The 56,359-nt window shown below is 65.9% G+C and carries 53 protein-coding genes and 1 pseudogene (2 of these 54 only partly in view); 11 read left to right on the top strand and 43 right to left on the bottom strand.

The window, feature by feature from the left end:
• The 8 genes from BM252_RS30310 to BM252_RS19315 form a co-directional block, all read right to left on the bottom strand.
• Positions 1–354, bottom strand: partial view of a hypothetical protein gene (locus tag BM252_RS30310; protein WP_139236619.1) — the 5' portion only. It extends 150 nt beyond the left edge of the window; only the first 354 of its 504 coding nucleotides appear in the window; it begins with the start codon at positions 352–354; its stop codon lies beyond the left edge, outside the window.
• A 60-nt stretch (positions 355–414) separates the two neighbouring features.
• Positions 415–807, bottom strand: a complete 393-nt coding sequence (locus BM252_RS19345; RefSeq protein ID WP_093389310.1) for a P-loop nucleotide/nucleoside kinase family protein — start codon at positions 805–807, stop codon at positions 415–417.
• Complete coding sequence (locus BM252_RS19340) at positions 785–1,138, bottom strand: carboxymuconolactone decarboxylase family protein (protein WP_093389309.1); 354 nt, start codon at positions 1,136–1,138, stop codon at positions 785–787. The genes BM252_RS19345 and BM252_RS19340 overlap by 23 nt, the downstream gene beginning before the upstream one ends.
• 97 nt (positions 1,139–1,235) lie before the next feature.
• Entirely contained in the window at positions 1,236–1,763 is a 528-nt protein-coding gene (locus BM252_RS19335; protein ID WP_093389308.1) for an RNA polymerase sigma factor, read from the bottom strand.
• 11 nt (positions 1,764–1,774) lie between these two features.
• The gene (locus BM252_RS19330) at positions 1,775–1,984 is read right to left on the bottom strand and encodes a YgaP-like transmembrane domain (RefSeq protein WP_093389307.1); all 210 of its coding nucleotides are present in this window, start codon (positions 1,982–1,984) and stop codon (positions 1,775–1,777) included.
• Between the two features lie 254 nt (positions 1,985–2,238).
• Complete coding sequence (locus BM252_RS19325; RefSeq protein ID WP_093389306.1) at positions 2,239–2,448, bottom strand: SlyX family protein; 210 nt, start codon at positions 2,446–2,448, stop codon at positions 2,239–2,241.
• 50 nt (positions 2,449–2,498) lie between these two features.
• Positions 2,499–4,559: a UvrD-helicase domain-containing protein gene (locus BM252_RS19320; protein ID WP_093389305.1), complete on the bottom strand. Its 2,061-nt coding sequence runs from the start codon at positions 4,557–4,559 to the stop codon at positions 2,499–2,501.
• A gap of 179 nt (positions 4,560–4,738) precedes the next feature.
• A complete protein-coding gene (locus tag BM252_RS19315) occupies positions 4,739–5,755 on the bottom strand; it encodes a zinc-binding alcohol dehydrogenase family protein (RefSeq protein ID WP_093389304.1) in 1,017 nt (338 codons plus the stop codon).
• Between the two features lie 110 nt (positions 5,756–5,865).
• Between BM252_RS19315 and BM252_RS19310 the strand changes: the two genes are divergently transcribed.
• Both BM252_RS19310 and BM252_RS19305 read left to right on the top strand, forming a co-directional pair.
• Positions 5,866–6,771 (top strand): LysR family transcriptional regulator, encoded by a 906-nt coding sequence (locus tag BM252_RS19310; RefSeq protein WP_093389303.1) that lies wholly within the window; start codon positions 5,866–5,868, stop codon positions 6,769–6,771.
• 85 nt (positions 6,772–6,856) lie between these two features.
• A complete protein-coding gene (locus BM252_RS19305; protein WP_093389302.1) occupies positions 6,857–7,339 on the top strand; it encodes an AtaL-like protein in 483 nt (160 codons plus the stop codon).
• A 22-nt stretch (positions 7,340–7,361) separates the two neighbouring features.
• Here BM252_RS19305 and BM252_RS19300 read toward each other — a convergent pair whose 3' ends face one another.
• Entirely contained in the window at positions 7,362–8,486 is a 1,125-nt protein-coding gene (locus tag BM252_RS19300; protein ID WP_245774340.1) for an HD-GYP domain-containing protein, read from the bottom strand.
• A gap of 136 nt (positions 8,487–8,622) precedes the next feature.
• Positions 8,623–10,071 carry a dihydrolipoyl dehydrogenase gene (locus BM252_RS19295; protein WP_093389301.1) on the bottom strand — a complete coding sequence of 483 codons (1,449 nt, stop codon included), beginning with the start codon at positions 10,069–10,071 and terminating at the stop codon, positions 8,623–8,625.
• Between the two features lie 171 nt (positions 10,072–10,242).
• Between BM252_RS19295 and BM252_RS19290 the strand changes: the two genes are divergently transcribed.
• A complete protein-coding gene (locus BM252_RS19290; protein WP_093389300.1) occupies positions 10,243–11,142 on the top strand; it encodes an ArgP/LysG family DNA-binding transcriptional regulator in 900 nt (299 codons plus the stop codon).
• A gap of 22 nt (positions 11,143–11,164) precedes the next feature.
• On the opposite strand, the gene BM252_RS19285 is transcribed toward BM252_RS19290, so the two are convergent.
• The 3 genes from BM252_RS19285 to hemE all read right to left on the bottom strand — a co-directional run bounded on the left by BM252_RS19285 (position 11,165) and on the right by hemE (position 15,085).
• Positions 11,165–13,198 (bottom strand): primosomal protein N', encoded by a 2,034-nt coding sequence (locus BM252_RS19285; protein ID WP_093389299.1) that lies wholly within the window; start codon positions 13,196–13,198, stop codon positions 11,165–11,167.
• A gap of 185 nt (positions 13,199–13,383) precedes the next feature.
• Positions 13,384–13,575, bottom strand: coding sequence for a hypothetical protein (locus BM252_RS30305; RefSeq protein ID WP_139236617.1), 192 nt, complete (start codon positions 13,573–13,575; stop codon positions 13,384–13,386).
• A 427-nt stretch (positions 13,576–14,002) separates the two neighbouring features.
• A complete protein-coding gene (gene hemE / locus BM252_RS19280; RefSeq protein ID WP_093389298.1) occupies positions 14,003–15,085 on the bottom strand; it encodes a uroporphyrinogen decarboxylase in 1,083 nt (360 codons plus the stop codon).
• A gap of 171 nt (positions 15,086–15,256) precedes the next feature.
• On the opposite strand from hemE, the gene BM252_RS19275 reads away from it, so the two are divergent.
• From BM252_RS19275 to BM252_RS19250, 6 genes are all read left to right on the top strand, one after another.
• On the top strand, positions 15,257–17,266 hold the full coding sequence (locus BM252_RS19275) for a dipeptidyl-peptidase 5 (RefSeq protein WP_093389297.1): 2,010 nt from the start codon (positions 15,257–15,259) through the stop codon (positions 17,264–17,266).
• 13 nt (positions 17,267–17,279) lie between these two features.
• A complete protein-coding gene (locus BM252_RS19270; RefSeq protein ID WP_093389296.1) occupies positions 17,280–21,443 on the top strand; it encodes a DEAD/DEAH box helicase in 4,164 nt (1,387 codons plus the stop codon).
• A gap of 98 nt (positions 21,444–21,541) precedes the next feature.
• The gene (locus BM252_RS19265; protein ID WP_093389295.1) at positions 21,542–22,027 is read left to right on the top strand and encodes a hypothetical protein; all 486 of its coding nucleotides are present in this window, start codon (positions 21,542–21,544) and stop codon (positions 22,025–22,027) included.
• A gap of 125 nt (positions 22,028–22,152) precedes the next feature.
• The gene (locus BM252_RS19260; RefSeq protein WP_093389294.1) at positions 22,153–24,147 is read left to right on the top strand and encodes a DUF885 domain-containing protein; all 1,995 of its coding nucleotides are present in this window, start codon (positions 22,153–22,155) and stop codon (positions 24,145–24,147) included.
• A 164-nt stretch (positions 24,148–24,311) separates the two neighbouring features.
• Positions 24,312–24,683: a hypothetical protein gene (locus BM252_RS19255; protein WP_093389293.1), complete on the top strand. Its 372-nt coding sequence runs from the start codon at positions 24,312–24,314 to the stop codon at positions 24,681–24,683.
• Positions 24,684–24,716: 33 nt separating this feature from the next.
• Positions 24,717–25,280 carry a CsgG/HfaB family protein gene (locus BM252_RS19250; protein WP_245774339.1) on the top strand — a complete coding sequence of 188 codons (564 nt, stop codon included), beginning with the start codon at positions 24,717–24,719 and terminating at the stop codon, positions 25,278–25,280.
• Positions 25,281–25,343: 63 nt separating this feature from the next.
• Here the strand turns inward: BM252_RS19250 and tatC are convergent, their stop codons facing one another.
• The 27 genes and pseudogenes from tatC to BM252_RS19115 all read right to left on the bottom strand — a co-directional run bounded on the left by tatC (position 25,344) and on the right by BM252_RS19115 (position 50,735).
• The gene (tatC, locus tag BM252_RS19245; RefSeq protein ID WP_093389292.1) at positions 25,344–26,099 is read right to left on the bottom strand and encodes a twin-arginine translocase subunit TatC; all 756 of its coding nucleotides are present in this window, start codon (positions 26,097–26,099) and stop codon (positions 25,344–25,346) included.
• Positions 26,096–26,590: a Sec-independent protein translocase protein TatB gene (gene tatB, locus BM252_RS19240; protein WP_093389291.1), complete on the bottom strand. Its 495-nt coding sequence runs from the start codon at positions 26,588–26,590 to the stop codon at positions 26,096–26,098. The genes tatC and tatB overlap by 4 nt, the downstream gene beginning before the upstream one ends.
• A 43-nt stretch (positions 26,591–26,633) precedes the next feature.
• The gene (tatA, locus tag BM252_RS19235) at positions 26,634–26,867 is read right to left on the bottom strand and encodes a Sec-independent protein translocase subunit TatA (protein WP_093389323.1); all 234 of its coding nucleotides are present in this window, start codon (positions 26,865–26,867) and stop codon (positions 26,634–26,636) included.
• A gap of 188 nt (positions 26,868–27,055) precedes the next feature.
• On the bottom strand, positions 27,056–27,427 hold the full coding sequence (locus BM252_RS19230) for a histidine triad nucleotide-binding protein (RefSeq protein ID WP_093389290.1): 372 nt from the start codon (positions 27,425–27,427) through the stop codon (positions 27,056–27,058).
• A gap of 10 nt (positions 27,428–27,437) precedes the next feature.
• A complete protein-coding gene (locus tag BM252_RS19225) occupies positions 27,438–27,812 on the bottom strand; it encodes a phosphoribosyl-ATP diphosphatase (protein ID WP_093389289.1) in 375 nt (124 codons plus the stop codon).
• A complete protein-coding gene (hisI, locus tag BM252_RS19220; protein ID WP_093389288.1) occupies positions 27,809–28,261 on the bottom strand; it encodes a phosphoribosyl-AMP cyclohydrolase in 453 nt (150 codons plus the stop codon). The genes BM252_RS19225 and hisI overlap by 4 nt, the downstream gene beginning before the upstream one ends.
• A 23-nt stretch (positions 28,262–28,284) precedes the next feature.
• On the bottom strand, positions 28,285–29,046 hold the full coding sequence (hisF, locus tag BM252_RS19215) for an imidazole glycerol phosphate synthase subunit HisF (RefSeq protein ID WP_093389287.1): 762 nt from the start codon (positions 29,044–29,046) through the stop codon (positions 28,285–28,287).
• A 125-nt stretch (positions 29,047–29,171) separates the two neighbouring features.
• Complete coding sequence (gene hisA, locus BM252_RS19210; protein ID WP_093389286.1) at positions 29,172–29,960, bottom strand: 1-(5-phosphoribosyl)-5-[(5-phosphoribosylamino)methylideneamino]imidazole-4-carboxamide isomerase; 789 nt, start codon at positions 29,958–29,960, stop codon at positions 29,172–29,174.
• A gap of 74 nt (positions 29,961–30,034) precedes the next feature.
• The gene (hisH, locus tag BM252_RS19205; RefSeq protein ID WP_093389285.1) at positions 30,035–30,673 is read right to left on the bottom strand and encodes an imidazole glycerol phosphate synthase subunit HisH; all 639 of its coding nucleotides are present in this window, start codon (positions 30,671–30,673) and stop codon (positions 30,035–30,037) included.
• Between the two features lie 54 nt (positions 30,674–30,727).
• Positions 30,728–31,318 (bottom strand): imidazoleglycerol-phosphate dehydratase HisB, encoded by a 591-nt coding sequence (hisB, locus tag BM252_RS19200; protein WP_093389284.1) that lies wholly within the window; start codon positions 31,316–31,318, stop codon positions 30,728–30,730.
• 20 nt (positions 31,319–31,338) lie between these two features.
• On the bottom strand, positions 31,339–32,433 hold the full coding sequence (gene hisC / locus BM252_RS19195) for a histidinol-phosphate transaminase (RefSeq protein WP_093389283.1): 1,095 nt from the start codon (positions 32,431–32,433) through the stop codon (positions 31,339–31,341).
• Between the two features lie 307 nt (positions 32,434–32,740).
• Positions 32,741–33,550, bottom strand: a pseudogene (locus tag BM252_RS19190) (DNA-methyltransferase); the annotation flags it as partial.
• A gap of 10 nt (positions 33,551–33,560) precedes the next feature.
• Positions 33,561–34,886, bottom strand: coding sequence for a histidinol dehydrogenase (gene hisD / locus BM252_RS19185; protein ID WP_093389282.1), 1,326 nt, complete (start codon positions 34,884–34,886; stop codon positions 33,561–33,563).
• A 43-nt stretch (positions 34,887–34,929) separates the two neighbouring features.
• Complete coding sequence (gene hisG, locus BM252_RS19180) at positions 34,930–35,610, bottom strand: ATP phosphoribosyltransferase (RefSeq protein ID WP_093389281.1); 681 nt, start codon at positions 35,608–35,610, stop codon at positions 34,930–34,932.
• 54 nt (positions 35,611–35,664) lie between these two features.
• Complete coding sequence (murA, locus tag BM252_RS19175) at positions 35,665–36,915, bottom strand: UDP-N-acetylglucosamine 1-carboxyvinyltransferase (protein ID WP_093389280.1); 1,251 nt, start codon at positions 36,913–36,915, stop codon at positions 35,665–35,667.
• 7 nt (positions 36,916–36,922) lie between these two features.
• Positions 36,923–37,159: a BolA family protein gene (locus BM252_RS19170; RefSeq protein WP_093389279.1), complete on the bottom strand. Its 237-nt coding sequence runs from the start codon at positions 37,157–37,159 to the stop codon at positions 36,923–36,925.
• Positions 37,160–37,258: 99 nt separating this feature from the next.
• Positions 37,259–38,026, bottom strand: a complete 768-nt coding sequence (locus BM252_RS19165) for an ABC transporter permease (RefSeq protein ID WP_093389278.1) — start codon at positions 38,024–38,026, stop codon at positions 37,259–37,261.
• Positions 38,023–38,937, bottom strand: a complete 915-nt coding sequence (locus BM252_RS19160; RefSeq protein WP_093389277.1) for an ABC transporter ATP-binding protein — start codon at positions 38,935–38,937, stop codon at positions 38,023–38,025. The genes BM252_RS19165 and BM252_RS19160 overlap by 4 nt, the downstream gene beginning before the upstream one ends.
• A 178-nt stretch (positions 38,938–39,115) precedes the next feature.
• A complete protein-coding gene (locus tag BM252_RS19155; RefSeq protein WP_093389276.1) occupies positions 39,116–39,532 on the bottom strand; it encodes an STAS domain-containing protein in 417 nt (138 codons plus the stop codon).
• A gap of 32 nt (positions 39,533–39,564) precedes the next feature.
• Positions 39,565–40,221, bottom strand: a complete 657-nt coding sequence (locus tag BM252_RS19150) for an MlaC/ttg2D family ABC transporter substrate-binding protein (protein WP_093389275.1) — start codon at positions 40,219–40,221, stop codon at positions 39,565–39,567.
• Positions 40,222–40,252: 31 nt separating this feature from the next.
• Positions 40,253–41,089 carry an MlaA family lipoprotein gene (locus BM252_RS19145; RefSeq protein WP_093389274.1) on the bottom strand — a complete coding sequence of 279 codons (837 nt, stop codon included), beginning with the start codon at positions 41,087–41,089 and terminating at the stop codon, positions 40,253–40,255.
• Positions 41,086–41,556, bottom strand: coding sequence for an outer membrane lipid asymmetry maintenance protein MlaD (mlaD, locus tag BM252_RS19140; protein WP_093389273.1), 471 nt, complete (start codon positions 41,554–41,556; stop codon positions 41,086–41,088). The genes BM252_RS19145 and mlaD overlap by 4 nt, the downstream gene beginning before the upstream one ends.
• A gap of 80 nt (positions 41,557–41,636) precedes the next feature.
• Positions 41,637–42,419, bottom strand: a complete 783-nt coding sequence (gene mlaE, locus BM252_RS19135; RefSeq protein WP_093389272.1) for a lipid asymmetry maintenance ABC transporter permease subunit MlaE — start codon at positions 42,417–42,419, stop codon at positions 41,637–41,639.
• Positions 42,416–43,219 carry an ABC transporter ATP-binding protein gene (locus BM252_RS19130; RefSeq protein WP_093389322.1) on the bottom strand — a complete coding sequence of 268 codons (804 nt, stop codon included), beginning with the start codon at positions 43,217–43,219 and terminating at the stop codon, positions 42,416–42,418. The genes mlaE and BM252_RS19130 overlap by 4 nt, the downstream gene beginning before the upstream one ends.
• Before the next feature lie 248 nt (positions 43,220–43,467).
• Complete coding sequence (locus BM252_RS19125) at positions 43,468–44,931, bottom strand: glutamate synthase subunit beta (protein ID WP_093389271.1); 1,464 nt, start codon at positions 44,929–44,931, stop codon at positions 43,468–43,470.
• Positions 44,932–45,086: 155 nt separating this feature from the next.
• Positions 45,087–49,811: a glutamate synthase-related protein gene (locus BM252_RS19120; RefSeq protein WP_093389270.1), complete on the bottom strand. Its 4,725-nt coding sequence runs from the start codon at positions 49,809–49,811 to the stop codon at positions 45,087–45,089.
• A 222-nt stretch (positions 49,812–50,033) separates the two neighbouring features.
• On the bottom strand, positions 50,034–50,735 hold the full coding sequence (locus BM252_RS19115) for an REP-associated tyrosine transposase (RefSeq protein ID WP_093389269.1): 702 nt from the start codon (positions 50,733–50,735) through the stop codon (positions 50,034–50,036).
• A 275-nt stretch (positions 50,736–51,010) separates the two neighbouring features.
• Here BM252_RS19115 and BM252_RS19110 point away from each other — a divergent pair, with 275 nt between their 5' ends.
• The gene (locus tag BM252_RS19110) at positions 51,011–52,081 is read left to right on the top strand and encodes a type IV toxin-antitoxin system AbiEi family antitoxin (protein ID WP_093389268.1); all 1,071 of its coding nucleotides are present in this window, start codon (positions 51,011–51,013) and stop codon (positions 52,079–52,081) included.
• Between the two features lies 1 nt (position 52,082).
• A complete protein-coding gene (locus BM252_RS19105; protein WP_093389267.1) occupies positions 52,083–53,015 on the top strand; it encodes a hypothetical protein in 933 nt (310 codons plus the stop codon).
• Positions 53,016–53,156: 141 nt separating this feature from the next.
• Here the strand turns inward: BM252_RS19105 and BM252_RS19100 are convergent, their stop codons facing one another.
• The 3 genes from BM252_RS19100 to BM252_RS19090 all read right to left on the bottom strand — a co-directional run.
• Entirely contained in the window at positions 53,157–54,863 is a 1,707-nt protein-coding gene (locus BM252_RS19100) for a methyl-accepting chemotaxis protein (RefSeq protein WP_093389266.1), read from the bottom strand.
• 185 nt (positions 54,864–55,048) lie between these two features.
• Positions 55,049–55,729, bottom strand: coding sequence for a response regulator transcription factor (locus BM252_RS19095; RefSeq protein ID WP_093389265.1), 681 nt, complete (start codon positions 55,727–55,729; stop codon positions 55,049–55,051).
• A 37-nt stretch (positions 55,730–55,766) separates the two neighbouring features.
• Positions 55,767–56,359, bottom strand: the 3' end of a protein-coding gene (locus BM252_RS19090) for a PAS domain-containing sensor histidine kinase (RefSeq protein ID WP_093389264.1). 610 nt of this gene lie beyond the right edge of the window; only the last 593 of its 1,203 coding nucleotides appear in the window; its start codon lies off the right edge, out of view; the stop codon is at positions 55,767–55,769.

The following is a 56,359-nucleotide window of genomic DNA, read 5'->3' as shown; positions in this document are numbered from 1 at the left end:
TTCGCGGCACGCTCCAATTGTGACGATAGCACCGTCGCCGGACGTATCGCACCGGTCATTTCTTGTTGCGCGAAGACTCAGTGGTTGAATTTCCAACCCGGGCAGCGCTGCACGTAAAGCAATCATGCTGGCGGGCAGCGGGTCACGTCCATCAAACGAGATGTAGCGAGGCCCGGACTGCTGGCCTAGCCGGCCGAGCGAGGCGACGACAGCCGCGCTGAGCGCCTGCTCAGCATCGCCCTCCTCTGCTTGAAAAGCGGGTGCCGCCCAATGCATGACGAGCAAGCTGCCACCAACGATGGCGAGCAGCACAATCAACAACTGTACAGTCCTGCGTATGAGAAAGTAGAACATGAATGTCCTCGAAACGATGGCTTGGCCCGTAGCGGTGCCAGCAAACCGGCGCTGCTTTGCCTATGCCCTAACAATAGTGAACCCCTCGTCATCCGATGGTGGCACGAAATGCGCCGTGATCGCGTCGAACTCGGCGTCGCTGGTGCTGAACTGGTGCGCGCTGGCCTCGTTGCGCTGGCGCAGGCGGCGTTTGCATTCCTCGTCGGACACGTCCAGATAATACAGGCGATGCGCGGCGTTGGCGTTGGCGAAGATGGTTTTCATCCACTGCCGGCTGGCGCGCGTGTTGGCGGGAAAATCCAGCACGACGGGGTTGCCGGCGCGCAGCAGATTTTCGATATGCCTACCCATCACTTCACGTAGCCTGCTTGTGCAGCGCACATAATCGGCGAGACTGGCGATCTCGCCGGGGTCGGGAGCTTCGGTCGCATTAACCTTGCATAGCATTTGCATGTGACGCTTCGTCAAACAGCCTTAATGCGAGAAGACCGTGGCCGACGGCCGCGCCAGCACGAAGAGCGGAGGCGATAAAAACCGCTTCGGCGATTTCTTCTCTAGTGGCGCCTGCCCTGGCTGCATTCTTTGTATGCGCATCGATACAGTATGAGCACTGTGTGGTAAGGGCAACCGCAATGGAGATGAGCTCACGGTACTTCTCGGGGATGACTCCATCGTTGCGCTCGGCGGCCGATTTCAAGCCAAGAAACGCTTGCGCTTCTTTCGGTGCAAGTCGAACGAGCTCTTTCGCAAGGGATAAATCTTCGGGGCGCTGATATTCAGACATCACTCCTCCCACCAATGTTGCGTTAAAAGGGTGCCTGCATCGCGTTCGCAAGCACAGCCGCTGCATACAGTCCCGTGGTACTGCGTTTGAACAGTTTTCATGTGGACTTTTCGGGTAGCAAGTATTCCTTGACCATGGCACGCGCGCGATGCAAGCGACTTTTTGTCGCTTCACGGGTAATCTCCAGGCAAGCGGCAATTTCGCTAATGGTCATTTCCTGCAAATCGCGCAGCAGAATGATTTCGCGATGCGTCGGCGACAAGGACTCCAGTGCCCTGACCACATCGATGCGCAGTTCATCTAGCGGCATCCTGCTGAAGTGGGACGAGTCTTCCACTCGCCTGAGATCTTCCACTCCCCGCATAAACATTAGGGCTGGCAACATACATAGGCGCGCGACAATTTTGAACAGCCATCCGCCCAGTGCTGACGCGTTCCGCACAGTGCCTACCCGTCGATACAGAATGATAAGCGCCTCTTGGACAACATCGTCTATAGCGGATGACCGCTGACACTGGTAGAGGGCATAGCGCCGGATATCCGGGCGCAGCTGCACCAGCATGTGCTCCAGCGCCACGGGATCACCCGCTTGGGCTGCCGCAAAAGTGTTCTCTTGGACTCGCATCACATACCCATTCAGTCGTTGTCGATGGGCTTGCGTCCGGCGATGGCGCATGCAGGGCAGTATCGGACTGCTCCGGTGACCATGCCCACAACGCCGACGCCAGCGATGGCTAACCCCAGCGCCGTGGCGTGGAGGGGAACCAGCCCGCACCATATCATCAGGCCACCGCCTATTACTCGGGCAATTCTTTCTTTGCTACCTACATTTTTTCGATTGAGCATAAAGTTTCTCTTTGGGGGTTGAAGAATTGGCTGCCACGAACGGATTATTCCGTGCTGGCAAAGACAAAGAGGCCAAGAATGCTCAAAAGGATTCACGGAATCGAAAATATTTTTCGACTCGTGTGAAGTGTAGCGATTAGTCGAACGGCGACGACCCATGGTCGACGCGATGCTCTGTGGTCAAAATTTTGAATTTGCATCCGATTGAGTACGTTGCGCAAAGGAAGGTTTGCGCAACAAGGTGCACGCTACCCCTAGTAGTGCGGCGGCCGTTCGTGCGCGGCGCCACCGGCGCCACCACTTTGCGACTGGTCGCGCATGTGTTGGGCCAGCGCGGCGCACATCCCCTCCAGCTTGTCGATCTGCTTTTGCTGCTCGTAGACGCGCAGGTTGAGCGCTTCCACCAGGTCCTCCTGGTGCGCCAATTTGATTTCGATATCGATGAAGCGGTCTTCGGTACTCACGTCTTACTCCTGCTTGAAATGGTGTTGCGGATGGGCGGAAAAATCCGCACTTAAGTTTTTGGCGTGGCCAGCAATTCCTTCATGCGCGCCAGCCGCTCCTTCGGCGAGATCACCTCGGACTCCATCGGCGCGGCCGTGCCGACGTCGAGCTCCATCTCCTTGATGAAGCGCGAGGGGTCGCAGTGGACCTGCTCGCCGCCGCGCTTGCGCTTCTTGCACCAGGTGAGGTGCAGGGTGCGCTGGGCCCGCGTGATGCCGACGTACATCAGGCGGCGCTCCTCCTGCACGCGCGCGCCGATGGTCTCGGCCGGCGCGTCCGGGTCGCCCTTGTGCGGCAGGATGCCCTCCTCCACGCCGACCAGGAACACGTGCGGATACTCCAGCCCCTTCGAGGCGTGCAGGGTGGACATGCGCACCGCGTCCGGCTCCTCGTCCTGGCCTTCGAGCATGGACATCAGGGCGACCATCTGGGTCAGTTCGAGCACGTTCTTTTCGTCGCCGTCGCGCTCCTTGCCGCCGCGGCCGCGATCCTTCAGCCAATTGGTGAACTCCAGCACGTTCTGCCATTTGCTCTGCGCGGCGCGCTCGTCGAACATGTCGTACAGATAGGACTCGTAGTTGATCGCCTCGAGCAGGTCGTCGAGCACCTGGGCGGCGTTGTCGCCGCTGCCGCTCGGGCCGGGCCGGCTGGCGCGCGTCTCCAGGTTGTTGATGAAGTTGCAGAACTCGCGCAGCGGCAGCAGTTGCCGGTCGTTCAGCTTGCCTTCGATGCCGCCCTTGAAGACGGCCTCGAACAGCGAGCACTGCCATTGACCGGAGAAGGTGCCCAGCGCCTCCAGCGTCGACTGGCCGACGCCGCGCCGTGGCGTGGTGACGGCGCGGATGAAGGCCGGGTCGTCGTCGGTGTTGGCGAGCAGGCGCAGGTAGCTGATGATGTCCTTGATCTCGGCCTTGTCGAAGAAGCTCTGGCCGCCGGAGATCGAATAGGGGATGCGCTCCTTGCGCAGGCATTGCTCGATGACGCGGGCCTGGTGGTTGCCCCGGTACAAAATGGCGTAGTCGGACCACTTGTTCTTGCGGTCGAAGTGGTCGGCCGAGATCATGATGGCGATCTGTTCGGCCTCCTGGTCGTCGTTGGCCATGCCGAGCACCTTGATCGGCTCGCCCAGGCCGTGCTCGGACCACAGCTTCTTGTCGAACAGCTTGGGGTTGTTGCCGATCACCGCGTTGGCGGCCTGCAAAATGCGCGTGGTCGAGCGGTAGTTCTGCTCCAGCTTGATGACCTGCAGGTCGGGGAAGTCGGTTTGCAGGGTCTTCAGGTTTTCCACCGAGGCGCCGCGCCAGGCGTAGATGGCCTGGTCGTCGTCGCCCACGGCGGTGAACATCGGCTTCTTGCCGACGCCCGTCACCAGCAGCTTGACCAGCTCGTACTGGCAGGTGTTGGTGTCCTGGTACTCGTCCATCAGCAGGTAGCGCAGGCGGCGCTGCCACTTGTCGCGGATCGGCTCGTTGTTGCGGAACAGCTCGACCGGCAGGCGGATCAGGTCGTCGAAGTCGACCGCCTGGTAGGCCGACAAGGTGGCCACGTAGCTGGCGTAGATGCGGGCCGACTGGGCCTCGTCCTCGTCCTTGGCGTTGAACAGGGCGGTGGCGGGCTCGACCAGGCCGTTCTTCCACAGCGAAATGTCGGTCTGGATGCGGCGGATCAGTTGCTTGTCGGTGCTGATGGCCATGTCCTGGATCAGCGAGCCGCAGTCGTCGGCGTCCATGATGGAGAAGCGGTCCTTCAGGCCGACGCCGTTGGCCTCCTGGCGCAGGATCTTCACGCCCAGCGAGTGGAAGGTGGAGACGGTCAGCTGCTTGGCCTGGCGCGGCTGCTTGAGCAGCTTGGCGATGCGCTCCTGCATCTCCAGCGCGGCCTTGTTGGTGAAGGTCAGCGCGGCGATGGTGCGCGGGTCGTAGCCCCGGTCCTCGATCAGGTGGGCGATCTTTTGCGTGATCACCCGCGTCTTGCCCGAGCCGGCGCCGGCCAGCACCAAACAGGGGCCGTCGAGGTACATGACGGCTTCGCTTTGCGGGACGTTGAGACCGAATTGTGGTGCTTTGGACATCGGGGGACGATCTGAGGGGGGAGTAGCCTTGCATTGTAGCAGCAGGGGGCGGCGGCCCGCCCCCGGGTTTACCGCGCTTGAGTGTTACCCCGCAACCCGGACGCCGGGGTCGGACCCCGTACGGGGGTCCGACCCCTTTCAGCCGCATTGCGGGGTGAGGCCGCCCGGCAGCACTCTCCCTAAAAACCGCTCAGCACGATCTTGCCGATGGTGCGGCGCGCCTCCAGCGCCTCGTGGGCGCGGCGCAGGTTGGCGGCGTTGATCTTGCCGAAGTTTTCGCCCAGGGTGGTGCGCAGCTGGCCGCCGTCGACCAGCACGCCGATCTGGTTGAGCAGGTGGTGTTGTTCGATCATGTCCGGCGTGCCGAACATGGAGCGGGTGAACATCATTTCCCAGACGAACTTGACGCTCTTGCCGAACAGTTTCTCCATCGCCAGCGGCGCGGTGTTGCTGACGATGCTGCACACGCTGCCCTGCGGCGCGATCACTTGGGCGATGGCGTCGAAGTGCGGGTCGGTGTCGCTCAGGCACAGCACGTAGTCGACGTTGGCCAGGCCCAGCGCGGCCAGCTGGGCCGGCATGTCGCCGTTGTGGTCGACGATATCGTCGGCGCCCAGCGCGCGGCACCACTGCGCCGACTCGGCGCGCGAGGCGGTGGCGACCACGCGCAGGCCGGCCAGCTGCTTGGCCAGCTGGATGGCGATCGAGCCGACGCCGCCGGCGCCGCCGATGATCAGCAGGCTCTTGCCGGCGTCGGCGCCGTCCCGGCGGATGGCCAGGCGGTCGAACAGGGCCTCCCAGGCGGTGATCGAGGTCAGCGGCAGGGCCGCCGCGTGGGCGAAGTCCAGGCTGGCCGGCTTGCGCCCGGCGATGCGCTCGTCGACCAGGTGGAACTCGCTGTTGGCGCCGGCGCGGGTGATGCTGCCGGCGTAGTAGACGGTGTCGCCGACCTGGAACAGGCTGGCCTCGGGGCCGACCGCGACGACGGTGCCGGCGGCGTCCCAACCGAGCACGCGGGGGGCGGCCTCGTCCGGGCCTGCCGCGCCGCGCACCTTGGTGTCGACCGGGTTGACCGAGATGGCCTCGATCTTGACCAGCAGGTCGCGGCCGAGGGCGAGCGGCTGCGCCAGTTCGACGTCCCGCAGGGACTCGGGGTGGTTGATCGGCAGGTGTTGGGTGAGGGCGATGGCTTTCACGGGGGTTTCCTTGGGAAATTGAACGATGGGGCAGTCTAGCCCCGCCCATTTGATTTGATAATTGGCATAATGCTGAATTGACTCTTCAGCCAAACAAGCGAATCCAGCCCATGTCCCTCGATCTGACCGATGTCGCCCTGTTCGTGCGGGTCTGCGCCACCCGCAACCTGTCGGCCGCCGGGCGCGAGTTCGGCCTGTCGCCGGCCGCCTCCAGCGCCCGCATGGCGCAGCTGGAAAAGCGCCTGGGCGCGCGCCTGCTGCACCGGACCACGCGGCAGATCACGGTGACCCAGGACGGCGACGTTTTCCTCGAGCGCGCGCTGCTGTTGCTGGCGGCGGCCGAACAGGCCGAGGCGGCGGTCGGCCACGGCAGCGTGGCGCCGCAGGGTCTGCTGCGGGTGGCGGCCTCGACCACGTTCGGGCGCGGCTACATCGTGCCCTACGTGGCCGAGTTCCTGCGCGAGTTTCCCGGCGTGCAGCTGGACCTGCGCCTGTCCGACCTGGTGGTCGACCTGGCGGCGCAGGGCATCGACGTGGCCATCCGCATCGGCCCGCTGCGCGATTCCAACCTGGTGGCGCGGGTGTTGGCGCCGAGCCGGCTGGTGATTTGCGCCTCGCCAGACTATTTGGCGGCGCACGGCGTGCCGCAACACCCGGACGAGCTGGCCGAGCACCAATGCCTGGTGCTGGAGGCGATGAACCCCTGGCGCCTGCGCGAACGCGACGGCAGCGAATTGCACGTGCGGGTCGGCGGTCGCTTGCGCAGCGACAACGGCGAGGCGCTGCGCGACGCCGCCGTGGCCGGCCTGGGCATCGGCCTGCTGTCGACCTGGCTGGTGCCGGAGCAGTTGCGTAGCGGCGCGCTGGTGCGCATCCTGGCCGACTATCCGGCGACGGACTCGGTGGTGTCGGCGGTGTATCTGCACCGGCAATATCTGCCGCCGAAGAGCCGCGCCTTCATCGACTTCTTCGCCCAACGCTTCGGCCCGGAGCCGTACTGGGACCGCGATCTGTGATATCGCGCATGCATGGGGCGCGCCGAGTTGCGCTACCATGCGGGAATGGGGCGCGCCTGCGTCCGGCTCACTTGACGGCACTATTATGAAATTTGAACATTTAATCGAAATCAACGATCCACTCAACCCGCTGATCGACTCCCTCAGCCTGGAGCAGCTGTGGCGCGGCCTGGTGCTGCGCGCCGAGTCGCCCAAGCTGTTCGTGCCGCACCTGGACGAATGCGTGATCGAGCAGCGCACCGAGCGCGGCTTCCACCGCCGCCAGCGCTACGGCGAGCTGGTGATCGTCGATCAGGTGGTGCTGGAGCCGATGCGCGAAGTGCGCGTCGAAGTGGCGGAGCAGAAGGACATCAGCGCCTCCAGCCTGCGCATGATTATCGAGGCGCCGCATCCGGACACCCTGTTCGTGCGCTTCAAGTACGACGACGGCCACGACGCCGCCACCGACGCGGCCAACGCCATGTACGACGAGTTCCGCCGCTCGGCCTACCAGGAGTCGGACATCGACACCATCGGCATCCTGCGCGACCTGGCGGCCGAGGGTCGGCTGGACGCGCTGCTCAACTAGGCGGCGCACGCCGTGGCGCATGCTACAGGCTGGCGACGCGGCCCCAGATCTGCTCCATGCGGAACGGTGCGTTGACCTGGGCGGCGCCCAGCACCTCGCGGATGCCGTGCAGCTCGCCCCGGGTGTCGCGGCGCAGGAAGACGTCGAGCGGCGCGCCGCGCGGGCCGACGATGGACTCGACGTGCGGCGTGGTCGGGTTCAAGCCCTTGCGCGAGACCACGCCGATCTCGCCGTTTAGCAGGCGCACATAGGTGCCGATAGGATAAATCCCCAGTTCACGAATTAGCACGGCGGCCAGTTGGCCGTCCAGTGTGCGCCCCGCTTCGAGCAGAATCTCGCGCAGCGCCGTGTTGGGCGGCAGGTTCTTGCGGTAGCCGCGCTCGGCCACGCGGGCGCTGTAGCGGTCGGCGATGGCGATTATTTTGGCGGCCTCGGCCAGGTCGGCGCCGTTACGGCCGGCCGGATAGCCGCCGCCGTCCTCGTTCTCGTGGTGCGACAGCACGCAGTCCAGCCACAGCGGATCGTCGATGCCGGCCTGGCGCAGCAGGTCCACGCCGCGTTGCGGATGGGCCTGCAGCATGGCCTGCTCTGCCACGGTCAACGGGGCGCGGCTGGCGTGCAGGCGTTCGTGCTGCTCCAGCATGCCGACGTTCATGGTCAGCGCCGCCAAGGTCATCGACAACATGGGCGCCGGCGCCATCTTCACGGCGCGCGCCAGCACCTGGGCCAGCACAGCCGTGTCGACGCTGTGGCGCACCGGGTAGGGCATCGCCTGCTGGTTGTGCAGGATGGCGGCCAGGGCGGTATCGGCGCTCAACGCCACGGCTTCGTCCACCAAGCGGGCCACATCCTCCAGCTGGCGGCGCAAGTCGGGCGGCGTCACGCGCAGCGCGATCGCCTTCAGCAACATCTGGAGTTCCAACTGGGCGGCGTTGAGCTTGCGCAGCACCGAATCCGGCCCGCGCGTCTGCGCACCTTGTTCGCTGTCGTCCTCGAAGGAGCCGCGTTCGACCAGCGCCTCGATCTGCGCCGCGCTGGCGATCAAATGTCCCTTGCGTACCAGCAGACCGCCGCTCTCGTTGTACACATTCCAGGGAATCAACATCCCGACCTTCAAATCGGCCGGGCTGACCTTGCGAATTTTCACTTATTGCCTATTTACAATTATTATTGTCGGACGAGAAGCATATCGTGTTCCTGTGACGGACAGGTGATTTCCTTGCGTCCCATAGGCAAAATGCGCACTGCGGACCTTGTATTTCTGCGCGTCGGCCGCCGTCCGCTCAGGTGCCCGGGGTACAGTCCTGGCAGACCTCCTCCGGTTCCTTGCTCAGGTGGTGGGCCAGGTCGCGCAGCGCGGTGCGCACGCCCTCCTCCACCACCGGATGGTAGAAGGGCATGTCCAGCATGGCCGCCACCGTCAGTTTCGCCTGGCAGGCCCAGGCCAGCAGATGGCCCAGGTGCTCGGCGCGCGGGCCGGCCAGCTCGGCGCCGAGGAAACGGCCGCTGCCGAACTCGCCGTAGACGCGCAGCATGCCATGGTTTTGCAGCATCACCCGGCTGCGTCCCTGGTTTTCGAAGGAGACCTGGCCGATGGCGAAGCGGCCGCTGTGCGATACGCACAACTCCTTGTAACTGGCGCCAACGACGGCGATCTGTGGCTCGCTGAACGCGATCGTCAGCGGCGTGCGGCGCAGGCCCGGTTGCGTGCGGGGGAAGCGCGCGGCGTTGTCGCCGGCGATACGGCCCTGGTCGGCCGCCTCCGGCAGCACCGGCCGCTCGTTGTCGGCGTCGCCGGCGATGAAGACGGCGCTGCTGCCGCATTGCATGGTGTGCTTGTCGTACAGGGGGATGCCGTGGCGGTCCAGCGCCAGCTGGGCCGACTCCAGCCCCAGCCCGCCCACGTTCGGGCTGCGGCCGATGGCCGCCAGCACATAGCTGAACCGCTCGGTGCGCAAGTTGCCGGCGGCGTCGCGGCTGGTCAGCGCCACTTGCCCGCCGTCCTTGTCCGCGTCCGCCTCCAGCGCGGCGATCTCGGTCTGGAAGCGGATGTCCAGCTCGTCCGCCAGCGCGCGCGCGGCCACCTCGCGCACCAGCGGGTCGCTCAGTTGCACCACGCTGCCGCCACGGGCGAACAGGGTCACCCGCACGCCCAGGCGGTGCAGCGCCTGGCCCAGCTCCAGGCCGATGACGCCGGTGCCGACCACGGCCACCGAGTCGGGCAGGTCGGTCCAATCGAACACCTGGTCGCTGGTGATCACGCGCGGGCCGGCGCGGCGCCACTCGTCGGGCACGATCGGCGTCGATCCGGTCGCGATCACCACGCTATCGGCCTCGATGATGGTGTGATCGTCCAGTTGCAGGCGGCCCGGGCCGAGAAAGCGGGCGTGGCCGCGCAGCTTGTCCTCGGCGGGGATCTGCTCGATGCCGTCGAGGACGAAGCCGACAAAGCGGTCGCGCTCGCCGCGCACCCGCGCCATCACTTCCTTGCCGGCTATGCGCAAGGGGCCGGGGTGGACGCCGAAGGCCGGCGCCGCGCGCACCGCGTGGGCGGCCTCGGCGGCGGCGATCAGCAGCTTGCTGGGCATGCAGCCGACGCGGGCGCAGGTGGTGCCGTAGGGCCCGCTCTCGATCAGCAGGGCGCGCTTGCCGCCGGCGCGCGCGGCGCGGTAGGCCGACATGCCGGCCGTGCCGGCGCCGATCACTGCCACTTCGGTTCGTTTGGTCTGCATGCGGTCTCCCCCGGCTAGGTGTCGATTCAAGGCGGAGGCTGGTCCAAAATGAACGGCTCCGGTTTGATGTATTTCAAAGGAATACTATACCCGCGTTGCGAATTCCGGTTTTCCTTTGGGAAAAAACCCATTAGTATCACTTATCCTTTTTAATTTTTATAAGTACAGCTTATGGGAAACCTAGACTATCGGGCCTTGGCCGTGCTTGACGCGGTGGCCAGCCATGGCAGCTTCGAGCGGGCCGCCGTGGCCATGGGCATCAGCCAGTCGGCGGTGTCGCAGCGCATCAAGGCGCTGGAGGATGCCAGCGGCCGCCTGCTGATCGTGCGCGGCCAGCCGGCCGTGCCGACCGGCCTGGGCCAGCGCCTGGTCTCGCACCACCGCAACGTCAAGTTGATGGAGGCGGCGCTGGACATCGACCTGGGCAACCGGGTCAGCATGCCGGAAATCTCGCTGGCGGTGGACGCCGCCAGCCTGGCCACCTGGTTCCCGCTGAGCCTGCAACCGCTGCTGTCGCCGCCGCGCTGCCAGCTCGACGTGCGCGTCAGCGAGCAGGCGATGGCCCTGCACCTGGTGCACGAGGGCAGCATCTTCGGCTGCGTGGCCGAGGCGCAGGAGGCGCCGGCCGAGCAGCTCAACGGCCCCGGCGTGACGCCGCTGGGCCTGCTGCGCTATGTCTGCGTGGCCACGCCGGCCTTCGCCGGCCACTGGTTCGGCGACGGCTTCTCGGTCGAGGCGGTGCGGCTGGCGCCGGCCGTGGTGAGCGAGCGCAACCTGATGGCGCGCTTCCTGGCCGACACGGTCGACCTGCAAGGTCCGTATCCCCACCACAACATGCCGCTGTCGGCCGGCTTCAACGAGTGCATCCACGGCAGCCTGGGCTACGGCCTGATGCCGCAACTGCTGGCGGCCAACGCGCTGGCCAACGAGCGCCTGGTCGAGCTGGCGCCGGGGCGCAGCATCGATGTCGCCCTCAACTGGCACGCCTGGAACCTGGACACGCCGTTCACCCGCGCGCTGTCCGAGCAGGTGGTGGCCACCGCCAAGCGCTACCTGCTGCCGCCGGCCTGAGCCGCCGGGACCGCCGGGGCGGTCAAATATCCAGCGGATCGACCTCCAGCGACCACTTGACCCGGCTCTTCATCGCCCGCAGCGTCTCCGTCCACAGCTTCAGGAAGGCCTGCAGCGCCGGCCGCGAGGGCGACTCCACCAACAACTGGGCGCGGTCCACATTGTGCACCCGCGTCATGCTCATCGGAATCGGATCGTTGATCGTGATGCCGGGATGCTCGACGCAATCGCGCGCCATGCTCAAAAACTCGATGGCCGTGGCCAGCTCGGCCGCCTCGGCGCGCAGCAGCGCCTGGAACAGATAGGGCGGCAGGTCGGCCTGCTCGCGCTCCTCCAGCAATGCCGTGGCGAAATGGTCGTAGTCGTGGTTGACCACCGCGCCGTATAGCGGATGCTGGGTGTAGCGGGTCTGGATCAACACCTCGCTGGCGCTGCCGCCCTCGGTCTGGGCGGCGCGGCCGGCGCGGCCGGCCACCTGCATCAGCTGGGCGAACAGGCGCTCGCTGGCGCGGTAGTCCTGCGAGAACAGCGCGGTGTCCGGGTTCATGATGCCGACCAGGGTCAGCTTCTTGAAGTCGTGGCCCTTGGCGACCATCTGCGTGCCGATCAAAATATCCACCTCGCCCCGGTGGACGCTGTCGAAGGCCTCCTGCGCGCTGCCCTTCTTGCGGGTCGAGTCGGCGTCGATGCGCAGGATGCGCGCCTCGGGGAACAGCGCCTGCAGGCCCTCCTCGACGCGCTGGGTGCCGCGTCCCAGCGGTTGCAGGTCGACGTTGCCGCAGGTCGGGCAGTGGCGCGGGATGCGCATCTCCAGGCTGCAATGGTGGCAGCGCAGGCGGTGCTCCGGCTTGTGCAGCACCATGAACGAGGTGCAGCGGGTGCATTCGCTGATCCAGCCGCAGGATTCGCAGCAGATCACCGGCGAATAGCCGCGCCGGTTGAGGAACAGCAGCGACTGCTCGCCGCGTTCGAGGCGCTGGCGCAGCGCCGCCACCAGTTGCGCCGTCAGGCCGTCCTTGGGCTTGTCACGCTCCATGTCGAGCAGCTTAACCTGCGGCAACACGGCATTCTTGACGGCGCGCTCGCGCAGCTCGAGGCGGCGGTAGCGCCCGGTCTGGGCGTGGTGCCAGCTCTCCAGCGAGGGCGTGGCCGAGCCGAGCACGATGGGAATGCCGAGCTGCCAGGCGCGCCACACGGCCAGGTCGCGCGCCGAGTAGCGCAGCCCCTCCTGCTGCTTGTACGAGGGGTCGTGCTCCTCGTCGATGACGATCATCTGCAAGTGCGGCAGCGAGGCCAGGATGGCCAGCCGGGTGCCCAGCACGATGCGCGCCTGGCCCTGGTGGGCGGCCAGCCAGTGCAGCATGCGCTCGCCCTCGGACAGGCTGCTGTGCAGGGTGGCCAGCATGACGCCGGGGAAGCGGGCGCGGATGTTGCCCTCCAGCTGGGGCGTCAGGTTGATCTCCGGCACCAGGATGAGGATCTGGCCCTGCGGCTCGCGCGCCAGCACCTGGGCGCAGGCCTGCAGGTAGACCTCGGTCTTGCCGCTGCCGGTGACGCCGTACAGCAGGGTCGGCTTGAAGCCCTTGGCGCCGCCGATGGCGTCGGCCGCCTCCTGCTGCGCCGGATTGAGCTGCGGCATGTCGAGCGGCGTGCCGTCGTGCACGGCGTCGTGCTTGGCCAGCTTCTTCAGCGCGCGGTCCAGCGCCACCGTGGTCAACACGCGCAGGTTCTTCGGCAGGCCGGGCAGCGCCACCTCGCCCAGCGGGCGCTGGTAGTAGTCGGCGGCGAAGCCGGCCAGCGCCAGCCATTGCGGCGACAGCGGCGCGAGCTGCTCGCGCACCGACAGCGCGTCCTTGAGCTTGCCTTCGGGCACTTCGGTGCTGTGGGCGACGCCGACGATCAGGCCGACCACCTCGCGCCGGCCGAAGGACACCAGGGCCAGCTGGCCGATCCGCGGTTCGTTTGCCGCATCGCAAACCCAGCGGTAGTCGAAAACGGCGTTGAGTGGCGTATCGAGCACGATTTGGAGAATGCAATGATGGGGAATGCCGTGCATCAGTCCTGCCGATCTACAAAAGTCACACTGGGAATCATGGAAAACCGCTGGGAAAAACGTGCCCGCCGGGGCGCCGGAAGGTATCCACTGTTTGTGTGGATAACTTTGTGGACAAAAGAAAATTAATACGGAGAAACGGCCCCCGATGTGCTCCCCAGTATCGTAAACCGGGCAAAAAATAGAAATTATTTCCCTTTAAAATCAACAACTTGGAAAATGCCCCCTAGGGGATGGAAAATTTCCGTTTTTTCCCCGCCGCTGTGCATAAGTGAAGTATTTAGGTCGCTATTTTGCGCGAAATCAAGTGTTTTTTGAACGCGGGCGAAAAAGTTATCCACTGATGCGGCGCGGCATGGATGCGGCCGGGCGATCAGCATTCTACACATGCCTTCGCATCAAGGTTTGTTTAAGGACAAGCGAAATATCGCGCCAAAAATCGTGCCGGCAGATAGTGCGGCGCAACATGAACCTCGTCCGAAACCTCAACTTGGCGGCTAAGTAGCGGTTTACTAAGTACTTTTCATTTTTATCCACAGTTTGTGTGGATAACTTTGTGGACAATGAGTAAATAAGCCCTCACTACCCTTGGGATAAGGTTTACAACTTACCAAAACTTGGTCAATAGACCAATAATTAAACTGTTTAAAATCAATTACTTGACAGTTTCTTCAGAGTGGAAGGAATTGTTCTGCCTGTTATTTCCGCAGCAAAAAAAATTGTGCATAAGTCGGTTTTCAGGGCTAGACAACAGGATGAAAAAAGGGCACGTTTCAGCCGAAACGTGCCCCTTGTTCAGCAACTACATCAACCGGCGCGTTGCGCCCGGCTCTGTGTGTGCACCGCTTCGACCATCGCCGCCACCGCCTCGGGCTGGGTGAACTGCGAGATGCCGTGGCCCAGGTTGAAGACGTGGCCGCTGCCCTCGGCCGGCTTGCCGAAGGCGGCCAGCACCTTGGCCACCTCGGCGCCGATCTGCTCCGGGTTGGCGAACAGGATGGCCGGGTCCAGGTTGCCCTGCAGGCCGACCTTGTGGCCGACCAGCGCGCGCGCCTTGGCCAGGTCGACGGTCCAGTCCAGGCCGACGGCGTCGGCGCCGATGTCGGCGATCTGCTCGATCCACTGGCCGCCGCCCTTGGTGAAGACGATGGCGGGGATCTTGACGCCGTCCTTGTCGCGCTTGAGCTGGGCCACCACCTGCTGCATGTAGCGCAGCGAGAACTCCTGGTAGGCGCCGTCGGCCAGCGCGCCGCCCCAGGAATCGAAGATCATCACGGCCTGGGCGCCGGCGTCGATCTGGGCGTTCAGGTAGTCGGCCACCGAGCGGGCGTTGATGGCCAGGATGTGGTGCATCAGCTCGGGGCGGTTGTACAGCATCTTCTTAATCGTGTGGAACTCGCGCGAGCCCTGGCCCTCGACCATGTAGCAGGCCAGCGTCCACGGGCTGCCGGAGAAGCCGATCAGCGGCACACGGCCGTTCAATTCGGTGCGGATCTGGGTGACCGCCTTGAACACGTAGTCCAGCGAGTCCGGCTCGGGCGCGCGCAGCGCCATCACGTCCTGCTCGGTGCGCAGCGGACGCTCGAACTTCGGTCCCTCGCCGTCGACGAAGTACAGGCCCAGGCCCATCGCGTCCGGCACCGTCAGGATGTCGGAGAACAGGATCGCCGCGTCGAGCGGGAAGCGGTCGATCGGCTGCAGCGTCACCTCGGTGGCGTAGTCGGGATTTTTCGCCAGGCCGAGGAAGGAGCCGGCCCGCTCGCGGGTGGCGCGGTACTCGGGCAGGTAGCGGCCGGCCTGGCGCATCAGCCAGACAGGCGTGTATTCGGTGGGCTGGCGCAGCAGCGCGCGCAAGAAGGTGTCGTTCTGGAGCGGGGCGAATTGTGGCATGAATGGCAGTCGGAGCTGGAGGAAAGACGCTATTATCGCACCCCCCGGCCGGTTTTTACGCATTCCCGACCGCCCGGCCCGGCCAAGTTTCGCTGGAAGATTGTCCTTCCTTTCACTATCATGCCTAGCAGCCCGCGCCGCGACCCGGCCATCCCACCCTCTGGAGCGACCATGACCACCGATACCGCCACCGACCACGCCGTCCCCACCAGCGCCAGCGCCCCCTTCGGCACCTGGCCGTCGAGCATCAGCGCGGCGCGCGTGGCGGCCGGCGCCACGCCGCTGAGCCAGTTGGCGCTGGGCGGCGCCGACGGCGCCGACATCTTCTGGCTGGCCGGCCGCGCCGCCGAGGCGGGCCGCAACACCCTGCTGCGCCACCACGGCGCGCGCAGCGACGAGCTGACCCCGGCGCCGTTCAACGTGCGCAGCCGGGTCCACGAATACGGCGGCGGCGCCTACGCGGTCGACGGCGCCACCGTCTACTTCTCGCATTTCGCCGACAACCTGCTGTACCGCTGCGAGGTGGACGGCGACGCCGCGCCGCGGGCGCTGACCCGGCCCGGCCGCCAACGCCACGCCGACTTCGTCGTCGACCGCCGCCGCCAACGCCTGATCAGCGTGCGCGAGCTGCACGGCGAAGGCGCGGCGCAGCCGGACAACTGCCTGTGCGCCATCGGCGCCGACGGCGCCGAGACCGTGCTGGCCCAGGGCCACGACTTCTACGCCGCGCCGCGCCTGTCGCCGGACGGCCGCGCGCTGGCCTGGCTCAGCTGGGACCACCCGCGCATGCCGTGGCAGGGCAGCGAGCTGTGGCTGGCCGCCGTCAACGACGACGGCAGCCTGGGCGCGCCCACGCTGGTCGCCGGCGGCGCCGAGGAGGCCATCTGCCAGCCGGAATGGTCGCCCGACAACCGCCTGCACTTCGTCTCCGACCGCAGCGGCTGGTGGAACCTGTACCGCCTCGACCAAACGGGCGGCCAAGCGGGCGGCGGCCGCCGCGTCGAGGCGCTGTGCCCGATGCAGGCCGAATTCGCCACGCCGCACTGGACCTTCGGCGGTTCGATGTACGGCTTCCGCTCGGCCGGCGAGATCATCTGCACCTACATCGAGCAGGGCGTCAGCCGGCTCGGCCGCCTGCTGCTGGGCAGCGGCAAGCTGGAGGCCATCGCCAACCCCTACCAGGAGATCCGCGAGCTGCGCGTCGGCGCCGGCTTCGTCGCCCTGCTCGGCGGCGGCCCGACCATCGCGCTGGAACTGGCGCGCATCGAGTTCACCAGCGAGGAGGTGGAGGTGCTGGCGCAGTCGATCGCCGAGCTGCCGGCGACAAACGACTTGTCGGTGCCGGCCAGCATCCGCTACCCCAGCGCCAACGGCCGCGAATCGCACGCCTTCTTCTACCCGCCCTGCAACAGCCGGCTGCACGGACCGGCCGGCGCGCTGCCGCCGGTGATCGTCATCAGCCACGGCGGCCCGACCGGCATGACCACCAACACCTTGAAGCTGGCCACCCAGTTCTGGACCAGCCGTGGCTTCGGCGTGCTCGACGTGAACTACGGCGGCAGCAGCGGCTTCGGCCGCGCCTACCGCGACGCCCTCAAGGGCCAGTGGGGCGTGGTCGACGTCGAGGACTGCATCGCCGGCGCGCGGGCGCTGGTGGCGCGCGGCCTGGCCGACGGCGAACGCCTGATCATCCGTGGCGGCAGCGCCGGCGGCCTGACCACGCTGTGCGCGCTGACCTTCCACGACGTCTTCAAGCTCGGCGCCAGCTACTACGGCGTGTCCGACCTGAAGGGGCTGGACCAGGACTCGCACAAGTTCGAATCGCACTACAACGCCTACCTGATCGCGCCGCAGCCGGCCGCCGAGGCGCTGTACCTGGCGCGCTCGCCGATCCACCACACCGACCGCCTGGCGCGGCCGATGATCTTCTTCCAGGGCCTGGACGACAAGGTGGTGCCGCCGCAGCAGTCCGAGAGCATGGTGGCGGCCTTGAAGGCGCGCGGCGTGCCGGTCGCCTACGTGCCGCTGGAGGGCGAGGGCCACGGCTTCCGCAAGGCCGAGAACATCGTCCGCACGCTGGAGGCCGAGCTGTACTTCTACCAGCGCATGTTCGGCCTGCACACGCCGGGCGCCGCCGCCCCGGTGGAGATCCACAACCTGCCGGACGCCCCGGCCGCATGACCACGGAAACCGCATGACCGACCCGCAACTGCTCGCCGAATTCGACGCCCTCGCCTTCAATGAAAAGATGATCCTGGCGCTGCTCGCCCTACTCGGCGAGCCGACCGGGCGCACCAGCATCCTCGACCACATGCGCGCCGCCGGCTTCAAGGACCCGCAGGAGCGCACCTACAGCGCCACCACGCTCGACGAGCCGATCCGCCACCTGGAGCGGCTGGCCTTCATCAGCGTCATCACCGGGCGCGGCTATGTCTGCAACCCCAAGCTGCGCTGGCCGGCGCTGCGCGCCGCCATCGGCGCCCACACGCTCGACCAGCTGTGCCACGCGCACGACGTGGTGGTGCCGCTGCGGCAAAGCTGGAGCACGCACGAGCCGCGCAGCTACCGCGCCGGCGTGGCGCGCCTGCGCATGGCGCTGCTGCGCGGCCAGGCGCCGCAGCAGGTGGTGCCGCTGCTGAGTTTTTGCATGGCCAGCTACGAGGCGGCCCAGCTGCACCCGGTGGTCGAGATCCTCGGCCGGCCCTTCGAGGCCGGCATGCTGGCGCGGGTCCACCCGCTGATGCAGGACGACGTGCTGACCCTGTTGCTCAACAACGCGCAGCGCGAGCCGGCCGGCGCGGCCCAGCTGCGCGGCCACGCCGAGCAGCATGTGCAGCGGCGCCAGGCGGCCGGCGACGAGGTGGCGCCGGCGCTGCGCCTGGGCCTGGCCGAGGACGCCATCCTGTGCGGCCGGCTGGACGACGCGGCGCGCTACCTGGAACGCTGCGACGGCGCCATGGCGCTGTTCCTCGCCAGCGTGGTGCGGCTGCTGCGCGGCGAGCACGGCGCCGCCGTGGACGGCTTCGAGGCGGCCTTGAAGGCGCTGCGGCGCGAGTCCGGCAAGCGCAAGCAGCTGTTCCACGGCATCGGCGGCCACCTGTACGCGCTGGCCCTGATGCGCGGCGGCGACGCCAAGCTGGCCAAGACCGCCGAGGCCTACCTGGACGCCGCCGTGCGCGCCACGCAGAACCACGACAGCGCCGTCTACCAGCAGCTCGACCTGCTGCGCCAGGTGCGCGCCGGCACGCTGCAGGCGGAGGCCATCCCGACCCGCGCCTGGGAGACCACGCTGCAGGCGCAGATGTTCCAAAGCCTGCTGTACTACTGGCTGTCGCTGCCGCAGTTGGCGCAGCGCCGCCTCGAGCTGGAGGAGCTGGCGCAGCAGGCCGAGGCGGCCGGCTACCTGCTGCTGGCCGGCCAGGCGCTGGCCCTGCTCGGCCACCTGGGCGAGCCGGCCCAGGCCAAGCGCGCCGCCGCGCTGCGCGAGCGGCTCGGCTTCGCCGACCTGACGCAATGGTTCGAGCGGCAGGAGGCCTGGCAGCGCCAGCTCACCGCGCTGATCAACCTGCACCAACCGGCCGCGCCGGAACAAAGCGGCGCCGTGCGGCTGGCCTGGATGCTGGTGTACGACGCCCGCCACGGCCTGACCGAGGTCGAGCCGCGCGAGCAGAAGCGCGACGCGCGCGGCGCCTGGAGCAAGGGCCGCGCCGTCGGCCTCAAGCGGCTGCGCTTCGAGTCCGAGCAGATCGACTACCTGACGCCGCAGGACCTGCGCGCCGCCGAGGCGATCAGCGTGGCGCACCGCAACTACCACTCCTCCGGCCTGGCCTACGAGGTCGACCCGCAGCGCGCCGCCGCAGCGCTGGTCGGCCACCCGCTGGTGTTCTGGCAGGAGGCGCCGGACACCCGCGTCGAGCTGCTGGCCGGCGAGCCGGAACTGCTGATCCGCAAGCGCGGCGGCAATCTGCACCTGAGCCTGCAGCCGGCCATCCCCGACAACAACTCCACCGTCGTCATCAGCCGCGAAACGCCGACCCGGCTGCGCGTGATCGCCATCGCCGACGAGCACCGCCGCATCGCCGCCATCGTCGGCGACGGCCTGATCGTGCCCGAGCACGCCGAGCAGCAGGTGCTGCAGGCGATCGGTTCGATCTCTTCGCTGATGACGGTGCAGTCCGACATCGGCGGCGCCCACAGCGACGTGGCGCAGGTCGAGGCCGACGCCCGCCTGCACGTCCACCTGCTGCCCTACCAGCACGGCCTGAAGATGCAGCTGCTGGTGCGTCCGCTCGACGGCGGCGCCTACTACGCGCCGGGCGACGGCGCCGAGACCCTGATCGCCGACGCCGGCGGCAAGCCGGCGCAGACCCGGCGCGAGCTGAACGCCGAGCGCGAGGCCGAACGCCAACTGGTCGGCAAGTGCCCCATCCTCGACGAGGCCGAGCAGGACCACGGCGAGTGGCTGCTGGGCCAGCCGGCGCTGTGCCTGCAACTGCTGGCCGAGCTGCAGGAGCTCGACCCGGCCGGCATCGTGCTGGCCTGGCCCGAGGGCGAGAGCTTCCGCATCACCAAGAAGGTCGACAGCAAGCAGCTGCGCCTGGCCATCAAGAGCCACAAGGACTGGTTCGCCGCCAGCGGCGAGCTGCAGGTCGACGAGGAGCAGGTGATGGACCTGCGCACCCTGCTCGAGCTGGTGCGCAGCGGCAAGGGCCGCTTCATCGAGCTGGGCGAGAACCGCTTCCTGGCGCTGGCCGAGGAGCTGCACCGCCGCCTGTCCGAGGTGTCGGCCTATGGCGAGTTGGATGCCGACGGCGTGCGCCTGCACCCGCTGGCCGCCTTCGCGCTCGAGGAGCTGGCCGACTCGGCCGGCGGACTGAAGGCCGACCAGGCCTGGCGCGAGCATCTGGCGCGCCTGCAATCGCAAACCGAGTTCGTGCCGCGGCTGCCCAGCACCCTGCAGGCCGAGCTGCGCGACTACCAGCACGAGGGCTACGACTGGCTGGCCCGCCTGGCCCACTGGGGCGTGGGCGCCTGCCTGGCCGACGACATGGGCCTGGGCAAAACCCTGCAGGCGCTGGCGCTGATCCTGTCGCGCGCGCCGCAGGGGCCGACCCTGGTGGTGGCGCCGACCTCGGTGTGCATGAACTGGATCAGCGAGGCGGCCCGCTTCGCGCCGACCCTGAACGTCAAGCTGTTCGGCGCCGGCGACCGCGCCGACACGCTGGCCACGTTGCAACCGTTCGACCTGGTGGTGGTCAGCTACGGCCTGCTGCAACTGGAGTCGGCGCTGTTCGCCGGCGTGCACTGGCAGACCATCGTGCTCGACGAGGCGCAGGCCATCAAGAACAGCACCACCAAGCGCTCGCAGGCCGTCATGGCGCTGCGCGGCGGCTTCAAGATGGTGGCCACCGGCACGCCGCTGGAGAACCACCTGGGCGAGCTGTGGAACCTGTTCCGCTTCATCAACCCCGGCCTGCTCGGCACCCTGGACCAGTTCAACCTGCGCTTCGCCGGGCCGATCGAGAAGGCGCAGGACCACCGCGCCGAGGTCGGCGCCCGGCTGCGCCTGCGCCGCCTGATCCAGCCGTTCATCCTGCGCCGCACCAAGTCGCAGGTGCTGGCCGAGCTGCCGCCGCGCACCGAGATCACGCTGGAGGTCGACCTGTCGGCGCCGGAGATGGCGCTGTACGAGTCGCTGCGCCGCAGCGCGCTGGAGAAGCTGGCGGCGGTCGAGGGGCCGGCCGAGAAGAAGTCGATGCAGATCCTGGCCGAGATCATGAAGCTGCGCCGCGCCTGCTGCAACCCGGCGCTGGTGGCGCCCGAACTGGGCCTGGCCAGCAGCAAGCTGGCCGCCTTCGCCCACCTGCTCACCGGCCTGCTGGAGAACGGCCACAAGGTGCTGGTGTTCAGCCAGTTCGTCGACCATTTGAAGCTGATCCGCCACCACCTCGAGGAGCAGGACGTGTCCTACCAATACCTCGACGGCAGCACCAGCATGGCCGAGCGCAAGAGCCGCGTCGACGCCTTCCAGGCCGGCACGGGCGACGTCTTCCTGATCAGCCTGAAGGCGGGCGGCGTCGGCATCAACCTGACGGCGGCCGACTACGTGATCCACATGGACCCGTGGTGGAACCCGGCCGTCGAGGACCAGGCCTCGGACCGCGCCCACCGCATGGGCCAGTTGCGCCCGGTGACCATCTACCGCCTGGTGGCGCGCCACACCATCGAGGAGGGCATCGTCGAGCTGCACCAGCACAAGCGCGACCTGGCCGACAGCCTGCTCGAAGGCAGCGACACGGCGGCCCGCCTGTCGGCCCGCGACATGCTCGACATGCTGGCGCAGGGCTTGCAGCGCTGAGCCCCGGCGTGGCCGCGCCGCGCCGGCGCCGGGCAAACCGGCACAGCGCGGCGCGATGCGTGTACCATGCCGATTTACCAAGCCGCAGGAGCCCTCCAATGGAAGAAGACAACGCCGCCCACATCGCCAGCCACGGCACGCCGCTGTGCGCCAAGGCCTGGACCGCCTACGTCGGCACCGCGCTGCTGGCGCTGATCCTGTTCGGCGCCGTGCTGCCGCTGGCCTTCAAATGGACCGAGCTGGCCGCCGCCGCCGTGCTGGTCGCGTCGGCGCTGCTGGTCGGCTACCGCGTGCTGGCCATCCGCAGCTACCAGCTGTACTACGACGACGTCGGCGTCTGGCTCTACCACGGCATCCTGCCCTGGGCCAAGGGCGTAGCCGGCGTCAAATGGCGCGACATGGACGAGGCCACCTTCGTGCCCTCGTTCTGGAGCTGGCTGTCGCGCTCCTACACCATCCGCATCGGCCACCGCTTCACCAAGGACAGCGAGATCCTGCTCGGCCAAATGGCCAACGGCAAGGACGCCGTCGGCGTACTCAACGCCCGCCACCAGGAACTGATCCGCGCCAACGCGCTGGTCTGAGGCGGCCGCCAACTGGCGCGCTCAAGCAGGGAAATTAGTGCTACTCTCCCACGCTTGGCCTTGGCGCGCCCGCCCGAATCTGCGAATATGCGCGTCTTGCCCCAACCATCAAGAGGCTGTGTACGATGATCAAGACCAAATTTGCGCTGGCTGTGCTGCTGACGAGCCTGACGCTCGCGCCGGCCGGCGCCACCACCCACCACGGCCACGACAAGGCCGCCAGCAGCAAGAGCAAGGCCGCCGCCAAATCCAGCGCCAAGGGCGGCGCCAAGGCCGCTGCCAAGGGCGGCGCCAAGGCCGCGCACGCCGGCAAGAATGCCAAGGGCGGCAAGCAGGACAAGCGCGGCAAGGGTGGCAAGGGCAAGGCCGTCGCCGCCGCCGCGGTGGCCGCGCCGGTCGCCGCCATGGCCCGTCCGGCGCCGCCGTCCGAGCGCCGCCAGGACCGCAACCTCGACACCCTGAGCAACCAGTTCCTCGGCGCGCTGTGGCGCATCGACCCGGAGGCCGCCATCGCCGTCGGCAAGTACGACACCGCCGCCAGCCTGACCATTCCCGACCAGGCCGCCCGCGCCCGCCAGCTGGCCTTCACCGACGACTGGCTGGCCCGCTTCGCCAAGATCGACGCGCGCCAGCTGTCGGCCAAGCAGCGCACCGACCTGGCGCTGCTGACCAACAAGCTCAACAGCGACCGCTTCTACCTGACCACGCTGCGCGAGTGGCAATGGAACCCGGCCAGCTACAACGTCGCCGCGCCGATCGACGCCATCCTCAACACCGAATACGCCGCCAAGCCGCAGCGCCTGCGCACCCTGCTCAAGCGCATCGCCGGCGTGCCGGCCTACTACGAGGCGGCCCGCGCCAACATCGCCAAGCCGACCCGCGAGCACACCCAGCTGGCGATCGCCCAGGCGCCCGGCGTGCTGAGCATGCTCACCGAGCTCGACAAGGCGGCCCAGGCCTCCATCCTGAACCCGGTCGAGAAGCAGCTGTTCACCCAGCGCGTCAACGCCGCGCTGACCGCCGTCGACGGCTACGTCGCCTGGTTGGGCGAGCTCGACAAGACCATGGCGCAGACCGGCGAGGCCCGTCCCTTCCGCCTCGGCAAGGAGCTGTACGAGCAGAAGTTCGTCTTCGACATCCAGGCCGGCAGCAGCGCCGAGCAGACCTACCAGAAGGCCCTGGCGGCGCGCGAGGCGCTGCTGGTCAATATGGACCGGCTGGCCGACGAGTTGTGGAACAAGACCATGGGCCTGTCGGCCAAGCCGCTCGACCGCACCCGCAAGATCGGCATGGTGATCGACAAGCTGTCCAGCCAGCACGTGGCGCGCGAGAACTTCTTCCCCGAGATCCGCCGCCAGATCCCGCTGCTGCAGGACTGGGTGGTCAGCCACGACCTGCTGACCATGGATCCGAAGAAGCCGCTGGAAGTGCGCGCCACCCCGGCCTACCAGAGCGGCGTGGCCGGCGCCAGCATCGAAGCGCCCGGCCCGTACCGGCCGCAGGACCGCACCTACTACAACGTCACGCCGCTCGACGGCGCCACGGCGGAGGCGGCCGAGAGCAGCCTGCGCGAGTACAACCACTGGATCCTGCAGATCCTCAACATCCACGAGGCCATCCCCGGCCACTACACCCAGCTGGTGTACGCCAACAAGTCGCCGTCCATCGTCAAGTCGATCTTCGGCAACGGCGCCATGGTCGAGGGCTGGGCCGTCTACGGCGAGCGCATGATGCTCGAGTCCGGCTACGGCGACAACACGCCGGAGATGTGGCTGATGTACTCGAAGTGGAACCTGCGCAGCGTCACCAACACCATCCTCGACTACAGCGTGCACGTGCTCGACATGGGCGAGCAGGAGGCCATCGACCTGCTGGCGCGGCAGGCCTTCCAGACCACCAGCGAGGCCAAGGAGAAATGGCGCCGCGTGCAGTTGACCTCGGTGCAACTGACCAGCTACTTCAGCGGCTACAGCGAGATCATGGAGCTGCGCGAGCAGCGCAAGCAGGCGCTGGGCAACAAGTTCGTGCTGAAGGATTTCCACGAGCAATTCCTCAGCTACGGCAGCGCGCCGGTGCGGGTGATCCGCGACCTGATGCTGCAACAGCCGGCGCCGCAGTAGGCGCGGCGGAAATCTGGCGGGCGCCGCGACGGCGCGCCGCCAAGCAGCAACGGGGCGCTCAGGCGCCCCGTTTCGCATGCGCCGTTCGGATCGGCACCTGCGCACAATTGAGGCAGGTCTGGCGCAGAATAGGTTTTCTGCTACGATTAACTGCAGGAGCGTACATGACCATGACCATCCGATTCGACACACTCAAATACGCCAAACGGTTGGAAGTGGCCGGCATTGCACCCAGCCACGCCGAGGCGTACGCCCATGCGCTCAGCGACGCGCTCACCAACACTGTCGTCGCACCCGGCGACCTCATCCTGCTCAAGGCGGATGTGACCCACTGTATCGAAGCGGTCAAACAAGAACTGACCGACAGTATTGAGCAGGCCCTACAAAAACTGATCGCTAGTCTTGAGCTAAGCCGGCAAAAGCTGGCCCTCGGCAGTGAGCTTGACCGACAAGAACTGACCACTAGTATTCAGCTATTCAGCCAAGAAGCACGGGCAAAGTTCGAATTTGCCCGGCAGAAGCTCATCGCGCTGTAGCAGCTCGGCTTTCCCGCAGCGCAGGAATACCATGTGCAGAGCACGGTGCCGCTGCTGCGCCTGATCATGCAGCAGTCGAACTGCTTCGTCATCGTCGAGCGCGGCCGCGCCTTCAACAACATGCAGGGCGAGCGCGAACTGATGGCGCGCGGCGACCTGCGCAAGACCAGCAACCTGGGCAAGGGACAAATGGTGGCGGCCGACTACACGGTCACGCCGTCGATCAGCTTCAGCGCGCGCGGCACCGGCGGCGGCGGCGCGGCCATCGGCGGCATGCTGGGCGCGATCGGCTCGCTGGTGGCCGGCTCGCTCAGGTCGAACGAGGCCTCGACCATGCTGCTGCTGACCGACAACCGCTCCGGCATCCAGCTGGCCGCCGCCGAGGGCAGCGCCAAGAACTGGGACTTCGGCGCGATGGGGGCGTTCTTCCGCGGCGGCTTCGCCGGCGGCGGCGGCTTCAGCAACACGCCGCAGGGCAAGGTGTTGGCCGCCTCCTTCATGGATTCCTACAACCAGCTGGTCAAGTCGGTGCGCAACTACCAGGCGCAGGCGGTCGACGGCGGCCTGGGCAACGGCGGCACGCTGAAAACCAATTGAACGGGGAAGCTGGGGGCCGCGCGGCGAGGACGATACTCGCGGCGGCCCCGGAGAAACAGCGTGTTACTCGACCTGCTCGGGCGCCTGGGTGGCGCGGACGAAGACCGGCGCCACCAACAGGCCCAGCTCGAACAAGATCCACATCGGCAGCGCCAGCGCGAACTGGCTGACGATGTCCGGCGGCGTGACGATGGCCGCCACCACGAAGGCGCCGACGATCACATACGGCCGCACCTCCTTGAGCTTGGCGACGGACACCAAGCCCATGCGCACCAGGATCACCACCACCACCGGCACCTCGAAGGTGGCGCCGAAGGCCAGGCACATCGACATGACGAAGTCGAGGTAGTTCTCAATGTCCGGCGTGACGGAGATCGAGGTCGGCGAGAACTCGCTGATGAACTTGAACACGCGGCCGAACACGAAGAAGTAGCAGAACGCCACGCCGGCCATGAACAGCGCCGACGAGGAGATCACCAGCGGCGCGACCAGGCGTTTCTCGTGCGTGTACAGGCCGGGCGCGACGAAGGCCCACAGCTGGTACAGCACCCACGGCAGGGCCAGGATGAAGGCGATCACCAGGGTCACCTTCATCGGCACCAGGAAGGGCGAGATGACGCCGGTGGCGATCATCTTCGAGCCGACCGGCAGCGCGGCGATCATCGGCATGGCGATGATGTCGTAGATGCGCGATGGCCCCGGCCAGATCATCAGGCCGGCGCACACCAGCACGATGCCGATCGAGGCCTTGACCAGGCGGTCGCGCAATTCGATCAGGTGAGAGATAAAGGTCTCTTCGCCTGCTGCAGGTGTAGTCATTTAAAGAACGAGGTAGGGAAGGAATTGCCGCGCGGACGGAAACGGGCGACCCGCGCCGCGCCGGAGGTGACGTGCATCTTGCCGCCGTTGCGCTGCTTGTACCAGGCCGGAACGGCCGAGCTGCGCACCAGCTTCTTGCGGCGGAACTCGCGCGCCTTGCGCGCCAGGTCGTCGCTGCTGGCGCTGCTCGGCTGCGCCGACGGGTGGTTGTCGTGCCAGGCGTTCTCCACCTCGGCCAGGTTCTCCGAGATCGAGCTCTCGACGCCCTGCTTGATCGACTGGGCGGCGTCCTGCACGTCCTTCTGCAGGTTTTTCAGCTCCTCCAGTTCGATCTCGCGCGAGACCTCGGATTTCACCTCGTTCAGGTAGCGCTGCGCCCGGCCGTACAGCGAGCCGGCCATGCGCGCCACCTTGGGCAGCTTTTCCGGTCCGATGACGACCAGCGCCACGACGCCGATGATGGCAAGTTTGGAGAGACCGAGATCGATCATAGGATGTCAGCAAAAGCCGGACGGGGCCGTGGCCCCGGCCCGCTTAGTGCTTGCTTTTCTCTTTCGCGTCGACGTCGATGGTGGTCTTGTCGGCCACCTGCGACGGCGCGGCGGCAGCGGCCGGAGCGGCCTTGTCCTCGTCGCCCTTGACGCCGTCCTTGAAGCCCTTGACGGCCTTGCCGATGTCGGAACCCATGTTGCCCAGTTTCTTGGTGCCGAACACCAACATCACCACCACCAGCACGATCAACCAGTGCCAAATACTCATTGAACCCATCATTTTCCCCTAGCAAGGCGGTAACGCCCAAAAAATTCGGTTGAACCCAACGCAGACTACTCCGCACAGTATACTTGAAGCGCGCATGTCATGTGCCCGTCATATTGCCATAATGCAAAAGGACTAGGCCATCCGACAAAAGGACTAGATCCAGGCTAGATCCAGGCTAGATCCAGCCCGGCGCCGGCTCAGCGCATGCCGCGCCAGGGGCGCGGACCGCCCACCACGTGCAGGTGCAGATGGTACACCTCTTGGCCGCCGTCCGGGCCACTGTTGATCAGCGTTTTGTAACCGCCGCCCGGTTCGCCGTCGGCGTCGTAGCTGACGGCGCAGCCGGCCTCCTCGGCCAGGCGCGGCGCCAGCGCCAGCATCTTGCCCAGCAGCGGGGCGTGGCTGGCGTTGCAGTCCGACAGGGTGGCCAGGTGCTGCTTGGGGATCACCAGCAGGTGCACCGGCGCGGCCGGGTTGATGTCCTTGAAGGCCAGCAGGTCCTCGTCCTCGTAGACGATGCTCGAGGGGATTTGTTTGGCGGCGATCTTACAAAAAAGGCAGTTTTCCACAAAGGCTCCACTAGTCATGTTTTTGGGTTTCGGCCGCGTCGCGCAGCTCGTCCTTGCGCGCCGCCTTTTCCTCCAGGCCGGACAGGCCCTCGCGCCGCGCCAGCTCGTCGAGCACCTGCTGCGGGCTCAGGTCGAACTGCGCCAGCATCACCAGCGAATGGAACCACAGGTCGGCGCATTCGTACAGCACCTTGGCGTTGTCGCCGTCGACGCGGGCGTCCTTGGCCGCCATCACCGTCTCGGTGGCCTCCTCGCCGATCTTTTTCAGGATCGCGTCGTCGCCCTTGGCGAACAGGCGCGAAACGTAGGAGGTGGCCGGGTCGCCGCCGTTGGCCAGCTTGCGCGACTCGATGATCTCGGCCAGGCGGTCTAAAATTGTGCTCATGTCGGTTTCATCTTGTTCGGTTTGGTCGGTTGCGGGTACATCTCGGCCGGGTCCTTGAGCACGGGCTCGACGACCTGCCAGTCGCCCTCGTCGGCGTCGCCCTCGAACTTCTGGAAGAAGCAGGAATGGCGCCCGGTGTGGCAGGCGATGCCGCCGTGCTGGGCTATCTTCAGCAGCACCACGTCCTCGTCGCAGTCGAGGCGGATCTCCAGCACCTTCTGCGTGTGGCCGGACTCCTCACCCTTGTGCCACAGCTTCTTGCGCGAGCGGCTCCAGTACACCGCCTCGCCCAGCTCGACCGTCTTGGCCAGCGCGTCGCGGTTCATCCAGGCGAACATCAGCACGTCGTTGCTGCCCGCTTCCTGGGCGATCACCGGCACCAGGCCGTGCTCGTCCCACTTAATTTTTTTCAACCATTTGGCCTTGGCGAGGCTTGGGGAATTCAACATCGTTCTTTCCTGTGTGTCCGTGCTCAGTCCAGGCGCATCGGTATGCCCTGGGCGGCCATGAAGCGCTTGGCCTCCTGCACCGTGTGCTGGCCATAGTGGAAGATGCTGGCGGCCAGCACCGCGTCGGCGCGGCCCAGCTTGATGCCGTCGGCCAGGTCCTGCAGGCCGCCGACGCCGCCCGAGGCGATCACCGGAATGCCGACCGCGTCGGAGACGCCGCGCGTCAGGCCCAGGTCGAAGCCGATCTTGGTGCCGTCGCGGTCCATGCTGGTCAGCAGGATCTCGCCGGCGCCCAGCCGCTCCATCTTTTTCGCCCACTCGATGGCGTCGAGGCCGGTGGCCTTGCGGCCGCCGTGGGTGAACACCTGCCAGCGGCCCGGCGCGGTCTGCTTGGCGTCGATCGCCACCACGATGCACTGCGAGCCGTGCTTCTGCGAGGCGTCGAACACCAGTTGCGGGTTGCTCACCGCCGAGGAGTTCATGCTGACCTTGTCGGCGCCGGCGTTGAGCAGGCGGCGCACGTCCTCGACGGCGCGCACGCCGCCGCCCACCGTCAGCGGAATGAACACCTGCGAGGCGACCGCCTCGATGATGTGCAGGATCAGGTCGCGCTCGTCGCTGGTGGCGGTGATGTCGAGGAAGGTGATCTCGTCGGCGCCCTGCTCGTCGTAGCGGCGGGCGATCTCGACCGGGTCGCCGGCGTCGCGCAGTTCGGTGAAGTTGACGCCTTTGACGACGCGGCCGTTGGTCACGTCGAGGCAGGGGATGATTCGTTTTGCAAGCATGATGGTACCTGTCGGCCTGTGAAGCCTTGTGTTCGCCTTGATGGAGCGCGGCGGCGGCGGCGGATCGTGCTCGATCCGCGCGCCGGCCCGCGCCTGGGTGCTGCCGCTTGCGCCGGGGCCGCGTGCTACTCGGCGACTTCCTCGTCGAGGTCGCCGCTGAGCTCGTCGGCGCGCAGCTGGGCCGAGTTCAGGTCCAGCGTGCCCTCGTAGATCGAGCGGCCGCAGATGACGCCCTCGATGCCCTCGTCCTGCACCGCGCACAGCGCTTCGACGTCGGCCAGGTTGTGCAGGCCGCCGGAGGCGATGACGGGGATCTTGACGGCCTGGGCCAGCTTGACGGTGGCCTCGATGTTGACGCCGCCCATCATGCCGTCGCGCCCGATGTCGGTGTAGATGATAGCTTCGACGCCGTAGGCCTCGAACTTGCGCGCCAGGTCGATCACCTCGTGGCCGGACATCTTGCTCCAGCCATCGGTGGCGACCTTGCCGTCCTTGGCGTCCAGGCCGACGATGATGTGGCCGGGGAAGGCGCCGCAGGCGTCGTGCAGGAAGCCCGGCTCCTTGACGGCGGCCGTGCCGATGATGATGTAGGTGATGCCGGCGTCCAGATAGCGCTCGATGGTGTCGAGGTCGCGGATGCCGCCACCCAGTTGCACCGGAATCTCGTCGATGCCGTTCTCTTCGGCGAACTCACGCACCACCTTCAGGATCGCCTTGACGGCGGCCTCGTTCTTCGGCTTGCCGGCGAAGGCGCCGTTCAAGTCGACCAGATGCAGGCGGCGGGCGCCCTGCTTGAGCCAGTGCAGGGCCATGTCGGCCGGGTTGTCGGAGAAAACGGTGGCGAGTTCCATATCGCCCTGTTTGAGGCGAACGCAGTGACCGTCTTTGAGGTCGATGGCAGGAATGAGCAGCATGGTCGGTGTAATGGGTTAGAAGTTCAGGTTCGGGTTGGAATGCGGTTTAACGATGCGGCAGCGGCGGCAAAAAATCAAGGCTTCCAGTGGACGAAATTCTTGTACAGCTGGAGGCCGGCCTTGGCGCTCTTCTCCGGGTGGAACTGGGTGGCGAAGATGTTGTCGCGCGCCACGGCGCTGCAAAACGGCGCGCCGTAGACGGTTTGGCCGACCACGTGGGCGGCCTGCTCCGGTTGCACGTAGAAGCTGTGCACGAAGTAGAAATAGCTGTCGTCCGGGATATCCTGCCACATCGGATGAGACGCCGTTTGCTTGACTTGGTTCCAGCCCATCTGCGGCACCTTGAAGCGCGAGCCGTCCTCCTGCAACTGGCCGTCGAGCTGGAAGCGCACCACCTTGCCGGGCAGCAGGCCGAGGCCGGCGGCGTCGCCCTCCTCGCTGACGTCGAACAACATCTGCTCGCCGATGCACACGCCCATCAAGGGCTTGCTGGCGGCCGCCTTCAACAGCGCCTCCAGCACGCCCGATTCGCGCAGGCTGCGCATGCAGTCCGGCATGGCGCCCTGGCCGGGCAGCACGATACGGTCGGCCGCCTCGATGTCGGCCACCTCGCCGGAGATCAGCACGTCGGCCTCGGGCGCGACGGCGCGCAGGGCCTGCGCCACCGAGCGCAGATTGCCCATGCCATAGTCAACCACAACAATTTTATTCATTTTGCCATTCAAGCGAAAAGGTCGGCGCGGCGCCCGTGGGCCGCGCCGTGGAGATCACAGACTGCCCTTGGTGGACGGGATGGTGCCGGCGGCGCGCTCGTCGCGCTCGCTGGCCATGCGCAGCGCGCGGCCGAAGGCCTTGAACACCGTCTCGCACTGGTGGTGGGCGTTGGTGCCGCGCAAGTTGTCGATATGCAAGCTCACCAGCGCGTGGTTGACGAAGCCGCGGAAGAACTCCAGCGTCAGGTCGACGTCGAAGCCGCCGATCATCGCCCGGGTGAAGGGGATGTGGTATTCGATGCCGGGGCGGCCGGAGAAGTCGATCACCACGCGCGACAGCGCCTCGTCGAGCGGCACGTAGGCGTGGCCGTAGCGGCGGATGCCCTTCTTGTCGCCGATCGCCTGCGCCACCGCCATGCCCAGCGTGATGCCGACGTCCTCCACCGTGTGGTGGTTGTCGATGTGGGTGTCGCCGCTGGCCTCGATGTCGAGGTCGATCAAGCCGTGGCGGGCGATCTGGTCCAGCATGTGGTCGAGGAAGGGCACGCCGGTGTTGAGCTTTTGCTGGCCCGTGCCGTCGAGGTTGATCGCGACGCGGATTTGCGTCTCGTTGGTGTTGCGCGTGATTTCTGCGGTGCGGTTCATGAAAGGCTCTTGCGGTGGTCTTAGGCTGCCAGCGATGCCGTGATGGCAGCGAGGAATACGGAGTTCTCTTCGGGGGTGCTGACGGTGATGCGCAAACAATTGGCCAGCACACTGTGCATTTTACTCACATTTTTGATTAATACCTTGTCAGCGAGCAGTTTCACGTAGGCATCATCGGCGTCGGGCACACGAATCAAGAGAAAATTCGCCGCCGACGGAAACACCGTCACACCGGGCAGCGCGGCCAGTGCCTGCGCCAGTTCGCTGCGCGCGGCGCGCAGCGCGCGGGCCTGTTCGTTGAGCACATCGACGTGCTCGAGGGCGAATTCGGCGGCCGCCTGGGTCAGCACATTGATGTTGTAAGGAGGCCGCACTTTGTCGAATTGCGCCAACAATTGCGGCGCCGCCGACATGTAGCCGAGGCGGATGCCGGCCAGGCCGAGCTTGGACACGGTGCGCATCACCACCAGGTTGGGGAACTCCGGCAGGCGGCCCATGAAGCTTTGCTGGGCGAACGGCTCGTAGGCTTCGTCGACCACGGCGATGCCGGTCTCGCCCAAGGCCTCGATGATGGCGACGATGTCGGACTCGGCGAACAGGTTGCCGGTTGGATTGTTCGGGTAGGACAGGTAGACCAGCGCCGGCCGGTGCTCGGCGATGGCGGCCAGCATGGCCGGCAGGTCGAGCGACAGGTCGGCCTTCAGCGCCACGCCGACATAGTCCATGCCGGCGAACTGTGCCGAGCGCTGGTACATGACGAAGGACGGCGTCGGCGCCAGCACCACGGCGCGGCGGTCCTGGTGGGCGCAGGCCATGTCGAGGATGGAGATCAGCTCGTCGGAGCCGTTGCCGAGGATCACGTCGTAGCCGGCCGGCACGCCCAGTTGCTGGCAGACGCGCTGCTTCAAGCTGGCGTAGGAGGCCACCGGGTAGCGGTTCAGCGTGACGGCGGCGAGGCGCTGGCCCAGCTCCTGCAGCAGATGCTCGGGCAGGTGGTAAGGGTTCTCCATCGCATCCAGTTTGACAAAGCCACTCGCGTCGGCCACGTGGTAGCCGTTGATGGCGCGCACGTCGGAACGAATGGTGTTGCTGATGAGGCTGTCGAGGGATGACATCTTACTTATGCTCCTGGGTTGGGGAACTACACTACGCGATGGTTTCCGCCGGCTCCGCCTTGACGGCGCGCCGACTTCGTTTGGCCGGCGTATCGGCCGGTGGTTTGCTTGCTGCCTTGCTTGCTGCCTTGCTTGCGGTCTTGCTGGCTGCCTTGGCTGCCATGATCGGCGCGGCCTCGGCCGCGACCTTGGCCCGTGGCTTGGGCGCCGCCTTGGCGCTCGTCGCCGCGACCTTTGCGACGACTTTTTCGACAAGCTTCTTCGCGACGGCCTTCTTTGCGACGGCCTTCTTCATGGCCGGCTTGGCGGCGCGCTTGACGGCGGCACGCTTCTTGGCCGGCGCCGGCTCGGCCAGCGCCTCGGCGTCGGTGTCGGCCAGGCGGCTCTGGATGATCGCGCAGTATTCCGGGTTCAGCTCGAAGCCGACGAAATTGCGGCCACAGCGGCGCGCCGCGATGGCGGTGGTGCCGCTGCCCATGAACAGGTCGAGCACCACGCCGTCCGGCGGGCAGGAGGCCTTGAGCATGCGCTCGATGATCTCCAACGGTTTCTGGGTCGGATGGTCGGCCCGCTCGGGATGCTCGCGGTGCAGTCGCGACACGCTCCACAAATCCTTCGGGTTATAGCCCATCTCCAGCCATTTTGCGCCGATGAAGATCGAGCGCGAGCGGGCCTTCTTGGTCTCGGCGTCGTAGGGGATGCGCACGGCGTCGAGGTCGAAGTAGTAGTCCTTGCGGCCGACGAAGAAGCCGATGGTGTCGTGCACCGACGAGTAGCTGCGCACGCTGCCGCCCATCGACGGCACGCGGCGGTCCCAGATGATCTCGTTCATCATCGTCATGCGTTTTTTCAGCATGACGAAGATCTCCGGCGAAAAGCGCCAGGTGAGGAAGATGTACAGGCTGCCGTTGGGTTTCAGCTTGGGCAGCGCGGCCGCTATCCACTGCTCGGTCCAGCGCAGGTACTCCTCCACCGTCTGCTGGTCGGAGGCGTTGCCGTAGTCCTTGCCCAGGTTGTACGGCGGATCGGTCAAGATCAGATCGATGGAGCCGTCCGGGATGCGCGCCAGTCCGGCCAGCGCATCCTCGCAGAACACCTGGTTGAGCCAATCGCTCATGCGGCCGCGATCATGCGTTCGATTTCAGGCGCAGCTCGGCGCTGCGGGCGTGCGCCTGCAGGCCCTCGCCGTAGGCCAGCTCGGCCGCCACCTTGCCCAGCGTTTGCGCGCCGGCCTCGCTGACGAAAATCACCGACGAGCGCTTCTGGAAGTCGTACACGCCCAGCGGCGACGAGAAGCGCGCCGTGCGCGAGGTCGGCAGCACGTGGTTCGGGCCGCAGCAGTAGTCGCCCAGCGACTCCGACGAGAAGCGGCCGAGGAACATCGCGCCGGCGTGGCGGATCTGGTCGGCCCACTGCTGCGGGTTCTCGGCCGAGATCTCCAGGTGCTCGGCGGCGATGCTGTTGGCGATGGCGCAGGCCTCGGCCATGTCGCGCACCTTGACCAGCGCGCCGCGGTCGCTCAACGAGGTGCGGATGGTGTCCTGCCGTGGCATGGTCGGCAGCAGCTTGTTGATGCTGGCCTCGACGCGGGCGATGTAGTCGGCGTCCGGGCACAGCAGGATGGCCTGGGCCAGCTCGTCGTGCTCGGCCTGGGAGAACAGGTCCATCGCCACCCAGTCCGGGTCGGTGCTGCCGTCGCAGATGATCAAAATTTCCGACGGGCCGGCGATCATGTCGATGCCGACGATGCCGAACACGCGGCGCTTGGCCGCCGCCACGTAGGCGTTGCCGGGGCCGACGATCTTGTCGACCGGGGCGATGGTGGCCGTGCCGTGCGCCAGCGCGCCGACCGCCTGGGCGCCGCCGATGGTGATCACCCGCGTCACGCCGGCGATGGCGGCGGCGGCCAGCACCATCTGGTTCTTCACGCCGTCCGGCGTCGGCACCACCATGATGATCTCGGCCACGCCGGCCACCTTGGCCGGCACCGCGTTCATCAGCACCGAGGACGGATAGGCGGCCTTGCCGCCCGGGACGTAGATGCCGACCCGGTCGAGCGGCGTGATCTTCTGGCCCAGCACCGTGCCGTCGGCCTCGGTGTAGCTGAAGCCGCACAGCTCCTGCTTCTGCCGCTGGTGGAACAGGCGGATGCGTTCGGCCGCCGTCTGCAGCGCCAGGCGCTGCGCCTCGGGCAGGCCGGCCAGCGCCGCGTCCAGTTCGGCCTGGCCGATATCGAAGGCGGCCATGCTGGCGGCGCCGCCGTCGGGGATGCGGTCGAAGCGGTTGGTGTACTCCAGCACGGCGGCGTCGCCGCGCGCCTTGACGTCGGCCAGGATCGCCGCCACCGACCGTTCGATCGCCTCGTCGGTGCTCGCCTCGAACGCCAACAGGGCGCTCAGGGCTGTGTGGAATCCGGCTTGGCTTGAATCGAGCTTGGTGATCTGAATCGGCATGATGGGTTCTTCTGGCTGGGACGGTGGGCGGTGGCGGGTGAACTTATTTTTTCATCTTGGAGGCGCGTTCGAACGCCGCCAGGATCGGTTGCAGGCGCTCGCGCTTGAGCTTCAAGGCGGCCTGGTTGACGATCAGGCGCGAGGAGATCTGCATGATCTCCTCGACCTCGACCAGGTCGTTGGCGCGCAGCGTGTTGCCGGTGCTGACGACGTCGACGATGGCATCGGACAGGCCGACCAGCGGCGCCAGCTCCATCGAGCCGTACAGCTTGATCAGGTCGACGTGCACGCCCTTGGCGGCGAAGTGCTCGCGCGCCGTCTGGACGAACTTGGTGGCGACGCGCAGGCGCGCGCCCTGGCGCACGGCGGTGGCGTAGTCGAAGCCGTTCTTGACCGCCACCGACATGCGGCAGGCGGCGATGTTCAAGTCGATCGGCTGGTACAGGCCCTCGCCGCCGTGCTCGAGCAGCACGTCCTTGCCGGCCACGCCGAAGTCGGCGGCGCCGTGCTGCACATAGGTCGGCACGTCGGTGGCGCGGACGATGATGACGCGCACGTTGGGGTCGTTGGTGGCGAGGATCAGCTTGCGCGAGGTCTCCGGATTCTCGGTCACGGTGATGCCGGCCTCCTCCAACAGGGGCAGGGTGTCCTCGAAGATGCGGCCTTTCGACAGCGCCAGGATCAACTGCGACTGGTCGCGCGCCTGGCTGTTAAATACGCTCATGATGGATTCCGATGTGTCGTTGCGATGTGTCGATGTGTCGTGCTTGGCCCGCGCCTACTTGACGCGGACGATGTCGGCGCCAACCGCCGACAGCTTCACTTCCATGCGGTCGTAGCCGCGGTCGAGGTGGTAGATGCGGTCGACCAGGGTCTCGCCGCGCGCGGCCAGGGCGGCGATCACCAGCGAGGCCGAGGCGCGCAGGTCGGTGGCCATGACGGGCGCGCCGATCAGGTGGTCGACGCCGGTGATGAAGGCGGTGTTGCCGTCGGTCTCGATGGCGGCGCCCAGGCGGTTCATCTCCTGCACGTGCATGAAGCGGTTCTCGAAGATGGTCTCGGTGACGCGGCTCGGTCCTTCGGCGATGGTGTTGACGGCCATGAACTGGGCCTGCATATCGGTCGGGAAGCCGGGGTATTCGGTGGTGCGGAAGGTCACCGGCTTGGGCCGCTGGTCCATCTGCGCGCGGATCCAGTCCGGGCCGATGGTCATCTGCAGGCCGATTTCGCGCAGCTTGTCGAGGGCGGCGTCGAGGATGTCGGTGCGGGTGTTGCGCAGCGTGATGTCGCCGCCGGCCGCCGCCACGGCGCACAGGAAGGTGGCCGTCTCGATGCGGTCGGAGATGACGGCGTGCTTGGCGCCGTGCAGTTCGGCGACGCCCTGGATCACCAGGCGGTCGGTGCCGATGCCCTCGATCTTGGCGCCCATGGCCACCAGCAGGTGGGCCAGGTCGGTCACTTCCGGCTCGCGCGCGGCGTTCTCCAGGATGGTCTCGCCCTCGGCCAGGGTGGCCGCCATCAGCAGGTTCTCGGTGCCGGTGACGGTGATCATGTCGGTGACGATGCGGGTGCCCTTGAGCTTCTTGCACTTGGCGTAGATGTAGCCGCCCTCGATGGTGATCTCGGCGCCCAGCGCCTGCAGGCCCTTGATGTGCTGGTCGACCGGGCGCGAGCCGATGGCGCAGCCGCCCGGCAGCGACACCTTGGCCTCGCCGAAGCGGGCCAGCAGCGGACCCAATACCAGGATCGACGCGCGCATGGTCTTGACCAGCTCGTAGGGCGCCTCCAGCTTGTCGATCGCGTCGCCTTGCAGCGTGACGCACTCGTCGTCCTGCGCCACCTTCAAGCCGGTCTGGCCGAGCAGCTTGAGCATGGTGGCGACGTCGTGCAGGCGCGGCACGTTGCTCAGTTCCAGCTTGCCGGAGGTCAGCAGGCCGGCGCACAGGATGGGCAGGGCGGCGTTCTTGGCGCCGGAGATGGTGATGTCGCCGGCCAGGCGTTTGCCGCCTTGAATGAGGAGTTTGTCCATGCTGTGCTTATCCTTGGTATTCGTCAGGGGTCAGGGTTTTCATCGACAGCGCGTGGATCTCCTCGCGCATGCGGTCGCCCAGCGCGGCGTAGACCAGCTGGTGGCGCTGGATCAGGCGCTTGCCGACGAAGGCCGGCGAAACGATGACGGCCTGGAAGTGCTGGCCGTCGCCCTCGACTTCGAGGTGGCTGCAGTCGAGGCCGGCGGCGAGGTAGCTGTGGATCAGTTCTGGGGTGGTGGTCACGATTATTCCTTGGGGCGTAATGAGCAATCTGGGCTCAGGTATCAACGATATAGCGGTTTGGCGCGGCCGGCGCGGCCGCGCGGAGAATTTTTTCCTCGCTCAATGGCGCAGGCGGTAGCCGCTCCTGAGCAAACGGATCGCCAGCAGCGCCAGCACCACCAAAAAGCCGCCGACGATGGCCAGGCTGAGCAGCGGGTCGACGTCGGACTGGCCGAAGAAGCCGTGGCGGAAGCCGTCGATCATGTAGAAGAAGGGGTTCAGGTGCGACACCGCCAGCCAGAACGGCGGCAGCGAGTGGATCGAGTAGAACACGCCGGAGAGGAAGGTCAGCGGCATGATCAGGAAGTTCTGGAAGGCGGCCAGCTGGTCGAACTTTTCGGCCCAGATGCCGGCGATCAGGCCCATGGTGCCGAGGATGGCGGCGCCGAGCAGGGCGAAGACGAGGATCCACAGCGGCTCGGCGAAGCTCAGGTGGGCGAACCAGGCGGTGACCAGGAACACGCCGAGGCCGACCACCAGGCCGCGCACCATCGCCGCCAGCACGTAGGCGGAGAAGATCTCCCAGTGCGACAGCGGGGTCAGCAGCACGAACACCAGGTTGCCGGTGATCTTGGACTGGATCAGCGACGAGGAGGCGTTGGCGAAGGCGTTCTGCAGCACGCTCATCATCACCAGGCCGGGGATCAGGAAGGCGGTGTAGCTCACGTCGGCATACACCTGCACGCGGCCCTCGAGGACGTGGCCGAAGATCAGCAGGTAGAGCATGGCGGTGAGGATGGGCGCGGCGACGGTCTGGGTGGCGACCTTCCAGAAACGCAATGTTTCCTTGTAGACCAGCGTGCGGAATCCGGTGGAGATGAAGTTCATAGACTGCCCCCGTCCATGATCTGCAGGAAGATGTCCTCCAGATCGGCTTGTTGCAACTGCATCTCGTCGATCACCACGCCGGCCTGGCGCAGGCCGGCCAGGATGGTCTCGACCTCGGCGTAGTCGTTGATGCGCAGGCTGTACTTGTTCGGCTGGTCTGCCTCGGGCGGGTGGATCAGCAGCGGGCGCAGGGCCTCGGGCAGCGTGCCCTGTTGCATGTGCAGCACCAGCTGCGAGCCGGAGATGCGGCGGATCAGCGCGGCCATGGTGTCGAGCGCCACCACCTTGCCCGACTTGAGCATGGCGACGCGCTTGCACATCGCCTGCGCCTCTTCCAGGTAGTGGGTGGTCAGCACCACCGTGTGGCCCTCGCGGTTGAGCCGCGAGATGAACTTCCACAAGGTCTGGCGCAGCTCGACGTCGACGCCGGCGGTCGGCTCGTCGAGCACGATGACGGGCGGCTTGTGCACCAGCGCCTGGGCCACCAGCACGCGCCGCTTCATGCCGCCCGACAGCGCGCGCATGTTGGTGTCGGCCTTGTTGCTCAGGTCGAGGTTGTGCATCACCTCGTCGATCCAGGCGTCGTTGTTGGCCAGGCCGAAGTAGCCCGACTGCAGGCGCAGCGTCTCGCGCACCGTGAAGAAGGGGTCGAACACCAGTTCCTGCGGCACCACGCCGAGCATCTTGCGGGCGGCGCGGAAGTCGCCGGAGACGTCGTGGCCGTGGATGGTGACCTTGCCGGCGTCGGGCCGGATCAGGCCGGCGACGATGGAGATCAGGGTGGTCTTGCCGGCGCCGTTGGGGCCCAGCAGGCCGAAGAACTCGCCCTCCTCGATCGAGAGGGAGACGCCGCCCAGTGCCTGCAGCGACTTGTAGCGCTTTTCGACATTGCTGATTTGGATCGCTGTCATGCTTGGCTTATCGGTTGGTGCGGCGGCCTTGGACCGCCGCGAAACTGCTCAAAAGGCGGAGGATCGCGGGCGCCGCGGCACTGTTCGGCGGCGGCAACGTTCAATTATAGGGGAAATTTGCTGCGGCAGAGCCGGATGGGTCCGGCTTGCCGCCACGGTTGTAGCGGGGGAGAAACGATCAATGATGGTGGTGCGACTCGGCGGGCGCGTTGCCCAGGCCGAGTTTGGACGGCTCGGGCGCGCCGACGACGGGGGCGAACTCGGCGTGGGCCGGGTTGTCCGCCAGCGGCGCGCCCGGCTCGAGCTGCTCCGTGGTGGGGAACAGCAGCGAGCAGACGCCGTACAGCTTGGTCAGGCTCTGCAGCGCCGGCGGCAGGTGCTTGAGTTCGAGCTCGACGCCGGCGTCCTGCGCCGCCTTGCGCCAGGCCAGCATCACCGACACCGCCACCGAGTCGACCATCAGCACGTGGCGCAGGTCGAAGCTGGTCTGGCCGGCGCGGATGGCGGCCAGGCCGCGCTCCAGCGCGGCGGTGGCGTTGGCCACGGTCAGCGAGGAGAGCGATTGCAGGTTGTCGTTGGCGGCGATGATGGACATGGGCGGTGGCGGGCTGGAGAAGATGGGCGGGATTACTTGGCGGCGGCTTTGAGCGGCTTGTTGGCCAGCTTCTTGTTCTTCTCCGACAGCGCCTTGATCAGGCCGTCGATGCCGCCCTTGCCGATTTCGGAGGCGAAGGTGCCCTTGTAGGTCTCGACCAGCCAGGCGCCGAGCACGTTGATGTCATAGATCTTCCAGCCGTTGGCCGGCGACTTGGCGACGCGGTAGTTCAGCAGGATCGGTTCGCCACGGGCGACGTTGACCTGCGAGCGCACCTCGACCTCGGTGTCGGTCGGATCGGCGCGCAGCGGCTTGAACTCCAGCGTTTCGTTCTTGATCTGCGACAGCGCGCCCGAGTAGGTGAAGATCAGCAGGGTGCGGAACTCGGTCGACAGCTGTTGCTTCTGTTCCGGCGTGGCGTCGCGCCAGAAGCGGCCCGAGGCCAGCGCGGTCATGCGCTGGAAGTCGACGTAGGGCAAAATTTTGCTCTCGACCAGCTCCATCACGCGCTTCTGGTCGCCGGCCTGGATCGCCTTGTCGGCCTTGGCCGTCTCGATCACGTCCTGGCTGATGCGTTTGACCAGGGCGTCGGGCGCCTCGTTGGCCGGGGTCGGCGCGGCGCCGGCGTGGCTGGCACCGAAGGCCAGGGCCACGGTTGCCATTGCGATAAGTTTTTTAATCAAAGTCATGGTGGTTCTACCTATGTTGGTTCAGTTCGGATCACAGGCTGGCGTTGGTCGCAGCCGGGGGTTCCGAGTTTAACTCTTTTGGTGCCGTCGCGGATGACACGGGCGCCGAAGTTTCCATGCCGTCCGGCGCGGCGTCGAGTTCGGCCTGCTTGGGCTGGCGCTTGCGCGGGTTGCTCTCGCCGTCGAAGATCTTGCTCTCGCGGCGCTGCAGGAAGCCGTCGCGGATGAATTCGTAGCGGTCCAGCGCGGCGTCTTCCAGCAGGGTGGAGGCGTCGAGCAGGTTGGAACGCTGGTCGACCACGCGGGTGGCGGTGCCGATGTTGCGGATGTACAGGGGTTCCTTGTAGCGCCAGACGTCGCCGCTGATGTCGAGCGGCAGGGCGGAGGTGTCGCGCACCGTGGACGGGCCCAGCAGCGGCAGCATCAGGTAGGGGCCGGACGGCACGCCCCAGCGGCCCAGGGTCTGGCCGAAGTCCTCGTTGTGCTTCTGCAGGCCGGCCTCGGAGGCGATGTCGAGCAGGCCGAGCAGGCCGAAGGTCGAGTTCAAGGTGACGCGGGTGACGTCGGACATGCCGGCCTCGCCCTTGCCCTGCAGCAGGTTGTTGACGGCGCTCCAGACATCCGACAGGTTGCCGAAGAAGTTGTTGACGCCGGTTTGCACAAAGGTCGGCAGCACCGCCTTGTAGGCGGTGGCGGCCGGTTTGAGGGCGACCTGGTCGACCGTGTCGTTGAACTGGAACATGGCGCGGTTGAAGCCCTCGTAGGGGTCGCGCGGGTTGGGGCCGGCGCAGGCGCTCAGCAGCACGGCGACGCCGGCGGCCATGGCGGCGCGGCGCAGGAAGGGCACATACTTGGAGTAATTTTTCATTTGCTATCCTTGCCTTCAGCAGCCTTGCTGTAGATGAACTGGTTGATCAAGTCTTCCAGCACGGTGGCCGACTGGGTGCGGGCGATCTTGTCGCCCTCGGCCAGATTGTTGGTGTCGCCGCCGGCCTCGAGGCCGACGTATTGCTCGCCGAGCAGGCCGGCGGTGAGGATCTTGGCGGAGGTGTCCTTGGGGAAATTGTATCCCTCTTGCAGATTCAAGGTGACCAGGGCCTGGTAGTGCTTGTCGTCGAACTCGATCTTGCCGACCCGGCCCACCACCACGCCCGAGCCCTTGACCGGGGCGCGCGGACGCAGGCCGCCGATATTGTCGAACTTGGCGGTGACGCTGTAGGTCTTGGCGAAGGACATCGAGCTCATATTGCCGGCCTTCAAGGCCAGGAACATCAGCGCGGCGACACCCAAGACCACGAACAAACCGACCCAGACATCCAAAGATTTACGTTGCATAGTACATATCCTAGTTTATTTTCTCTTGCCGCGGCACACGTCGCGTTGTGCGGTGTGGACCAAATAGATTCTTTTCAGACTTATTTGCCGAACATCAAGGCTGTCAACATGAAGTCCAGCCACCAGATCATCAGCGAGGAGATCACCACCGTGCGGGTGGTGGCGCGGGCCACGTCCTCCGGTGTCGGCTGCGACTCGTAGCCCTGGTAGAGGGCGATGAAGGTGATGGCGATGCCGAACACCACGCTCTTGATGAAGCCGTTGAAGATGTCGTCCCACAGGTCGACGCCGCCCTGCATCTGCGACCAGAAGGTGCCGTCGTCGACGCCGATCAGTTGCACGCCGACCAGGTAGCCGCCGAACACGCCGACCGCGCTGAACACCGAGGCCAGCACCGGCACGGCGATCACGCCGGCCCAGAAGCGCGGCGCCAGCACGCGCTGGATCGGGTTGACGGCCATCATTTCCATCGCCGACAGCTGCTCGCCCGACTTCATCAGGCCGATTTCGGCGGTCAGCGAGGTGCCGGCGCGGCCGGCGAACAGCAGCGCGGTGATGACCGGCCCCAGTTCGCGCGTCAGGCCGAGGGCCACCAGTTGGCCGAGCGCCTGCTCGGAGCCGTATTTGGCCAGCGTGTAGTAGCCCTGCAGGCCGAGCACCATGCCGACGAACAGGCCGGACAGGCCGATGATCAGCAGCGAATAGTTGCCGATGAAGTGGAGCTGTTCGACGATCAGGCGCGGCCGCTTGAGCAGGCCGGGCGAGACGCCGAGCAGGGTGAAGAAGGAACGGGTGCCGTAGCCGATGCTCTCGACGTAGTCGCGCACGGTGGCGCCCAGGCGGGCCAGGAAGGATTCGATCATGCGTGCGCCTCCAGGCCCAGGTCGTCGGCCAGCGACTTGCCGGGATAGTGGAAGGGCACGGGGCCGTCGGCCTCGGCGTGGACGAACTGTTTGACGTAGGGGTCGGTCGAGACCCACATCTCGGCCGGCGTGCCGTGCGCGACGATCTTGCCCTGCGACAGGAAATACACGTGGTCGGCGATGGCGAAGCACTCCTTGACGTCGTGCGAGACCAGGATGGTGGTCGAGCCGAGCGCGGTGTTGAGGTTGCGGATCAGGTTGGCGGTGACGCCCATCGAGATCGGGTCGAGGCCGGCGAAGGGCTCGTCGTACATGATCAGCTCGGGGTCGAGGGCGATCGAGCGGGCCAGCGCGACGCGGCGCGCCATGCCGCCGGAGATCTCGGCCGGCTTCAGCTTGGCGGCGTTGCGCAGGCCGACGGCGTGCAATTTCATCAACACCAGGTTGCGGATCAGCTCTTCCGGCAGGTCGGTGTGCTCGCGCAGCGGGAAGGCGACGTTCTCGAACACGGTCAGGTCGGTAAACAGGGCGCCGTGCTGGAACAGCATGCCCATTTTGCGGCGCAACAGATACAGTGCGTCGGTGCCGAGCTTGTGGACCACCTGGCCGTGCACCTTGACCTGGCCTTTTTTCGGCCGCAGCTGGCCGCCGATCAGGCGCAGCACCGTGGTCTTGCCGCTGCCGGAACCGCCCATGACGGCGACGACCTTGCCGCGCGGGAAGTCCATCTGGAGGCCCGTCAGAATGGGGCGCTTGCCATAGGAGAAGTGCAAATCACGGATTTCGACAAGATTGGGCACGAACGAACTCATTTTTTTGAATGCCGTATTGTAGTGCAGAAAAGCAAATCTCTGCTGGCGCCCCCGCTTTCGGGGGAGGGAAGTGAGGGATTTTACAACACTAATGAACCAAAAGTCAGCAATTTACATATGATAAATAATGTAATTTGCTGCAACGCAGCATACCACGTCCGCCGGCGAAAAAAAACCGGCAGCCGGCGGGTGCTAGACCCCTCGGCTGCCGGTTGGGAAAAGTTGCGGTCGGCGAACTAGCGCGGCAGCTCGGACGAGCCCATCAGGAACTCGTCGACGGCGCGGGCGCACTGGCGACCCTCGCGGATGGCCCACACCACCAGCGACTGGCCACGGCGCATGTCGCCGGCGGCGAACACCTTGGCCGCCGAGGTCTGGTAGCAACCCGCGCCGTCGGTCGTCGCCTTGGCGTTGCCGCGCGCATCCTTGTCGACACCGAAGGCGTCCAGCACCTGTTGCACCGGCGAAACGAAGCCCATGGCCAGCAGCACCAGGTCGGCCTTCATCTCGAATTCCGAGTTCGGCATCTCGCTCATCTTGCCGTCCTTCCATTCGACGCGGCAGGCGATCAGCTTCTCGACCTTGCCGTTCTTGCCTTCCAGGCGCTTGGTGGCGACCGCCCAGTCGCGCTCGCAGCCTTCCTCGTGCGAGGAGGAGGTGCGCAGCTTGGTCGGCCAGTAGGGCCAGACCAGCGGCTTGTTTTCCTGTTCCGGCGGCATCGGCATCAGTTCGAACTGGGTCACCGAGGCGGCGCCGTGGCGGTTCGAGGTGCCGACGCAGTCGGAGCCGGTGTCGCCGCCGCCGATGACGACGACGTGCTTGCCGGTCGCCTTCAGTTGGTCCTTGACCTTGTCGCCGGCGTTGACCTTGTTCTGCAGCGGCAGGAAGTCCATGGCGAAGTGCACGCCCTTGAGGTCGCGGCCGGGCACCGGCAGGTCGCGCGGCTGCTCGGCGCCGCCGGCGATGATGACGGCGTCGAACTCCTTCTCCAGGTCCTCGGGGAAGATGGTTTCCTTGGCCCAGTTGTTGACGGTGGCGGGGAAGTCCTTGCCGACCAGCACGCTGGTGCGGAACACCACGCCCTCGGCCTCCATCTGCTTGACGCGGCGGTCGATGTGCGACTTCTCCATCTTGAAGTCGGGGATGCCGTAGCGCAACAGGCCGCCGACCCGGTCGCTCTTCTCGAACACGGTGACGGCATGGCCGACGCGCGCCAGCTGCTGGGCGGCGGCCAGGCCGGCCGGGCCGGAACCGACCACGGCGACTTTTTTACCGCTCAGCTTGGCGGCCGGCTGCGGCACCACCCAGCCGTGCGCCCAGCCCTCGTCGATGATCTTGTGCTCGATCGACTTGATGCCGACCGGGTCGTTGTTGATGCCCAGGGTGCAGGCCGACTCGCAGGGCGCCGGGCAGATGCGGCCGGTGAACTCGGGGAAGTTGTTGGTCGAGTGCAAGGTCTCGAGCGCCTCGCGGTAGTTGCCGCGATATACCAGGTCGTTCCAGTCGGGGATGATGTTGTTGACCGGGCAGCCGGTGTTGCAGAAGGGGATGCCGCAGTCCATGCAGCGCGCGCCCTGCACCTTGGCCTGCTCGTTGGTCAAGGTGATGACGAACTCTGAATAGTTCTTGAGCCGCGCGGCGGCCGGCAGATAGGCCTCTTCCTGGCGCTTGAATTCCATGAAACCGGTGATTTTACCCACGATTAATCCTCTGTATATGTTCTGCGGGGACGGGCCGCCGGCCCGTCCGCTATCTGCTTATGTTCTGCGGGAACGGGCCGCCGGCCCGTCCACCATCTGCTTATGTTCTGCGGGGACGGGCCGCCGGCCCGTCCGCTGTCTTGTCCGCTGCCTGATTAGGCGGCGATCGGCTGCACCACGGCGGCCTCGTTGGCCAGGTCCTCGGCCATTTCGGCCAGCGCGCGCTTGTACTCGCTCGGGAAGACCTTGACGAACTTGCTGCGGCCCTCGGCCCAGTTGTCGAGCAGGAAGCGGGCGCGGGTGCTGCCGGTGTGCTTGAAGTGGCGCTCGATCAGGCGCTTGAGGATCACCTCGTCCGCCTCCGGCTCGCCGTCGCGGTGCTGGCTGTGCCAAGTGGCGCGGTCGACGTGCTGCTCGGCCGCCGTCAGCACGCTCTCCAGGCTGACCATCGCGGTGTTGCAGCGCAGGGCGAAGTCGGCGTCCGGATCGTAGACATAGGCGATGCCGCCCGACATGCCGGCGGCGAAGTTGCGGCCGGTGGCGCCCAGTACGACGACGGTGCCGCCGGTCATGTATTCGCAGCCGTGGTCGCCCACGCCCTCGACCACGGTGGTGGCGCCGGAGTTGCGCACGGCGAAGCGTTCGCCCGCCACGCCGTTGAAGAAGGCCTCGCCGGCGATGGCGCCGTACAGCACGGTGTTGCCGACGATAATGTTGTCCACCGCCCAGCCGCGGAACTCGGTGTTCGGCCGCACGATGATGCGGCCGCCCGACAGGCCCTTGCCGACGTAGTCGTTGCCCTCGCCGACCAGGTCGAGCGTGATGCCGTGCGCCAGGAAGGCGGCGGCGGACTGGCCGGCCGTGCCCTGCAGCTGGATGTGGATGGTGTCGTCGGGCAGGCCGGCGTGGCCATAGCGCTGCGCCACCTCACCGGACAGCATGGTGCCGACGGTGCGGTTGACGTTGCGCACCGGCGAGATGAAGGAGACCCGCTCGCCCTTCTCCAGCGCCGCCTTGGCCTGGGCGATCAGCTTGTGGTCGAGGGCCTTCTCCAGACAGTGGTCCTGGAACTCGCTGTGGTAGATGGTCTGGCCGTTCTGCACTTCCGGCTGGTGGAAGATGGCGGAGAAGTCCAGGCCACGGGCCTTCCAGTGCTCGACCGCCTTCGACTTGTCGAGCAGGTCGACCCGGCCGATCAGCTCGTCATACGTGCGGATGCCCAGTTGCGCCATCAGCTGGCGGGCCTCTTCGGCGACGAAGAAGAAGTAGTTGACGACGTATTCCGGCTTGCCGGAGAACTTGGCGCGCAGCACCGGGTCCTGGGTGGCGACGCCGACCGGGCAGGTGTTCAAGTGGCATTTGCGCATCATGATGCAACCCTCGACCACCAGCGGCGCGGTGGCGAAGCCGATCTCGTCGGCGCCCAGCATGGCGGCGATGACGACGTCGCGGCCGGTGCGCATCTGGCCGTCGGCCTGGACGCGGATGCGGCTGCGCAGACCGTTCAGCACCAGCGTCTGCTGGGTCTCGGCCAGGCCCAGCTCCCACGGCGTGCCGGCGTGCTTGACCGAGGACAACGGCGAGGCGCCGGTGCCGCCGTCGTGGCCGGCGACGACGACGTGGTCGGCCTTGGCCTTGGTGACGCCGGCGGCGACGGTGCCGATGCCCACTTCCGACACCAGCTTGACCGAGATCGAGGCGCGCGGGTTGGCGTTCTTCAGATCGTGGATCAGCTGGGCCAGATCTTCGATGGAATAGATATCATGGTGCGGCGGCGGCGAGATCAGGCCGACACCCGGCACCGAGAAGCGCAAGGTGGCGATGTATTCGGACACCTTGTGGCCCGGCAGCTGGCCGCCCTCTCCCGGCTTGGCGCCCTGCGCCATCTTGATCTGGATCTGGTCGGCCGAGTTCAGGTAGGCGGCGGTGACGCCGAAACGGCCCGAGGCCACCTGCTTGATGCGCGAGCGCAGCGAGTCGCCGGCCTGCAGCGGGATGTCGACGACGATCTGCTCCTTGCCGACGATGGAGGCCATGGTCTCGCCCTGCTTGATCTTGATGCCCTTCAACTCCATGGTGTAGCGGGCCGGGTCTTCGCCGCCCTCGCCGGTGTTGGACTTGCCGCCGATGCGGTTCATCGCCACCGCCAGCGTGGCGTGCGCCTCGGTGCTGATCGAGCCGAGCGACATGGCGCCGGTGGCGAAGCGCTTGACGATCTCCTTGGCCGATTCGACCTCGTCGAGCGGGATCGCCTTGGTCGGGTCGAGCTTGAACTCGAACAGGCCGCGCAGGGTCAGGTGGCGACGGCTCTGGTCGTTGATCAGCTGGGCGTACTCCTTGTAGCTGGAGAAGTTGTTGCTGCGGGTCGAGTGTTGCAGCTTGGCGATGGCGTCCGGCGTCCACAGGTGGTCCTCGCCGCGCACGCGGAAGGCGTATTCGCCGCCGGCGTCGAGGTTGTTGGCCAGCAGGGGATCGTCGCCGAAGGCCAGGTGGTGCAGGCGCAGCGCCTCCTCGGCCACCTCGAACACGCCGATGCCCTCGACGTTCGAGGCGGTGCCCTTGAAGTACTTGTCGACCAGCGACTTGTTCAAACCGATGGCCTCGAAGATCTGTGCGCCGCAGTAGGACATATAGGTCGAAATGCCCATCTTCGACATGACCTTCATCAGGCCCTTGCCGACCGCCTTGGTGTAGTTGTAGATCGCCGTCTCGCCGGACAGCTCGCCGGGCAGGCCGGCGGCCAGTTCGATCAGGGTTTCCATCGCCAGGTAGGGATGGACCGCCTCGGCGCCGTAGCCGGCCAGCAGGGCGAAGTGGTGGGTCTCGCGGGCCGAGCCGGTCTCGACGACCAGGCCGGTCGAGGCGCGCAGGCCCTTGCTGACCAGATGCTGGTGGATGGTCGAGGTGGCCAGCAGCGCCGGAATGGCGACGCGGTCGCTGCAGATCGAGCGGTCCGAGACGATCAGGATGTTGTGGCCGGACTTGACGGCGTCGACCGCCTCGGCGCACAGCGAGGCCAGGCAGGCCTCCACGCCTTCCTTGCCCCAGGCGATCGGATAACAGATGTTCAGCTCATACGACTTGAACTTGCCGCCGGTATGCAGGCTGATGCCGCGCAGGCGGGCCATGTCGTCGAAGCCGAGGATCGGCTGGGAAACCTCCAAACGCATCGGCGGATTGACGTTGTTGGTGTCGAGCAGGTTGGGCTTCGGTCCGATGAAGGACACCAGCGACATCACCATCGCCTCGCGGATCGGGTCGATCGGCGGGTTGGTCACTTGCGCAAACAATTGTTTGAAGTAATTGTACAAAGGTTTGAGCTTGTTCGACATCACGGCCAGCGGCGAGTCGTTGCCCATCGAGCCGGTGGCTTCCTCGCCGGCGACGGCCATCGGCGCCATCAGGAACTTCAGGTCTTCCTGGGTGTAGCCGAAGGCTTGCTGGCGGTCCAGCACGGAGGCAACGGCCTTCTCGCCCGGCGCGGTGGTGTACTTGACGCGGTTGTGCGCCAGCTGGCTTTCGCTCAGCTTGATCTCGTTCAGCTTGATGCGCACGGCGTTGATCCAAGCCTTGTAGGGCTTGGCGTTGGCGTAGGTGTCCTTGAGCTCTTTATCGTCGATGATGCGGCCCGCTTCCAGGTCGATCAGGAACATCTTGCCCGGCTGCAAACGCCATTTCTGGATGATCTTCGATTCCGGGATCGGCAGCACGCCCGATTCCGAGGCCATCACCACCAGGTCGTCGTCGGTGACGATGTAGCGGGCCGGACGCAGGCCGTTGCGGTCCAGCGTGCCGCCGATGTAGCGGCCGTCGGTGAAGGCCATGGCGGCCGGGCCGTCCCACGGTTCCATCATGGCGGCGTGATATTCGTAGAAGGCGCGGCGATTGTCGTCCATCGTGCCGTGATTTTCCCAGGCTTCCGGGATCATCATCATCATCGCCTGGGCGATCGGGTAGCCGGCCATCAACAGCAGTTCGAGGGCGTTGTCGAAGCAGGCGGTGTCCGACTGGCCTTCGTAGATCAACGGGAACAGCTTCTGCAGGTCCTCGCCCAGCACGGCCGACTTCATCACGCCTTCACGGGCGCGCATCCAGTTGAAGTTGCCCTTGACGGTGTTGATCTCGCCGTTGTGGGCGATCAGGCGGTAGGGGTGGGCCAGCGGCCATTCCGGGAAGGTGTTGGTGGAGAAGCGTTGGTGCACCAGCGCCAGCGCCGAGATGCAACGGGCGTCCTGCAGGTCTTTATAGTAGACGCCGACCTGGTCGGCCAGCAGCAGGCCCTTGTAAACAATGGTGCGCGCCGACATCGACGGCACGAAGAATTCCTTACCATGCAGCAGTTTGAGCGCCTGGATGGCGTGGCCCGACGATTTGCGGATCACATACAGTTTGCGCTCGAGCGCGTCGGTGACCATGATGTCCGGGCCGCGACCGATGAAGATCTGCCGGATCACCGGCTCTTTGGCGCGCACGGTGGGCGACATCGGCATGTCGCAGTCGACCGGCACGTTGCGCCAGCCCAGCACGACCTGGCCTTCGATGCGCACGGCGCGCTCGATTTCCTGTTCGCAGGCGATGCGCGAAGCGTTTTCCTTCGGCAGGAAGACCATGCCCACGCCGTACTCGCCCGGTGGCGGCAGCTCGACGCCCTGTTTGGCCATCTCGTCGCGGTAGTACTGGTCGGGAATCTGGATCAGGATGCCGGCACCGTCGCCCATCAGCGCGTCCGCGCCAACGGCACCCCGGTGGTCGAGGTTCTTCAGGATCAGCAGACCCTGCTCGACGATGGAATGGCTCTTGTTGCCCTTGATGTGGGCGACGAAACCGACGCCACAGGCGTCATGTTCATTGGACGGATCGTACAGACCTTGGGCTTTCATGGGCATTCTCCACTGCATATTGGAATATCGAAAGCCTAGAGTAGTGCAATGCAGCAGAAAGTTCAACAATAACAATTAGGGTCGGAGTCGAATTAATTTTTCACGAGTCGCTGGAAAAATTTAATAGGGACATAGTGGTAGGAATTTCAAAAAAACCGTGGCGCCTGGCGGCTGGCCACGGTTTTTGGCGGATTGTTTAGTCGCTTGGCGCGGCGCGCCGCCCTATTCCTGCGGCGCCGCCTGCTTGAAAGGCCGGCCCCGCTTGGCCGGCAGCACCTGGCGTTTGACGCGCAGTTGCAACTCGGTCTTGAACTTCTCCGAGCCCAGCGGCCAGCCCTTCAGCACGGCCTTGCCGATCTCCTCCACCTCGGCCGCCGTCAGCGGGTACTCGGTCAGGGCCAGATAGGCCGCCTCGCGCTGGAACGGCGTGTTGCCCAAGGCCCAGTAGTTGGCGTGGTCGGTGATCAGGCCGTCGACGCGGATGCCGGCGTGGTGCTGGTAGCTGGACCAGGGATACTCGGCCGCGCTGGCCACCAGGCCGGCGCGCACCGGGTTGAACTCGATGAAGCGGGCGCAGGGCATGAAGTACTGCTCGGCGTCGATCAGCGAGGTCTTGTAGCGGCCATGCCACAGCGTGCCGCTGCGGCCGTATTTTTGGTTGAAGTAGGGCACGTAGTAGCGGCCTATCCACTGCATCATCTGGCCCAGGCCGTCCTCGTCGGACGGCGTGACCAGCAAATGCAGGTGGTCGGGCATCAGCACATAGGCGTGCAGCGCCACCTTGTAGGTCTTGGCGGCGCTGCGCAGCCAGCCGAGGAAGGCTTGATAATCCTCGGCGTCGTGGAAAATCACCTGGTCGTTGTTGCCACGCTGGATGACGTGGTGCGGCTGGGACGGAACAATCAAGCGGGGAAGACGGGCCATGGGAACGCGGGGAGTGGAGTGAATACTGCGATTCTACCGCGCCGGCACTACTCTGTCCCCGATTAATTCGAGTCCGGAAAAAAATCCTTCGACTCTGTCCCTAATTGGTCTCCCGGCTACTTTCCACCGAAACGTCATCTGCATGGTGGCATTGACAAGAAACCGCTAAAGCTCGATCTTTCTTATGCTGATTGCGGTAGTTTATCTGCGCAGCTAAACTATGAAGAATAGCTAAAGTAACTAAATTTTGTATTATTTATCCGGGAAAAGAATCCATGTCTATCCGTGATGAAAATTTAGTCAAATCGCTTTCCGGCGCACTTGAACGCGCCGGCATCGCCACCGAGGAGCCGGTGTTCGAAGTGTCGCACTGCGGCGGACGGCTGGATTGTCTGATGCATGTTTCCTCGCCCTCTGGCCACCGACGCCTGGCCATCGAGTTGTTGCGCCAAGCCTATCCGAGAGATGTTCGCGATGCTGCGTGGCAACTTGAGAACTTTCACAAGGACAATAGCAAAGCCCGGGACATCATCCTGATGGTGGCGGCGGAGCACCTCAGCAACGGTGCGAAGGCTGACTTGCGGCGTCACGGACTAGCCTATTTTGAAGCCAACGGCACATTCTATTTGAGGCATGAGGAATGGCTCATCGATATCGAGCGGCCGTCCAAGCCGACGCTACGTCGCGGCATCGTGCCGTTGTTTACCGGTGCAAGGGAACAGGTGATTTTCGCTTTGCTCTATGCCCACAACAGCTTCCAAAGCGGGCTGGCACTCGCTGAATTGTCAAAGACCTCGACCTACACAGTGTCCACAGTGCTCGCCGAGCTGGAGCGACGGGAATGGATTGCAAGCGAGGGCAGCGGACGAACGCTGCGGCGCAAAGTGTCGCACCCCGCCGAGTTACTCGACGCTTGGGTGGACGCTTGGCGCGAGCAAAAAGCGCCGAAAACGAAGTGGTACTTCTACTTATCCGACGCCAACGACCTGATCGGCCAGCTCGCGGATAAGTTACGCGCTGCGGGGACGAACGGCGCGATCTTTACCGGATCGGCTGCCGCCAATTTGGTGGTGCCGCATCTGACCCGTACGGATACTGTCGATCTCATCGTTCCACCTGGCGAGGCACACCGTTACGCCGCCTCACTCGGCTTGAAGTCCGCCGAGAAGGGTGCAAATGTTACCTTGATAGAGCGGACCGGCGCCAGCACCTTATTCACGAATGAGCATGGGTTGACCGGATCGCGGTGCGCCAATCCGTTTATCCTGTATCTTGATTTACTCGATGGCAAAGGCAGGAACAAAGAACTCGCGGCACAACTTCGACAGTATCAACTGAATATGTAATATGGCCACTGTAGCCAAACCAAAAACAGCCGATGGCTACAATACCGCGCAAACGGATGCGTGTGAACGAGTATTGGTGACCCTGCTCAACGCCCTTGGAACGCTGAAGGACTCGGTCCGTCTTGTGGGTGGCCTGGTGCCGCGCTATCTCACGCCAGAGTCTCCGCCGGACGTGCCGGCTCATGCCGGGACGACCGATGTCGATATCGTTTTCAACCTGAAAGTTATCGCCGAGGGCGAGGGCTACGCCTCGCTGGCCGATCAGCTAAAAGCCCGTGGCTTCGTACGCCATCAGAGACCAGGTACACAATCCCCGAGCGGCTGGCAATGGGAATGCAAGGCCGCCGAACATATCACCGTCGTGGTGGATTTCCTGCACAACGCGGTGGACGAGTCGCAGGAGGGGAAACCCGTTTCGATCGAGGATGAGAAGGTTTCGGCGCTGGGCATCCGGCACGCCAACGTGGTGCACGAATGGTATCGGGAAAAAAAGGTCACGGCCAAACTACTCGGCGGCAGCGGTATCTCGACCGAGGTGATTCGCCACGCGGACGCAACGGCCTTCATTGTACTTAAAGCGATTTCGTTCGACCAGCGAGGGGAAAACAAGGATGCCGGCGACCTTGTCCATGTATTGAGGTATGCCGGCAAGCCCGCGCAAATCGTCGACGAGGTCGTCGCACGCTACCGGACCGGGAAGCACACTGACGCGATTTTGGATGCCCTTGACCGGCTTGAGAGTCGTTTTTGTGACGGCGACGGTGTGGAAGGCTATGAGCGCAATGGATCAGTCGCGGCAGCTCAGTTCCTGCTTGGATTGGCCCCCGACGATGAAGACCATCGTGTCCGTGAACAGCGCGACGTCGCGGGTCTGGTGACTGAGATCGTCACCGGCATTCGCGCGCGTATCGAGGCTGAAGCCAAAGCCGACTGAGCGGTTTCCCCGGCGACGTAGAGCCGGCCAGATGAATATGGACGATGCGCCATCCATCTGTAGCAATTGATTGGCAAGCTGGTGGCAGCACAGACCCTCGCGCCCAAGCGGAGAATCCGCGCTGTTCCATTTTAGCCAGCGTCAAAACTCCTCCCACTCCGGCGCCTTGGCGGCGGCGCTTCTGGCCGTTTGGCTGACCGCCAAGGCCTTGCCGGCCGGCTTGCGCGCCGCTTGCGGGCGCGCCACGGCCAGCCGCACAGGCGGCGCGGCGAGGGCCGGCGCGCTCGGCCGCGTCGTCCGGTTGCCGCTCAGCTGGAACACGCTGACCACCTCGGCCAGCGCGAAGCTCTGCTCCTGCAGCTGGGCGGCGGCGGCCGCCGCCTCCTCGACCAGGGCGGCGTTCTGCTGGGTCACCTGGTCCATCTGGGCGATGGCCTGGTTGATCTGCTCGATGCCGACGGTCTGCTCGGTGCTGGCGGTGGTGATGTCGCCGATGATGTCGGTCACGTGGCGCACGTGGACGACGATCTCCTTCATCGTCGTGCCGGCCTGCTCGACCAGGCGGGCGCCCAGCTCGACCTTGTCGACCGAGTCGCCGATCAGGGTCTTGATCTCCTTGGCGGCGGCGGCACTGCGCTGGGCCAGGTTGCGCACCTCGCTGGCGACCACGGCGAAGCCCCGGCCCTGCTCGCCGGCGCGGGCCGCCTCGACGGCGGCGTTCAAGGCCAGGATATTCGTCTGGAAGGCAATGCCGTCGATGACGGTGATGATGTCGACGATCTTGTGCGCCGACTCGTTGATCATGCCCATCGTGTCGACCACCTGGTTGACCACGGCGCCGCCCTTGAGCGCCACCTCGGAGGCGGTCAGCGCCAGCGTGTGGGCCTGGCGCGAGTTGTCGCCGTTCTGTTTGACGGTGGCGGTCAGCTGCTCCATCGACGAGGCGGTCTGCTGCAGCGAGCTGGCCTGCTGCTCGGTGCGCGAGGACAGGTCGAGGTTGCCGCTGGCGATCTGGCTGGAGGCGGTGGCGATGGTGTCGGTGCCGCCACGCACCTGGCCGACGATGCTGACCAGGCTGGCGTTCATCTCCTTCAAGGCTTGCAGCAGCATGCCGGCCTCGTCGCGGCTGCGCACGTCGATGTTGCTACTGAGGTCGCCGGCGGCGACGGTCTGGGCGATCTTCACCGCCTTGTGCAGCGGCGCGGTGATCGAGTGGGTGATGACGTAGGCGAACCAGGAGCCGAGCAGCAGGGCGCCGCCGGCCAGCGCCAGCAGGAAGGTCTGGCCCTGGTGGTATTGCTCCTGCACCTGTGCGGCCAGGGCGCGGCCGACGCCGGCCTCGTACTGGCCGATCTTTTCGACGTTGGCCAGATAGGCGATGAACTGCGGTTCGAGCTTGTCGTCGACCAGCTTGCGCGTGCCGTCGATGTCGCCGCCCTTCTTCAGCTTGAACACCTGGTCGCGCGTGGCGGCGTATTGCTTGCGCACGGCGGACACGGCCTCCAGCAGGGTCTTCTCCTGCTCGCTGACCAGCATCGGTTCGAGCTGCTTCTGGATCTCGTTGACGCGGGCGCGGGTGGCGGCCGCCTTGTCGCTCTCGGCCTTCGATTCGGCCTGCTCGGCGTTCTTGGCGTAGGCGATCACGCGCACGCCGCTGACGCTGATGAGGTTGTGCCATTCGGCGGTCAGGCGCTCCTTCAGCATGGCGCTGCCGACCATCTCCTCGCTCAGTTGGCCGACCGCCTGCAGGCGCCAGATGCCGGCCGCCGCCATCGCCACCATCAGCAACATGACCAGGCCGAAACCGCCACCCAAACGCATACCGATCTTCAAATCTGCAAATTTCATACGAGCTCTCCCTGAGACTGACGAGCGCCGCGATGTCAAATGTAGACACTTAATTGGCGCTTGGAAAGTTCATACTACGTCACGGATTGCATGGGGAAACTCTCACATTCCCACCACCGGAGAATTCATTTCGGCAAAGCGAAATGCAAGCTTGGCAGAAGCATCAAGCAAGCTTGTCGAAAGGTTTACGAGAGGTTGAAGCTGGCAGAGAGGGAGTAGCCTTCGCCGTAGGCGCTGCGCAGCGGCAGGTCCTGGCCGAGGCCGGTGCGGGCTTTTTTGCGTAAACGATACACCAGCATGTCGACGCGGCGGCCGGCGTCCGGATCGTCGCCGCCGATGCCGGCCACGATGACCTGGCGCGGCACGGGCCGGGTGTTAATGGTCAGCAAGTGGAGGAAGTTGCATTCCTTTTCTGTCAGCGTGATCGCCATGCCCTGCAGCTCGAGCTGGCGGGCGCTGACCTTCAGCGTCCACTTGCTGGGCAACGGCACCGGGTCCTGCGGGCCGACGCGGCGGTCGAGCGCCTCGATGTGGGCGGCCAGCTCGGGGAACTTGATCGGCTTGGTCAGGTAGTGGTCGGCGCCCAGGCGCAGGCCGAGGATGCGGTTGTCGAAGGCGACCCGGCCGGTCAGCACCAGCAGGCCGATCTGCGGATATAGCTGGCGCATGCGGGGGATGACGTTGAAGCCGTCCTCGTCGGGCAAACCCAGGTCCAGCACCACCACGCCGACATTCCCCTGGCTCAACGCGGACCACATATCGCTGGCGTTGTTGGTGATGTGCACTTCGTGTTCCAGCTCAGTCAAGAACTCGGCCATTTCTTCGGCGTAGTCCAGATTGTCTTCCACGATGAGTATTTGCGTCATTGATGCGCCATTCGTTTTGATTATTGAGCAAGCGTGCTCAGTTCCGCCCTCTGGCATAGTCAGTTTGCGTCTGGGAATTATCACTGCTGCAATCGTCCGGCGCAAGGCTTTTCCCGGCAACAGCAGCTATCGGCAGCCAAATCCGAAATTCAGTGCCGCTTTCAGAAACATTTCTTGCGCTGAGGCTACCGCCGTGGACCTCCACCACGGCGCGCGCCATGTACAGGCCCAGGCCGGAACCCGGTACGGCTGCTGCGTTACTTCCACGGAAGGACTTGTCGAAGACGCGCGCCAGCTCGTCGGCGGGCAGGCCGGCGCCGTGGTCGCGCACCAGGAACTCGATGCCGCCCTCCGTTGCTTTTTTGCCTAGCAGTTCGATGGCGCTGCCGTCCGGCGTGTACTTGATGGCGTTGTCGAGCAGGATGTCGAGGCACAGGCGCATGCCGTTCGGGTCGCAGCGCAGCCGCGCCGGCAGCTCGACGCTGCGCGCCGTCAGCTGCAGGCGGCGCTTGCGGCCGGCCGCCGCGACGGCCTCGAGCAGCTCGGCCGGGGCGATCTCGTCGGCCTGGCGCTGGCGGCCGATGCTGGCCATGCGCTCGGGCGACAGGTAGTCGTCGAGCATGGCCAGCA

The sequence above is a fragment of the Rugamonas rubra genome (assembly GCF_900114705.1).
GTDB classification, from domain to species: Bacteria; Pseudomonadota; Gammaproteobacteria; order Burkholderiales; family Burkholderiaceae_D; genus Rugamonas; species Rugamonas rubra.
The sequence above is the reverse complement of the archived record's forward strand: the minus strand, read 5'-3'. Positions and strand labels throughout refer to the sequence as shown.

Excerpts from the sequence above, each read along its gene's own strand:
- BM252_RS19345 (WP_093389310.1), bottom strand. The coding sequence starts at position 807 with ATGCAAATGCTATGCAAGGTTAATGCGACCGAAGCTCCCGACCCCGGC.
- BM252_RS19340 (WP_093389309.1), bottom strand. The coding sequence starts at position 1,138 with ATGTCTGAATATCAGCGCCCCGAAGATTTATCCCTTGCGAAAGAGCTC.
- BM252_RS19335 (WP_093389308.1), bottom strand. The coding sequence starts at position 1,763 with ATGCGAGTCCAAGAGAACACTTTTGCGGCAGCCCAAGCGGGTGATCCC.
- BM252_RS19330 (WP_093389307.1), bottom strand. The coding sequence starts at position 1,984 with ATGCTCAATCGAAAAAATGTAGGTAGCAAAGAAAGAATTGCCCGAGTA.
- BM252_RS19320 (WP_093389305.1), bottom strand. The coding sequence starts at position 4,559 with ATGTCCAAAGCACCACAATTCGGTCTCAACGTCCCGCAAAGCGAAGCC.
- BM252_RS19310 (WP_093389303.1), top strand. The coding sequence starts at position 5,866 with ATGTCCCTCGATCTGACCGATGTCGCCCTGTTCGTGCGGGTCTGCGCC.
- BM252_RS19305 (WP_093389302.1), top strand. The coding sequence starts at position 6,857 with ATGAAATTTGAACATTTAATCGAAATCAACGATCCACTCAACCCGCTG.
- BM252_RS19295 (WP_093389301.1), bottom strand. The coding sequence starts at position 10,071 with ATGCAGACCAAACGAACCGAAGTGGCAGTGATCGGCGCCGGCACGGCC.
- BM252_RS19290 (WP_093389300.1), top strand. The coding sequence starts at position 10,243 with ATGGGAAACCTAGACTATCGGGCCTTGGCCGTGCTTGACGCGGTGGCC.
- BM252_RS19285 (WP_093389299.1), bottom strand. The coding sequence starts at position 13,198 with ATGCACGGCATTCCCCATCATTGCATTCTCCAAATCGTGCTCGATACG.
- BM252_RS30305 (WP_139236617.1), bottom strand. The coding sequence starts at position 13,575 with ATGCTGATCGCCCGGCCGCATCCATGCCGCGCCGCATCAGTGGATAAC.
- hemE (WP_093389298.1), bottom strand. The coding sequence starts at position 15,085 with ATGCCACAATTCGCCCCGCTCCAGAACGACACCTTCTTGCGCGCGCTG.
- BM252_RS19275 (WP_093389297.1), top strand. The coding sequence starts at position 15,257 with ATGACCACCGATACCGCCACCGACCACGCCGTCCCCACCAGCGCCAGC.
- BM252_RS19270 (WP_093389296.1), top strand. The coding sequence starts at position 17,280 with ATGACCGACCCGCAACTGCTCGCCGAATTCGACGCCCTCGCCTTCAAT.
- BM252_RS19265 (WP_093389295.1), top strand. The coding sequence starts at position 21,542 with ATGGAAGAAGACAACGCCGCCCACATCGCCAGCCACGGCACGCCGCTG.
- BM252_RS19260 (WP_093389294.1), top strand. The coding sequence starts at position 22,153 with ATGATCAAGACCAAATTTGCGCTGGCTGTGCTGCTGACGAGCCTGACG.
- BM252_RS19255 (WP_093389293.1), top strand. The coding sequence starts at position 24,312 with ATGACCATGACCATCCGATTCGACACACTCAAATACGCCAAACGGTTG.
- tatC (WP_093389292.1), bottom strand. The coding sequence starts at position 26,099 with ATGACTACACCTGCAGCAGGCGAAGAGACCTTTATCTCTCACCTGATC.
- tatB (WP_093389291.1), bottom strand. The coding sequence starts at position 26,590 with ATGATCGATCTCGGTCTCTCCAAACTTGCCATCATCGGCGTCGTGGCG.
- tatA (WP_093389323.1), bottom strand. The coding sequence starts at position 26,867 with ATGGGTTCAATGAGTATTTGGCACTGGTTGATCGTGCTGGTGGTGGTG.
- BM252_RS19225 (WP_093389289.1), bottom strand. The coding sequence starts at position 27,812 with ATGAGCACAATTTTAGACCGCCTGGCCGAGATCATCGAGTCGCGCAAG.
- hisI (WP_093389288.1), bottom strand. The coding sequence starts at position 28,261 with ATGTTGAATTCCCCAAGCCTCGCCAAGGCCAAATGGTTGAAAAAAATT.
- hisF (WP_093389287.1), bottom strand. The coding sequence starts at position 29,046 with ATGCTTGCAAAACGAATCATCCCCTGCCTCGACGTGACCAACGGCCGC.
- hisA (WP_093389286.1), bottom strand. The coding sequence starts at position 29,960 with ATGCTGCTCATTCCTGCCATCGACCTCAAAGACGGTCACTGCGTTCGC.
- hisH (WP_093389285.1), bottom strand. The coding sequence starts at position 30,673 with ATGAATAAAATTGTTGTGGTTGACTATGGCATGGGCAATCTGCGCTCG.
- hisB (WP_093389284.1), bottom strand. The coding sequence starts at position 31,318 with ATGAACCGCACCGCAGAAATCACGCGCAACACCAACGAGACGCAAATC.
- hisC (WP_093389283.1), bottom strand. The coding sequence starts at position 32,433 with ATGTCATCCCTCGACAGCCTCATCAGCAACACCATTCGTTCCGACGTG.
- hisD (WP_093389282.1), bottom strand. The coding sequence starts at position 34,886 with ATGCCGATTCAGATCACCAAGCTCGATTCAAGCCAAGCCGGATTCCAC.
- hisG (WP_093389281.1), bottom strand. The coding sequence starts at position 35,610 with ATGAGCGTATTTAACAGCCAGGCGCGCGACCAGTCGCAGTTGATCCTG.
- murA (WP_093389280.1), bottom strand. The coding sequence starts at position 36,915 with ATGGACAAACTCCTCATTCAAGGCGGCAAACGCCTGGCCGGCGACATC.
- BM252_RS19165 (WP_093389278.1), bottom strand. The coding sequence starts at position 38,026 with ATGAACTTCATCTCCACCGGATTCCGCACGCTGGTCTACAAGGAAACA.
- BM252_RS19160 (WP_093389277.1), bottom strand. The coding sequence starts at position 38,937 with ATGACAGCGATCCAAATCAGCAATGTCGAAAAGCGCTACAAGTCGCTG.
- BM252_RS19155 (WP_093389276.1), bottom strand. The coding sequence starts at position 39,532 with ATGTCCATCATCGCCGCCAACGACAACCTGCAATCGCTCTCCTCGCTG.
- BM252_RS19150 (WP_093389275.1), bottom strand. The coding sequence starts at position 40,221 with ATGACTTTGATTAAAAAACTTATCGCAATGGCAACCGTGGCCCTGGCC.
- BM252_RS19145 (WP_093389274.1), bottom strand. The coding sequence starts at position 41,089 with ATGAAAAATTACTCCAAGTATGTGCCCTTCCTGCGCCGCGCCGCCATG.
- mlaD (WP_093389273.1), bottom strand. The coding sequence starts at position 41,556 with ATGCAACGTAAATCTTTGGATGTCTGGGTCGGTTTGTTCGTGGTCTTG.
- mlaE (WP_093389272.1), bottom strand. The coding sequence starts at position 42,419 with ATGATCGAATCCTTCCTGGCCCGCCTGGGCGCCACCGTGCGCGACTAC.
- BM252_RS19120 (WP_093389270.1), bottom strand. The coding sequence starts at position 49,811 with ATGAAAGCCCAAGGTCTGTACGATCCGTCCAATGAACATGACGCCTGT.
- BM252_RS19115 (WP_093389269.1), bottom strand. The coding sequence starts at position 50,735 with ATGGCCCGTCTTCCCCGCTTGATTGTTCCGTCCCAGCCGCACCACGTC.
- BM252_RS19110 (WP_093389268.1), top strand. The coding sequence starts at position 51,011 with ATGTCTATCCGTGATGAAAATTTAGTCAAATCGCTTTCCGGCGCACTT.
- BM252_RS19105 (WP_093389267.1), top strand. The coding sequence starts at position 52,083 with ATGGCCACTGTAGCCAAACCAAAAACAGCCGATGGCTACAATACCGCG.
- BM252_RS19100 (WP_093389266.1), bottom strand. The coding sequence starts at position 54,863 with ATGAAATTTGCAGATTTGAAGATCGGTATGCGTTTGGGTGGCGGTTTC.
- BM252_RS19095 (WP_093389265.1), bottom strand. The coding sequence starts at position 55,729 with ATGACGCAAATACTCATCGTGGAAGACAATCTGGACTACGCCGAAGAA.